Genomic DNA, 57,493 nt, shown 5'->3' with positions numbered 1-57,493 from the left:
GGCAGCTTCCGCAATGGCGTCGGTGAGGCGCGCGAGCGAGTCCATTGCGATCGGCGCGTCGGCGGCGGGCTCTTCCACCACGGGGGCGACGACCGGCTGAGACGCGACCGGCTCCGGCAGCTCGGCGGCGATGGGTGCTGCGGCCTCCGCAGCCATCGGCTCCGGGATGGCCGTGTCCATCTCGGCCTGTGCAATGATCTCGTCGAACTCCGGATCGGGCGCGGCCATCTCCAGCGCGATGGCCTCGAGCACGGCGTCGTCTTCGGCTTGCGCGGCCGCGTCGAGCGCGAATGCGCCTGTGGCTTCCGCGAAGGCGGCGGGCTCGGTGGCCGGCTCCTCGAACGAGACGTCTTTGCGCGCTTCGGTCACGACAGTCTCGGGCGCGGCCTGGTCGGCCGCGATGTCCTGGACCGCGATCTCATGGATCGCGATCTGGCTTTCGACAGCGATCTGGCTTTCGGTCGCGATTTCCGGCGCCGCTGCGGCGTCCAATGCCGGCTCGGCAGCGGCAAACGCTTCGGCAGCACCGGCCGCTTCCATGGCAGCTTCCGGCTCGCCAGCTGCCGCGATGTCCTGCGGCGTCTCCGTAAAAGCCACGGGTGCTTCTGCAGTCGCGGGCGCATCACTGGCCATCGCCGCGGGCGCGGTCTCGACGGGCGCGGCCTCGGCGACGAATGAGGGTGCCTCCTGCACCGGAGCGGGTGCCTGCGGCGTTGTGCCGCCGTCAGTCTGTTCGACCCGGTCCTTCAGCAGATCAAACGCAATCCTGAGCTCGACGCGGGGGTCAATGGTCGTGGCCTGTCCGCAGGCGGCCTCGATCGAGGCGAGCTGCGAATCAATCAGGTCGCAGATTCGCCCGTCGGCGCCGATCTCGCGCCAGCGCCAGGAGATCTCCTTGATGATGCGCACCCCGCGCGGGATAGGCGCAAGGCTCGCCTCGATCGCTCCGGGGTCGAACGCTGCAAGCGCGATCGTCTCGGCTTCGCGGATGGCGCGGCGGATCTCGACCAGCGCTTCGGGCAGGCGATCTTCGACGACGGGTTGTCGCTGCGCCACAAGGGTTTCTTCGATCTTCGCGACTGCGTCGAGCACCATGCGCGTGTCGGCATTGCGGTTGCGCTTGGCGTATTCGCCGAGGAACCAGCGGCCGCGCGCGGTCTCCATGAAGGCTTCGCGGATCGCGTCGTAATCCTGCTCGTTCGGCTCGGCCGCGCGGGCAGACATGGGCGAAAGGGCGAATGCTTCGTTGGCCATGGCGATCTCGTCGCGCAAATCACTGCGCGTTATTGTAACGATCACCACGATATCGACCGAATCGCAATTGGTTTGATGCAGTCCGAATCACAAATCCCCATCGCGGCAGCGAAGAAGCGGCGATTCGCCGTGAACCTGGCCCTGTTCTACTCGGCCTTCTTCGCGGTTCTGGGCACGCATATGCCGTTCTTTCCGGTGTGGCTGAAGGCGATCGGCATCGACGCGGCCTGGATCGGCCTCATCAACGCGCTGCCGGCGATCACGCGCTTCACCACGCTGCCGCAAGTCACGGCCTTTGCCGAAAAGCGACAGGCCATTCGCGGCGGCATCATGGTTTCGGTGCTGGCGACGGCGATCGGATTCTCGGTCCTTGGCCTGCAGCAGCAGCCGCTGGCGCTGTTCCTGATCTACGCGCTGACCTGCATGATGTGGACGCCGACGATGCCGCTGACCGATGCCTATGCGCTGCGCGGCGTCGCCCGTTACGGGCTCGACTATGGACCCTTGCGGCTGTGGGGCTCGGCAGCCTTCGCGGCCGGATCGCTCGCTTGCGGCTATCTCGTCGACAGCATCGCGCCGCGCGACCTGATCTGGGTCATCGTGGGCTGGGCCGTCGTTGCGGTTCTCGCCAGCCTGCTGCTTCGGCCGCTTGACGATCTCGGGCGGAGGGCGCCGGAGAGGCATGCCGGCAAGGTGCTGCTGCGCGATGCCGGCTTCTGGGCCGTGATCGCATCGGCGGCACTGATCCAGAGCAGCCACATCGCGTTCTACACCTTCTCGGCCATCAACTGGCAGCTCCATGGCCTCAGTGGGCTGACCATCGCGACGCTGTGGACGCTGGGCGTGGCGGCGGAGATCGTGGTGTTCGCGCTGTCGCCGCGCTTCTCGCTGCATCCGTCCACGCTGATGGCGATCGGGGGCTTGAGCGCCGTCGTGCGCTGGATCGTCACCGCCAGCGAGCCGCCGCTCGCGCTGCTCGCGATCGCCCAGCTCGGCCACGGCTTCAGCTTCGGCATGACCATCCTCGGCACCATGAATCTGTTGGTGCAGCGTGTGCCCGCGCATCAGATCGCGCGCGGGCAGGGCTATTACGCCGCCTGCAACGGGCTGCTCGGCGCAACAACATCGATCGCGTCAGGCGCGATCTATGCGCGCTACGGTGAGGGCGTGTACTACGTCATGGCGGCGATGGCCGCCGCCGGTGCTGCCCTGATCTGGTCGGCGCGGCATCGGCTCAAGGCTCAGCCCCAGAGCGAGGCGTCGGGCGGATAGACCAGGCTGTCGTCATAGCGCAGGCCGTGATCGCGGTCGCGCGCGAGCAGCAGGGGTCCGTCGAGATCGACGAAGCGCGCCTGCGGCGTCACCAGCATGGCAGGCGCCATCGACAGCGAGGTCGCGACCATGCAGCCAATCATGATCTCGAAGCCGAGCGCCTGCGCGGCATCGGCCATGGCCAGCGCCTCGGTGAGGCCGCCGGTCTTGTCGAGCTTGATGTTCACGGCGTCGTAGCGGTCGCGCAACGAGGCGAGGGAGCTGCGCGTGTGCACGCTCTCGTCGGCGCAGACCGCGAGCGGCCGCTTGATTCTTGCCAGCGCCTCGTCCTTGCCTGATGGCAGCGGCTGTTCCACCAGCGTGACGCCGACGGCGTTGCAGGCGGCGAGGTTGGCTTCCAGGTTGGCCTCGGTCCAGGCCTCGTTGGCATCGACGATCAATTCGGATTCGGGTGCGGCCTTGCGCACCGCGGCGATCCGCTCTGGATCGCCGGCGCCGCCGAGCTTGATCTTGAGCAGCGGCCGGTGCGCCGCCTTGGCGGTCGCCGCCGCCATCGCCTCGGGGGTCCCTAACGAGATCGTGTAGGCTGTGGTGCGCTCGCCCGGCACCGGGCGGTCGAGCAGGTTCCAGGCCCGTTGTCCCGCCGCCTTGGCCTCGAGGTCGATCAGGGCGCAATCCAGGGCGTTGCGGGCCGCACCGGGTGCCATGGCGGCCTGGAGGGCTTGCCGCGTCAGCCCGTCCGCGACGGCCTGCTGCATCGCCTGGATGGCGCCGAGCGTGGCCTCGGGGGTCTCGCCATAGCGGGGATAGGGCACGCACTCGCCGCGGCCGGTCAGGCCGTCCCGGCTGACCTCCGCAACGACCGTCACGGCCTCGGTTTTGGCCCCCCGGCTGATGGTAAAGCTGCCTGCGATCGGGAAGCGCTCGATTCGCGCCGCCAGGGACGCAAATTTCATGGAAGTCATTTTGAACTCTGGCGAAATCTGAACCTGCTAGTTACCTCTAGCAACTAACATTAACCACTTGGGGATACCTTCTCTGGGTAAGGGCGCGTGCGCAACCATCTGATTTTCTCCGCCCCGGCACGGGAGCGGACATTTGAATAGCGATCCGAAGCTGGAACGGATTGCCAAGGGCAACGCGCTGGCACTTTGCGCCACCGGGACCTGGACCGCGAGCTTCGCGCCGGTCCTGGAGCGGATGGTGGCCGACGCCGAAAAGCTCGCCGGCAGCCCCCAAAGCATCTTCATCGACGTCTCCGAGGTCGCCAAGCTCGACACCTTCGGCGCCTGGCTGATCGAGCGGCTGCGCCGCAGCCTGACGAAAGGGCCCGTCGAGGCCCAGATCGCGGGACTGTCCGCCAATTATTCCAGCCTCGTGGACGAGGTGCGGCGGGTCCGGGCGACGGCGGTGGTCGACAGCAGCCCGATCACCATCACCGGCATGCTGGAGCAGATCGGCCGGGCCGTGGCCGGCGTCGGCGGCACGGTTGCGGGCCTCGTCGACATGCTCGGCGCCGTGCTCGCGGCGGGGTTTCGCGTCCTGATCCATCCGCGCTCGTTCCGCCTGACCTCGACCGTGCATCACATGGAGCAGGTCTGCTGGCGGGCGGTGCCGATCATCGTGCTGATCACCTTCCTGATCGGCTGCATCATCGCCCAGCAAGGCATCTTCCATTTCCGCCGCTTCGGCGCCGACATCTTCGTGGTCGACATGCTCGGCGTGCTGGTGCTGCGCGAGATCGGCGTGCTGCTGGTCGCGATCATGGTCGCGGGGCGTTCGGGCAGCGCCTACACCGCCGAGCTCGGCTCGATGAAGATGCGCGAGGAGATCGACGCGCTACGCACCATGGGATTCGATCCGATCGAGGTGCTGGTGCTGCCGCGCATGATGGCCCTCGTGCTGGCGCTGCCGATTCTGGCTTTCCTCGGCGCGATGGCCGCGCTCTATGGCGGCGGGCTCGTGGCCTGGCTCTATGGCGGGGTCGAGCCCGAGGCCTTCCTGCTGCGCTTGCGCGACGCCATCTCGATCGACCATTTCATCGTCGGCATCGTGAAAGCCCCGGTCATGGCCGCCGTGATCGGCATCGTCGCCTGCGTCGAAGGCCTTGCCGTGCAGGGCAGCGCGGAATCGCTGGGCCAGCACACCACGGCCTCCGTGGTGAAAGGCATCTTCTTCGTCATCGTGATGGACGGCGTGTTCGCCATCTTCTTCGCCTCGATCGGGATGTGACGATGGCAGGAGAAGCTCAACGCGAAACCTCAGATCCCATCATCCGCGTCCGCGACATCACCGTGCAGTTCGGCGCGACACGCGTGCTCGACGGCCTCAACCTCGACGTCAAGCGCGGCGAGATCCTGGGCTTTGTCGGCCCTTCCGGCGCGGGCAAGTCGGTGCTGACACGCACCATCATCGGCCTCGTGCCGAAGGTTGCGGGCTCCATCGAGGTGTTCGGCGTCGACCTCGATTCCTCCAACACCTCGCAGCGCCGCAACGTCGAGCGGCGCTGGGGCGTCCTGTTCCAGCAAGGCGCGCTGTTCTCCTCGCTGACGGTGCGGCAGAACATCCAGTTTCCGATGCGCGAATATCTTCGCGTGTCGCAGCGGCTGATGGACGAGATCACCATGGCCAAGCTCACCATGGTCGGGCTCAAGCCGGAGGTCGCCGAACGCTTTCCCTCCGAGCTCTCGGGCGGCATGATCAAGCGCGTCGCACTCGCCCGCGCGCTGTCGCTCGATCCGGATCTCGTGTTCCTGGACGAGCCGACCTCGGGCCTCGATCCGATCGGCGCCGGCGACTTCGACGACCTGGTCAGGACGCTCCAGCGCACTTTGGGGCTGACGGTTTTCATGGTAACCCACGATCTCGACAGCCTTTACACCGCATGTGACCGCATCGCCGTTTTAGGGAACGGTAAGATCATTGCGGCAGGGTCGATCGCCGACATGCAGGCCTCGCAGCATCCCTGGTTGAGGCAGTATTTCCATGGCAAGCGCGCCCGCGCGGTCATGACTTGAGTAGCTGGGATGAGTAGCCGGAGCACCTGATGGAAACGCGGGCGAACTACGTTTTGATCGGATCGTTCACGCTGGCGGTGATCGCGGCGGCGATCGGCTTCGTGCTGTGGTTCCAGTCGCTGCACACCACCAAGCAGCGCAGCCCGCTGCGCGTCGTGTTCGAGGGCCCGGCGGCGGGCCTGCGCAACGGCGGCAGCGTCAACTTCAACGGTATCCGGGTGGGTGAGGTGGTCTCGGTGAAGCTCGACAACCCGCGGCGGGTTGTCGCACTCGCCATGATCGAGAACAACGCCCCGATCCGCAAGGACACCCTGGTCGGCCTCGAATTCCAGGGCCTGACAGGCGTTGCCGCGATCTCGCTCAAGGGCGGCGACGAAGCCGCGGCCCCGCCGCCGCTCGACCAGGACGGCATCCCGACGCTGACCGCCGACCCCAACAAGCTGCAGGACGTCACCGAGGCGATCCGCGGCACGCTGCAGAACATCAACAAGATCGTCGCCGACAATCAGGAATCGGTGAAGAACTCGCTGAAAAATCTGGAGACCTTCACCAGTTCGCTCGCGCGCAATTCCGAGAAGATCGATGGCGTGATGGCCAAGGTCGACGGCGTCGTGCTCAAGGCCGACAATCTCATGCTCGGCCTCAATACGCTCGCCGGCGGCAAAGACGGCGGCGAGCTGTTCCAGGCGGTGAAGTCGATCCGCGAGCTCGCCGACGATTTCGACAAGCGCTCGGGTGCGCTGATGGCCGACGGCCGCCGCACGCTCGGCGACATCAGCCGCGCGGTCAACAATTTCGACCGCAACCCGACCCGCGTGCTGTTCGGCGCCAGCAACAGCAGCGCGCCACCGCCCGCACCGCCGCCGGAGCCGCCGAGGCAGGCACCGGCGCCGAGGCGGTAGGAGGGGCACGTTCGCGCTTCTCTCTCCACGTCATTGCGAGCGTAGCGAAGCAATCCAGTCGGTCTGGATTGCTTCGTCGCTTTGCTCCTCGCAATGATGGAGCTTGTAGAAGCCGCCTTGGTAGCCCGGATGGAGCGCAAGCGTAATCCGGGACTTTTTGCTGAGCTCCCCGCATTGCGCTGCGCTCCATGCGGGCTACGAGCCCCTCTCGAAGTGACGTGCCCAAACAAAAACGGAGGCCGAGAGGCCTCCGTTTTCTCATTCGTTGATGACTTGCCCGTTACCCCAGCCGGCCCGCCGCATGCGCGAGCAGCGTGTAGACCAGCCCCGTCTCCGAGGTCAGGTGGCCGCGCAGCTCCTGCGGGCCGCGGCCGTCACGGGCGACCTCGTCGAGCAGGCGCTCGAACTCGGCGACGTAGCGGTCGACCGTGCCCTTGAAGTTGCGGTCGGCGCGGTACTTGCGGGCGACCTCGTCGAAGGCCTTCTGACCGGCGGGCGTGTAGAGGCGCTTGGTGAAGGCCTTGTTCTCGCCGCGCTGGTAGCGGTCCCACATCTCGGCCGCGAGGTTGCGGTCCATCAGCCGGCCGATGTCGAGCGACAGCGATTCCAGCGGATTGCTGCTGGCCTGCGGGGCCTGCGGCTGCGGCGCGGGGGCGGCGCGGCCACGCGGAGCCTGACCGGTCGGGGCGCCCTGATTGGCGTCCGTGCGGTTGAGCAGGTCCGACAGCCAGCCGTCACGGCCCTGGTCGTTGCTGGACGGCGCGACCGGCGGCGCTTCGGTGCGACGCGAGGGCGCCGGCATGCCGAGGTCCGGCGGCGGCAGCGTGGAAGCGCTGCCGGTGTCGCGCATGCGGGTCTCGGTGCCGCGACCGCCGGCAATGGCCATCACCGGCTCTTCCTGGCGCTGGACGGCGACGGACGCGCGGCCCGCGGTGGTGACGTCGAGGCCGCGGCCGTGCTGGGCGACGATGCGGTTGAGCTCGGCGAGAGCCTCGATCTGGTCGACGATCACCTTGCGCATCTGCGCCGTGCTCTCGGCGGCCTCCTGCGGCATCTCGAGCACGCCGCGGCGCAGCTCGTTGCGGGTGGCTTCGAGCTCGTTGTGCATCTCGAAGGCCATCTGCTTCATGCTGGAGACGAGGTTGGTGAACTTCTCGGTCGACTGCTTGAACATCGCATCCGCCTCGTCCGTGGTCTGGCGGTAGATGTCGTGCATCGCCTCGATGGTCTGGCGGTGCTCCTCCTCGGACGCCACGCGCACCGCCTCGAACTGGCGGGTGATCGCGGCGGAGCCGGCGCCGGCGGTCTCGGCGACGACGCGGGCGATGTCGCGGGCGCGCTCTTCGGCGGCCGCCAAGGATTCGTCGAGCAGGCCGGTGAAGCGCGACAGCCGCTGGTCGAGGTCGGCCGTACGCAGGTCGATCGTGGTGACGAGCGATTCCAGCGCCTGCTTGCGCTCGGCGAGCGAGGCGGTGGTGTTCTTGTTGCTCTGCTCGACGACCTGTGCGGCCTCGACCAGCGCCTTGCCGTGCGCGTCGAACTGGGTCGACAGCTCGCCGAGATCCTGCAGCGCCTTCGTGGTCTTGCTGTTGAAGACGTTGAGCTGGTCTTCCAGGTTCTGCGTCGCGGCGCCGTTGCGGGAGGTGACGTCGTTCATCGCCGAGACGAAGTCGGCGACACGCGTCACCAGCGCCCGCTCGAGCGAGTTGAGGTTGTCGTGCGCACCGGTCAGCACCTCCTGGAGCAGGATGTTGCCTTCGCGCAGCCGTTCGAACAGTGCCACCGTGTCGGTGCGCAGGATCTTGCTGGTCTCCTGCATCTCGGTGACGGCCGCGATCGAGACCTGGCGCGACTGGTCGATCGCGGAGCGCGAGGCCTGCTCGAGGTCCTTGAGCGACTTGCCGACCGCGCTGGTCGCGATCTCGCTCGCCGCGTTGATGGTGCGCGCGACTTCCGAGCCGTTGCCCATCATGGTCTGCGAGAAGGCCTGGCCGCGCGTCTCGATCGACTTCAGCGCGTCCGAGGTGACGCGGTCGATGTCGAGCGTGAGCTGGCTGGTCTTCGAGCCGATCGCGTCGACCAGCGCACCGCGCTTGGCGTCGATCATGTTCGACAGACGGTCGGCCTGCTGCTGCACATAGGTGACGATCTCGTCGGTCTTGCCGGTCATGGCCTGGCCGAAGCTGCTCGAGGCGGCGAGCACCGAGCGCTCGACGTCGGCCGAGCTCGACTTGACCCGCGAGCTCGCCTCGTTGGAGGCGGTGATCAGCGCGTTCTGGGCGTTGAGCGCGCTGGTCTGGATGTCGTTGGTCGCGTTCGCGGTGGCCGTGCTCAGCGTGCGCTCGATCTCGGTCGAGATCGTGCGGATCTGGCTCGCGGCATCCGCCGAGGTCGAGGTCAGCGAGATCTGGGCCTCACGCGCGCTGTTGAGGATGGTCGAGGCGGTGTCGGCGCCGACAGCGGTCAGCGTGCGCTCGATGTCCGTGGTCAGCGACTTGATCTGGCTGGCCGCGTCGGTCGAGGCGGAGATCAGCGAGCCCTGGGCTTCGCGCACGCCGCTGGTGAGCGCCTCGATGGTGGCGCCGCCGGCGGTTGCCAGCGCGCGCTGCATCTCGGCCGCGAGCGAACGGACCTGGCTGGTCTGCTCGGCCGAGACCGTGAGCAGGGTGCTCTGGGCGTCGCGGGCGCTGGTGGTGATCGTCTCGGCGGTCGACTGGCCGACCTGCGAGAGCGAACGATGCACTTCGGCCGCGAGCGACTTGACCTGGCTCGCCGCGTCCGAGGACGCGGTGACCAGCGTGCTCTGGGCTTCGCGGGCGCCGGTCACGATGGTTTCGGCGGTCGAGGTGCCGGCCATCGTGAGCGAGCGCTGGACGTCCGAGGACAGCGCCTTGATCTGGTTGGCGGTCTCGGTCGAGGCCGCGATCAGCGCGCTCTGCGCGTCGCGGGCGCCGGCGGTGATCGATTCCGCCGTGGTCGTGCCGGCCAGCGACAGCGAGCGCTGCACGTCGGCGGTGAGCGTCTTGACGTGGTTGGCCGCGTCCGAGGACGCGGTGACGAGCGTGGTCTGCACCTCGCGGGCGCCGGCCAGGATCGAGGCCGCGGTGGCAGAGCCTGCCGCCGACAGCGTGCGTTCGACGTCGGCCGACAGCGCCTTGATCTGGTTGGAGGCTTCGCCCGACGCCGCGACCAGCGTCGCCTGCGCCTCGCGGGCGCTGCTCAGGATCGAGTTCGCCGAACCGGTGCCGACCGCGGTCAGCGCGCGCTCGACCTCGGCGGAGGTCATCTTGAGCTGGGCGTTGACGTCCGAGGAGACGGTCATCAGCGACTGCTGGGCGGTGCGGGCGCCAGTCTGGATCGTCTCGCTGGTGTTGACGACGAGGTTGGTGAGCGAGCGCTCCGCGTCCTCGACATGCGAGCGGATCGCGGTCGAGATCATCTCGGCGCGGGACATCATGTCCTCGCTGGCCTGGCGGCCGCTGCTTTCGATGCGGCCGGCGACGGCCTCGACGCGCGAGCCGAGCAGGTCCTCGAACTGCGCCACGCGCACGTCGATGTCGCTCGCGACCGAGCCGACCTTGGTCTCGATGGCCTGATGGATCTCCTGGAAGCGCGCCGTGACCGTGTCGGTCAGATGCGTGCTGCGGCCGTCGATGATCTCGGTGACGCCGGTGATGCGGCGGTCGACCGCCTCGATCGCCTGCGCGGTGCCGTCGGTGAGCGTCGAGGTCAGCAGGGTCAGGCGCGTGTCGATCGACTGCACGGCCTGCGAGGCGCCGTTGGTGACGGCCGTGGTCAGGTAGGTGAGGCGGGAGTCGATGGACTCGAGCGCCTGCGTCGCATTGCCCGTCAGCGTCGTCGTGAGGTGGGTCAGGCGGGTATCGATCGACTGGATGGTCTGCGAGGCGCCATCGGTCAGCGAGCTCGTCAGGTGGTTGAGGCGCGCGTCGATGGTCTCGATGGCCTGCGAGGCGCCGCCGGTGAGCGACGTCGTCAGGTGGGTGAGGCGGGAGTCGATCGACTGGATCGCCTGCGCGGCGCCGTCGGTCAGCGACGTCGCCAGCGTGTTGATGCGCCCGTCGATGGTGTCGGTCATGGACTTCGCGCGGCTGTCGAACGACTGTTCGAGCGCGGCGACGCGGCCGACGAGCTGCTCGTCGAAGGTCTTGATGTGACCGCCGATCGTGCCGTCGAGGCTGGCGATCTTGCCGTTCAGCGAGGCGTCGAGATTGCTGACGCGTTCGCCGACCGTGGTCTCGAACTGCAGCAGGCGCTGGTCGAGCACGGCCGTGATCTCGCCGCCGTTGGCGGTGAAGCGGGTGTCGAAATTGTCGACATAGGTCTTCAGCGATTCATGGATTTCCTGCGTGCGCTGGCCCATGCGCTCGACGATCTCGCCGCCGAAGGTCTTCACGGTGCGGTCGAACTCGGAGATGTGGCGCGTGATCAGGGCGCCCAGCGTGCCGGAGTCGCGGGCGAACTTCTCGACCAGCTCGGTGCCCTGGTTCCTGACCAGCTCGTCGAACGCGCTCATCTGCAGCGACAGCGAGTCGTGCGCGGTCTCGGTCTGGCTCACGACCTTGGCGACGAGGGTGTTGACGGTGGCGTCGAGCGCCTCGCTCGCCTTGTCGCCGCTCGTCATGATCTGGCCGGCGAGGCGGTTGCCGGCGTCGTCGATCTTGGCCGAGATGTCGTTGGAGCGCAGCTCGAGCTCGAGCAGCAGCGAGTCCGAGGAGTTCTTCAGGCTGTCGTGCACCTGCTCGGTGCGCTCGGAGATGCCGTCGACGATCGCGGCGGAGCGCTGCTCGAACTCGCCGGTGATGCGGTCGATGCGTTCGTTCAGCATCTCGTGGACGCGGTCGGCGAGGTCGACGAACTCGTCGTGGACGTGGCCGGTCTTGAAGTTGAGGCTGGTGGTCAGCCGCTCGCTGGCGTCGAGCACGGCGCGCGTGGTCTCGTTGCTGGCCTCCTCGAGGCGGTCGAGCAGGTCGCCGCCGCGCTCGCCGAGCGCCAGGATCATGTTGTCGCCGGCATTGCTCAGGGCGCTGGTGATGTGGGCGCCGCGCTCTTCGAGAGCACCGGTGATGGACTTGGCGACCTCGTCGACGCGCGAGGCGATCGCGTCGGAGATCAGCGCGATGTCGTGGCGCAGATCGATCTGCACGCCGGAGATGGCGCTGCGGACCTGCTCGGCCTGGCCGACCAGATTGTCGCGCTGATGGGCGATGTCCTGGAGCAGGGCGCGGATACGCACCTCGTTGTCGGAATAGGCGCGTTCGAGTGCGGCGACCTCGTTGGCGACCAGCGTCTCCAGCTCGCCGGCACGCGCGATCGCGCGCTCGATCCCGTCGCCCATCGCCGCGACCTCGCGGCGGATGGCCTGGCCGACGGTGACCATGGAATCGGAAGCCGAGCCCTCGGGCTCGGAGAAGCGGATTGCGACCTGCGCCATCGCCTGGGCGACCGAGCTCATCTGCTGGCCGCGCCAGACCAAACTCGCCAGGAAGTAGAACAGCATGATGGGCGCGAAGAACATGGTGACGAGGCCGGCGATGGCCAGCACGCCGCCGCTCTGGCCCATGGCGGCCTGGATCGAGGGCAGGAAGCCGATCGTCAGTGCGGCGCAGGCCGCGAGCCAGATCACGGTGAAGATCGTCGCGCCGGTGTAGATGCTGCGGGCAGGGCGACCCGTCTGCAACGCCTGGAGCAACTGGCCGATGGTCTCGCGGTCGTCGTTGGCGGCGCGGCGCGAAGCGCGCGGCTCCTCGACCGGGTCGAACACGTTTGCACGTTCATTGGCGGCAGGACGCGGCTCGAAGCTCGGCTCGTCGAAGATCGGGGGCGGCGGCGCCACCGAAGGCGCGGTCTCGTTGCGCATGGCGGCGTTGCGGCTGGTGTCGGCAGCCGTGTCGCTGATGTTCAGGGCTTCCTGGATCGCAGAAAGCGCAACTTCTGTCGGGTCTTTGACCTTTTTCGGAGTGTTCGCCATGTTCAGTCCGAGCCCTCGTTACTTGTACGCGTCCCCCCGCGAGCCCTGCGCGCTGCGCAAGCCCACAGACCGGATCATGCCGCTTACGCGGATCTCCTGGCCGTCCCCACCCGGACGGCTTGTCCGCCAATTTCTGCAACATCCTATTGGCAGAGCGATGCGAATGAAATGCCCGCGATTAAGACATTCTTAATCATCGTTAACAGGATCGCGGCGTAACGCCTTAGCATTAAATGTAATTCTCCACCGGACTCGCCCGATTGCGGCAACTTTTCGTCAATAAACCGGCAGAACTGCGTTCAAGAAGCCAAACATTTCGTTAACCATTTCCATGCTTGGCTGGGCTGAATTCGCCGCCGGACCGGCGGAACCGTCGCGCGATGCCGGGGCCTGCGCCATGATGCCTGAACTGCAACGGATGGACTGGATGCCCTCGCCCCCGCTTGCACCCATCGACAGCCCGCTCGACCTCGACCACCTCTCCCGGATGACGCTTGGCGACGCGGATCTGGAACAGGAAGTGCTGGCCATGTTCGCCGAGCAGGCGGTCCGCCTGATGGCGGCGATGGCGGCCCTGCCGGCCGAGGCCGGCGCACTGGCCCACAAGCTCAAGGGCTCGGCCCGCGGGGTCGGCGCCTTTGCGGTGGCAGATGCCGCGGCAAGCCTCGAGACTGCGATCCTGACCGGCCATAACCAGCGCCACGCCCTCGCCGCGCTGAAGGAGGCGGTCACCGAGGCCCGCGCCGCCATCGAGGCGATCCTGAAGCCTTGAGGCCAAGCGGCCGAGCCGGATTCTAGTCTCTTGTTTTGACGCATTTTCTTGCCGCAAAGCGGGATTCACTTCGCAGCAAAACCCTATGGCGCCGGGCTGATCGACCCGTTATAGGACAGCCCGGACCCTCCTTCATTCCCAGCACCGCGGCAGCACGAGCACACATGGCCAAGATTCACTTTGTCGACCACAAGGGCGAAACCCGTACGGTGGAAATCGAGAACGGCGCAACCGTGATGGAAGCCGCGATCCGCAACAGCATTCCCGGCGTCGAGGCCGAATGCGGCGGCGCCTGCGCCTGCGCGACCTGCCATGTCTATGTCGACGAAGCCTGGCGCGAGAAGGTCGGCAGCCCGACGCCGATGGAAGAGGACATGCTCGATTTCGGCTTCGACGTGCGCCCCAATTCGCGCCTGTCCTGCCAGATCAAGGTCTCCGACGAGCTCGACGGTCTCGTCGTGACGACGCCGGAACGTCAGGCCTGATCCTTCAAGCCCGCGCCTTCCCAAAATTTAAGATGCACTCGGCGGCGCGACCTCGATGCCGCGCTTGTGCCAGGGTCTGAATTTCTCGATCACCTCCGCAGTCAGCGGGGCCGGCCGGCGCGTCGCCTCGTCCAGCAGGACGCCGACCGAAATCGCCGAGGCGATGCATTTCCCCTCCGAGAACACGACCTGCTCGAAGGTCACGGACGTTCGTCCCAGCTTCACCACACCGAGGCCGAGCTCGATCGTGTTCGGCCAGTGCAGTTCGGCGCGGAAATGCATGTCGAGCCGCACCATGATCCAGGCGAGGCCCGGCGGGGTCAAGCCGTACTGGGGAAGCTTCATCAGCGTGACGCGGCCGGTCTCGAAATAGGTGGCGTAGACCGCGTTGTTGACGTGCTGGTTGGGGTCGAGATCGCCAAAGCGGACATTGTCGCTGAGGCGGAAGGGGAAGTCCTCCAGACGCGGCGTCGTGTCGAGGCGGCTTGGTGCGTTCACCGATTGATCTCCGTCATATCCATCCCCGTTACAACCCAGTTATCCTGACCCGGCAAGTGGGCGCGGCTGCGGGGGGCTCCTGCTTTTATGCCTTCCCTGATTCATCCCCGTTGGCTAGACAGGCAGGGTCACCTCTGCCCGCCGGGCGCCGTCCAACCGATAACGATCGATAAAGAGACGACATGAGCGACGTGATCAAAACCGATGTGCTGATTATTGGCGCCGGCCCCTGCGGTCTGTTCGCCGCCTTCGAGCTTGGCCTTCTCGACATGAAGACGCATTTCGTCGACATCCTCGACAAGGTCGGCGGCCAGTGCGCCGAGCTCTATCCGGAAAAGCCGATCTACGACATTCCCGGCATTCCCCAGGTTTCGGGGCAGGGCCTCACCGACGCGCTGATGGAGCAGATCAAGCCGTTCCATCCGACCTTCCATCTCGGCGAGATGGTCGAGACCGTGGAGAAGATCGGCGATCCCGCATTTCGCTGCACCACGGACGCGGGCAAGGTGTTCGAATGCAAGGTGCTGGTGATCGCAGCCGGCGGCGGCTCCTTCCAGCCCAAGCGTCCGCCGGTGCCGGGCATCGAGGCCTATGAGGGTACGTCGGTGCATTACGCCGTGCGCAAGATGGAGACGTTCCGCGACAAGAACGTGCTGATCGTCGGCGGCGGCGATTCCGCGCTCGACTGGACGCTCAATCTGCATCCGATCGCGAAGCGCATCACGCTATTGCACCGGCGCGACGAGTTTCGCGCCGCGCCCCACAGCGTCGAGCAGATGCGCGCGCTGGTTGCCGGCGGCAAGATGGATCTGCGGCTCGGCCAGGTCACGGCGTTGTCCGGCGCCGAGGGCAAGCTCTCCGGTGCGACCGTCAAGGGCAACGACAACAGCATCACCGAGATTGCCTGCGACACCATGCTGCCGTTCTTCGGGCTGACCATGAAGCTCGGTCCCGTCGCGAACTGGGGCATTGCGCTGGAGAACAATCTGGTGCCGGTCGAGACGAGTGCATTCGAGACCAATGTTCCCGGCATCTTCGCGATCGGCGACATCAACACCTATCCCGGCAAGATCAAGCTGATCCTGTGCGGCTTCCACGAGGGCGCGCTGATGTCGCAAAAAGCACATCGCTACGTCTATCCGGAGAAGCGGCTCGTGTTCCAGTACACGACCTCGTCCTCCAGCCTGCAAAAGAAGCTGGGTGTCAACTGACGGCAGCGGCGCAGGCGGGGATGCCCCATGTTTCTGGTGCTGGAACCGTTCGCGAAATCGCCGTAGTCTGCGGCCATTCCGGTCGTGGAATTACAAGGTGATCTAATGCGGATTTCTTCCAGCTTTCGGCTGCTCCCCTTCCTTGCGCTTGCATTGTCGCTCGCGACGGTGACGCCGTCTGCGGCGCAGACCACCGAGCCCACGGCGGCGGGCCTGTGGCAGAAGGTCGAAGACGGCAAGACGGTCGGATGGTTTCTCTTCATAGACCATAACGGCATCTTCGAAGGCGTGATCGCCAAGACCTTCCCGCGGCCCGGCGACGATCCGAACGAGATCTGCAGCAAGTGCACCGACGATCGCAAGAACGCGCCGGTGCTCGGCATTTCCTTCGTCCGCAACATGAAGCGCGAAGGATTGAAGTATGAAGGCGGCAACGTGCTCAATCCCCGCGACGGCCAGATCTGGAAGGCCAACATGAAGGTCAGCCCCGACGGACAGACCCTGACCCTGCGCGGCTATCTCGGCATTTCGCTGCTTGGCAAGGACGAGACCTGGATGCGCCTGCCCGACGCCAACATCGCCCAGGTCGATCCCGCCATCGTCGCGAAATATCTGCCCGCGCCGGCTGCGGCCACCAAGCCGCCGGCGCCCGCGACGAAGAAGGGCGGCGGCATGATGATGGCTCCGGCGCCCAAGCAGTAACCTCGTGTCCCATTTCTGAGAGTCGTCCCGTCGGCGTCGGATTTTGATCCTACGCCGCATTCGTCGAAAGGCGCATGCCGTTGCGCCGTGCGACAGTAGTTCCCCGGAATGCGCGCTGGCAGCGGATTTGCATAGCTATCGCCAGGGTGCTGGAGGAACGAGTCGCCGGCGCCGTGCCTTGAGCCAAGGCACGGACAACGGACGACATTGTCTGTCTCCCGCACGAATGATTCTGATCGCGGGACGACGAGATGAAATCTTCAAGATTATGCGCGGCGACGCTGCTGGGCGCGACGGCGCTCCTGGCCATCCCGGCACAGGCGCGCGACGACGGACGCTACGCCAACTCGCCGCTAAAACCCTGGTTCGAGAGCCTGCACAGCGAATTCGGTCAATGCTGCACCGACGCCGACGGCTATGTCATTGCCGACGTCGATTGGGAGTCCGATCACGGCCGCTTCCGCGTCCGCATCGACGACGAATGGGTGGTGGTGCCCGACGGCGCCGTGATCACCGTGCCGAACAAGATCGGTCGCACCATGGTGTGGAAGCACTACATCGACGGTCATCCGCGCGTGCGCTGTTTCATGCCCGGCAGCATGACCTGAAAACGCTGACGGCGCCCGCTTCGGATGCAGGCGCCGCAAGCGATGTGAAAGGCTCAGCGCGCCTCGCTTCCCGAACCCGCGCTGGCAAGCCGTTTTACGCGCGGGGACAACACTGAAACCTGCGCGGGCGAGGCGGGCATGCCGGCGACGGTCATCGCGGGCGCGGCCGACTGCTCCTCGACGCCGGCGCTGCCGAGCACCTGCACCTGCATCGCCGAGATCGGCAACGACTTCACTTCGTAAGAGGGAAGCTCACCCGCGAAGGCGCCGGTGGAGCTTGCAATCAAGGCGCCGGCGACGGCAATCATTGTGAGACCACGCATTGGAAAATCTCCGTTGAAGATGTCAATCGGAGGTTTGGTCGTGGCGATGCACAAGGAGGTTCGCTCGTGTGCGAACATTCGTGTGTCCGTGGGCGAACCTATTGGTTGCGTGATGCGACAGGACGAAACGATGACGAAGTTTTTCGCGTCAATGTTTCAGGACGGTTTCGCGGCATCGATCGACGCAGCTCGCAGCTAGCTTGTCTGCAACGCCAGCTGCGCAGGTCCGGTCGGCGCGACGGTCGCCGGAAAGCGCAGGCTCATGGTCGTGCCACGGCCGGGTGCGGACGAGATGATCAACTCGCCGCTGTGGGCCGCCATGATCTCGCGGACGATCGACAGGCCGAGCCCGGCACCGTCGCCGGCGGTATTGCCGGTCTGAAACGGCTCGAGCAATTTGTGTTCGGCGCCATCGGGCAGGCCTGCGCCGTCGTCGTCGATCGAGACGCCGTCGCGGCCCAGCGTGGCGACGATGCGGCGCGCGCCGCGGGCATGGATCAGCGCGTTGCCGACGAGATTGGCCAGCGCGCTGCGGATTGCGGCGTCGACGCCCAGCACCAGGACCGGACCTTTCTCGGCCTGGTCGAGCGCGAGCTCGATGCCGGCGTCCAGCGCCGAGGGACCGAAATCGGCAAGCACCTCGATCGTGATTTGGGCGAGATCGATCGGCCGCTTCTCGACCGCGTGATTCTGCAGCCGGGCGAGGTCGAGCATGGCGGACACCAGCGACGTCAGGCGCCTGACGTCGCGCACCAACTCGGCCCTCAGGGCGGGCTCGGGCACGTCCTCGATCTTCGCGCGCAGAAGCGTGAGCGGCGTGCGCAGTTGATGGGCGGCGTTGCCGAGAAAGCGGCGCTGCATCCTGATATAGGCATCGATCTCGCCGAAGGCGCGGTTCAGCGCCTCGACCAGGGGCTTTAGCTCGCGGGGGACCTCCGACAAGGATATCAAGCCTTGCGGCGCCGACGGATCGATCGCGAGCGCGCGAAGCGCGACCCGCTCGATGCTACGTGAGACGAAACGCGCAGCAAGCGCCGAGCCGACGGCAACGGTCGCTGCAAAGGCCAGCGCCACGAGCATGATCGAAAAGACCCTGCGGAGGAGAAACGTCCGTGCAATCCGGCCAAAGCGGACCTGAGGCTCGCCGACCATCATCCCGAGCCGCAACGAGCCCCGCTGTACGGCGGAGAGACAGAAAGTGCTGTTCTGGTCGAGCGTGCTGAAGACGGAGGAGCCGACGGGCCCGCGGTAGGGAAACACGAAGGGGAGGGCGGGCCGATGTTCGCTGCCGTACTCGCTGAGCAGCTCGCCCGCGGACATGACGTACCAGAGGTTCGGGCTGTCCGCCTTCAATTCCTCGAGGGCAGGAGTCGGACGTACCGTCAGTTTTTGCCCTTCTATGACCGTCGCGCGATCGAGAATGGCAGCCACGACCTGACAGGACCTAAACTCGTGTTCCTCGGTCGGATATCGCCAGATGAAGACGCCGAGCATGGTCAGGAAGATCGTCGTCGCGGCGATGCCGAGCGAGATCGCGAACGTCCGGGCAATCGACGTCATCGCGGTGTCGCCAGCCGCAGGATGTAGCCGATGCCCCGCATGCTGCGGATCTCGACGTCGCCGCCGAACGCGGCCAGCTTCTTCCGCAGGCGCGAGACCTGCGCTTCCAGCGTGTTGGATTCGATCTCGTCGTCGAAACCGTAGATTTCCTCGATCAGGGCGGCGCGGGTGATGACGCGGTCGCGCCGCATCAGCAGTGCGCCGAGGATCAGCGCCTCGCGCCGCCGCAGCAGGATCTTCCTGCCGGCGACCACGACCTCGTTGCTGCCGAGATGCAGCTCGACATTGCCGAGCGACAGCACGGAAGGCGCGAGCAACCGGGGCCGCCGCAGCACTGCACGCACCCGTGCGATCAGCTCCTGCGGCTCGAACGGCTTGCCGAGATAATCGTCGGCGCCGCCGTTGAGGCCGTCGACGACGTCCTCCTTGGTGTCCTTGGACGTCAGCATGATGATGGCGGGACGCTCCGGCGACTGACTTAGCGCCGCGACCACCTCGAGCGCATCGCCGTCGGGCAGCATCCGGTCGACGATTGCGAGATCGTATTTGAAATTCTCCAGCGCCTGGCGGGCATCGGCGATCGAGCCGACGACGTCCACGACTCCGTGCAATTGCCCGAGCAGGCGGCTGACATAGGCGCCGATCTGCGGTTCGTCTTCGATCACGAGGGAACGCACGCGGGTCGTCCTTGACTCTGCTGGGTGACAAGACCCCGAGCGTAACGCTCCCTGGCCGACGTCTGGGTGCTTCGGCTCGTGCGCAGAGTTCCCATTAAGGCAGCGAGCTGGGCGAATAAAAGGCAGGGATCGGCGTCTTGCCTGGTGCCGGCGGCCGAAGTTTTGGCGCGCGCACGGCCTCCTGCAATGTTCGGGCAATGTTGACCTGCCGGCACGCAGCCAGTGCGCGCAATGTCGCAGACGCGGTTGCCCGCTGCAATCTTGGGGCAATTTAGCCGGATCATATGCTGGGGCTCCAGCCACACGTATCAGACCAGGCCAGCATGGCCGGTCCGGGGCCCTGTAAATGAAGCATCTTGACGAAGCCGCTCTCGACCATGCGGGGAGCGCGCGGCAGATATCGCTGACCGCTTTTCTCGCCGTACTCGGCGCGGTCATCGCGATCCCTCAATCCGCCCGCGCGCAGACGGCGTTCACGCTGCCGGCTCCGCCGTTCGACCTGCCGCTGCTGCCTTCGCCCTCCGGCAACTGGACCGTCATGGTCGGCATCGGCGGAGAGTACACGCCCGATTTCGTCGGGGCGAAGAACGGGAAGTTCGTCCCGATCCCGATCTTCACCATCCGCCGCGCCGGATCGATCGACCAGTTTCGCGGGCCGCGCGACAGCGCCAGCATCGCGCTGCTCGACGTCGGCAATTTCCGCGCCGGGCCCGCGTTCAAATACGTCGCCTCGCGCAAGGCCGACAAATATGCCGAGCTGACCGGCCTCGGCGACGTCAAGGCAGCGTACGAGCTCGGCGGCTTCGTCGAATATTATCCGGTCGACTGGCTGCGCCTGCGCAGCGAATTGCGCCAGGGCATGGGCGGCCATACCGGGACGGTGGCCGATGTCTCCGCCGACGTCATCGTGCCGCTGATCCAGAGGCTCACGATCTCGGCCGGCCCGCGCTTCACCTGGAAGAGCACCAAGGCGACCGCTCCCTATTTCGGCGTCGACGCGGCGCAGGCGCTGGCGTCGGGGTTGCCGACATACGATGCCAAGGGCGGCGCGCATTCGGTCGGCTTCGGCAGCCAGGTCTCCTATCGCATCAATCCGCAGTGGGAGGTCCACGCCTATGTCGAATACGAGAAGCTGCTCGGCGATGCCGCGGACAGCCCGCTGGTGAAGCTGCGGGGGTCGTCGAACCAGACCACCGTTGGCATCGGTGGGTCCTATTCGTTCGACTTCAGGATTCGATAGGCGATGCGCAGCAGAATTATCCTGGCTCTCGCCTGTGCGATCGCGTCCGCCGTCCTCGGTGCTGCCGCGGCGTTCGAGACGCGCGCGACGAAACTCCAGGCGATCAAGACCCTCGGCATCGTCTCGGCCATCGGCGAGGAGATGAGCCTGACGCAAGCCGGCCTGACCGGGCTCGGCAACACCGCGCAAAGCCTCTCGATCAGCGCCTGGGGACTGGACGAGCTGATCGTCCAGCAGGCGACGAAGCTCTTGAGCGGACGCTTTCGCGTGCAACCGGTGAGCTACAGGCGCGCCGCGTTCGCCGCCGTCAGGGATTCGGCGGTTGCGCCCGTCAATCTACTGCGCAGCGATCCGTTCAAGGAGCTGGTTCGCAGCGATGTAACGCCCCAGGGGCTCGATGCCTACGTCGTCATCACCCGGGCAAGATCGAAGCTCGGCAACGGCCGCAACGTCGAGGGCGTCGGGCTCGCCGAATACCGGACGCTGCTGGCGGATTACGGCCTGATTCATGCGCTGTACGAAGTCCGGATCATCGACGGCAAGGCGTTAGACGTGATCGAGAAGCGTGCGGCCGCGCCGCTCGACAACACCGGTACCGTGCGGATTGCCGGCCCGAGCGGCCCGGTCGACGAGACGCTTGGGGGGGCAGCGTCGAGCGAGCGGCTGCGCGCCGCGGTCGTGGACCTCATCACGCGCAGCCTTCCTGTCACGCTGGGCGACATGCACCTGATCGACAGCCAGTGAGGTTCCATCTTGACGCGTTTTCTTCAAGCGAACCGGTATCCACTTCGCTCGAAAACGCTTCAGGTCACCGGCGCCGGATTGAACAGCGTGAGATCGTTGTGGATGCCCCAGCGGTCCGACCACGGCTTGGTGCGGCCGGAGGCGACATCGAGGATCAGGCGGAACAGGTCCCAGCCGCATTCCTCGATGGTCTTCTCGCCGGTGGCGATGCTGCCCGAATCGAAGTCGATCAGGTCCTTCCAGCGCCGCGCCAGCTCGCTGCGGGTCGCGACCTTGATCACGGGCGCGGCCGCGAGGCCGTAAGGCGTGCCGCGGCCGGTGGTGAACACCTGCAGCGTCATGCCGGAGGCGAGCTGCAGCGTGCCGCAGATGAAATCGCTCGCGGGCGTTGCCGCGAACAGCATGCCCTTTTGCGTCGCCTTCTCGCCCGGCGAGAGCACGCCGGTGATCGCGGTGGAGCCGGACTTGACGATCGAGCCGAGCGACTTCTCGACGATGTTGGCAAGGCCGCCCTTCTTGTTGCCGGGTGTGGTGTTGGCACTGCGGTCGGCGCCGCCGCGGGCCAGATATGAATCGTACCAGGCCATCTCGCGCACCAGCGCGCGGCCGACCTCCTCGTTGATGGCGCGCCGGGTGAGCAGCTGGATGGCGTCGCGCACCTCCGTCACTTCGGAGAACATCACGGTGGCGCCGGCGCGCACCAGGAGGTCTGCGGCAAAGCCGACGGCGGGATTGGCGGTGACGCCGGAGAAGGCGTCGCTGCCGCCGCATTGCAGGCCGATGACGAGATCGGCGGCCGGACAGGTCTCGCGCTTGCGCTTGTCGAGGATTTTCAGGCGGGCTTCCGCCTGCGTCATGATCGCATCGACGATCGCACCGAAGCCGTCGAAGGCCTCGTCCTGCATGCGCACGATGGCATCGCTGACGCCTTCCGGCACCAGGCGTTCGGGGGCAAGCTTCTCGCAGCCGAGGCTGATGACCAAAATCTCGCCGCCGAAATTCGGGTTCAGCGCGATGTTCTGCAGCGTGCGGATCGGAACGACGGCATCGGGAGCATTGATCGCGACGCCGCAGCCGTAAGCATGCGTCAGCGGCACCACGTCGTCGACGTTGGGATACTTCGGCAGCAGCTCGGCGCGGATGCGCTTGACCGCATATTCCATCGTGCCCTTGACGCATTGCACGGAGGAGGAGATGCCCAGAATGTTTTTCGTGCCGACCGAGCCGTCCGGATTGCGATAACCTTCGAAGGTGAAGCCTTCGAGCGGCGGCAGCGGCGCGGGTACGGCGGTGGAGATTTCGAGCTTGTCGAGGTCGGGGGCCTCCGGCATGCGGATGCGGGCCTCGTCGACCCATTCGCCGGCCAGGATCGGCGACAGTGCGTAGCCGATGATCTCGCCATAGCGGATGATCGGTGCGCCTTCCGCGATATCGACCAGCGCCGTCTTGTGCCCCTGCGGCACGAAGGCGCGCAGCGTCAGGCCGCTGGCAAAGCGGGAGCCGGCGGGAAGCCCGAAATCATTGACCACGATCGCGACATTGTCGCGCTCGTTGAGCTTGATGTAGCGGGGCTGTTCTTTTGCTGCGACGTCCTGGTCCATGTACACTTGCCTCCGCAGCCGTAGGATGGGCAAAGGCGCAATGCGCCGTGCCCACCATGCTTCACATCGAACGTAAGCGGTGGGCACGCTTCGCTTTGCCCACCCTACGAGATCTTCCCCGTGGTCAGCCCGGGAACGTGTAAGCCGTCTTCACCGTCGTATAGAACTCGCGCGCGTAGGAGCCCTGCTCGCGGGCGCCGTAGCTCGAGCCCTTCCGGCCGCCGAACGGCACGTGATAGTCGACGCCGGCGGTCGGCAGATTGACCATCACCATGCCGGACTCGCTGTTGCGCTTGTAGTGCGAGGCGTATTTCAGGCTGGTGGTGCAGATGCCGGAGGCCAGGCCAAACTCGGTGTCGTTGGAGATCGCGAGCGCCTCTTCGTAGTTCTTGGCGCGGATGACGGCGGCGACCGGGCCAAAGATCTCCTCACGCGCGATGCGCATGTTGTTGTTGGCTTCGGTGAACAGCGCCGGCTGGAGGTAATGGCCGGGGTTCTCGCGCTTGAGCAGCTCGCCGCCGAAGGCGAGCTTGGCGCCTTCGTCCTGGCCGATCTTGATGTAGCGCAGATCCTGGTCGAGCTGGCTCTGGTCGACCACGGGGCCGATATGCACGCCGGCCTTGAGTGCGTCGTCCACCGACAGGCTGTTCAGCCGCTCGGCCACCGCCGCGACGAAGCGGTCGTGGATGCCTTCGGTCACGATCAGGCGCGAGGAGGCGGTGCAGCGCTGGCCCGTCGAGAAATAGGCGCCGTTGACGGCAACCTCGACGGCGGTCTTGAGATCGGCGTCGTCGAGCACGACCAGCGGATTCTTGCCGCCCATCTCGAGCTGGAATTTCTTCATCGGGTTCGACAGCACGCAGGCCTGCGCGATCTTGCGCCCCGTCTGCACCGAGCCGGTGAAGGAGATCGCGGCGACATCCGGGTGATCGAGCAGGGTCTGGCCGACGACGGAGCCGGAGCCGACCACGAGGTTGAACACGCCGGCGGGAATGCCGGAGCGGGTGATGATCTCGGCCAGCGCGTGACCCGAGCCCGGCACCAGCTCAGCCGGCTTGAACACCACGGTGTTGCCGTAGCAGAGCGCCGGGGCGATCTTCCACGCGGGAATCGCGATCGGGAAATTCCAGGGCGTGATCATGCCGACGACGCCGACCGGCTCGCGGGTGAGCTCGACGTCGAGGCCTGGACGCACCGAGGCGCCCTTCTCGCCGATCAGGCGCAGCGCTTCACCGGCGAAGAACGCAAAGATCTGGCCGGCGCGGGCGACCTCGCCGATGCCTTCCGGCAGCGTCTTGCCTTCCTCGCGCGCGAGCAGGCGGCCGAGCTCTTCCTTGCGGGCGAGGATTTCGAGCGAAATCTTGTTCAGCGCGTCGAATCGCGCCTGCGGCGTCGACTGCGACCAGGCGGGGAAGGCGGCCTTGGCGGCGGCGATGGCCTTCTCGGTCTGCGCCTTGTCGGCCTTGGCGTATTCACCGACGACGTCGTTGGTGTTGGAGGGGTTGATGTTCCTGGTGACGCCGGAGCCGTCGACCCACTCGCCGCCGATGAAGTTCTTCAGGATCGCAGTCATCGTTTCCTCCAAGTCATTTAAGGGGCAGGATCCTTATCAGGATCACGCCTAACGCACGAGGCAGGGACGCTTGTCGTCGAAGGTCCAGCCTGGGATCAGGTCCTGCATGGCAATAGCGTCATCACGGGCGCCAAGTCCATGCTGCTTGTAGAGGTCATGCGCCGCATCGATGGCGGCTCTGTCGATTTCGATACCCAGGCCCGGCCTATCAGGGACGGCTATCTTGCCGCCCTTGATCTGGAGCGGCTCCCTGGTCAGGGCCTGGCCGTCCTGCCAGATCCAGTGGGTGTCGATCGCCGTGACCTTGCCGGGGGCGGCTGCGCCGACATGGGTGAACATGGCAAGAGATATGTCGAAATGGTTGTTGGAGTGCGAGCCCCAGGTCAGGCCGTTGTCGCGGCAGGTCTGGGCGACCCGCACCGAGCCCTGCATGGTCCAAAAATGGGGATCGGCCAGCGGAATGTCCACAGCCCCCAGGCGTAGCGCATGGGAGAGCTGCCGCCAGTCGGTCGCGATCATGTTGGTTGCCGTGGGCAGCCCCGTGGCACGGCGGAACTCGGCCATGATCTCGCGGCCGGAGAAGCTGCCTTCCGCGCCGCAGGGGTCCTCGGCATAGGCGAGGATGCCGTGCATGTCCTTGCAGAGGCCGATCGCCTCGTCCAGCGACCAGGCGCCGTTGGGGTCGAGCGTCACGCGCGCGTTCGGAAAACGCCTGGCGATGGCGGTGACGGCCTCGATCTCCTGCTCGCCGCGCAGCACGCCGCCCTTCAGCTTGAAATCGGCGAAGCCGTAATGGTCGTGGGTGGCTTCCGCGAGCCGCACCACGGTGTCCGGCGTCATCGCCTCCTGATGGCGGAGGTTGAACCACTCAGACTTGCCAGTTTCGCCCGTGACGTAGTCGAGCTTGCTCTTGCGCCGGTCGCCGACGAAGAAGAGATAGCCGAGCGTCTCGACGCTGTTGCGCTGCTGGCCTTCGCCGAGCAGGGCCGCGACCGGCAGGCCGAGATGCTGACCCAGCAGATCGAGCAGCGCGGATTCGACCGCGGTGACCGCGTGGATCATCACGCGCAGGTCGAACGTCTGCTTGCCGCGGCCGCCGGCGTCACGGTCGGCGAAGGCGGTCCTGATATCGGCGAGGATGTTGTTCATCGCGCCGACGGTCTTGCCGATCACGAGGTCGCGGGCGTCCTGGAGCGTCTGCCAGATCTTCTGCCCGCCCGGCACCTCGCCGACGCCGGTGTGGCCGGCATTGTCGGTGAGGATGACGATGTTGCGGGTGAAGAACGGCGCGTGCGCGCCGCTGAGGTTGAGGAGCATGCTGTCGCGGCCCGCGACCGGGATCACCTGCATCGCCGTCACGACCGGTGCGCCAGCGACTTGCGCGCCGGAAATCTCGGTCAGGGCCATCCTACGCTCCTCACTGTTGTTATCAGTTATTCTGCCGCCTGTTGTGTCGATCGGATGGCGGGCAGATTCTTCACCAGCGCGGCCAACTCTGCAATCTCCTGCTCGGTGAGATCGGTCAGCGGCGGACGGACCGGGCCGGAGTCGCGGCCGATCACCTTCATGCCGGCCTTGATGATCGAGACCGCATAGCCCTTCTTGCGGTTGCGGATCGCGATCAGCGGCAGGATGAAGTCCTTCAGCCCGGCATGGATCGTCGCATGGTCGCGCTTGCGCACGGCGGCGTAGAAATTGGTGGCGAATTCCGGAACGAAGTTGAACACGGCGGAGGAATAGGTCGTCACGCCCATGTCGAGATAGGGCAACGCAAAGGTCTCCGCGGTCGGCAGGCCGCCGACATAGGTGAGGCGGTCGCCGAGCTTGGTGTAGACGCGGGTCATCAGCTCAATGTCGCCGATGCCGTCCTTGTAGCCGACGAGGTTCGGGCAGCGCTCCGCAAGGCGCGCCAGCGTGTCGGGCTGCAGGATCGCGTTGTCGCGGTTGTAGACGATGACGCCGATCTTCACGGCGGCGCAGACCGCCTCGACATGGGCGGCAAGGCCGTCCTGCTCGGCATGGGTGAGATAGGGCGGCAGCAGCAAGAGGCCGTCGGCGCCGGCCTTTTCCGCACCGATCGCGATCTCGCGGGCGATCGCGGTGCCGTAGCCGGTGCCGGCGAGCACGGGCACGCGGCCCTTGGTCTCGTCGACGGCGACCTTGACGACTTCAGGAACCTCGGTCGGGGTCAGCGAGAAGAACTCGCCGGTGCCGCCGGCGGCGAACAGGCCGGCAACATCATAGCCGCACAGCCAGTCCATGTTGGCGCGGTAGGTCGCCTCGTCGAAGGAGTAGTCAGCCTTGAAGGGCGTGACGGGAAAGGACAGGAGGCCGGATCCGATCTTCTGGGCTATTTCCTGCGGGGTCATCTTGCTCACGGGCGCTGCTCCCTTGATTAGCGTGTTGTGGAGGACGCGGGCCTTAAGGGCCGGCGCGTCCATGCGCCGTGGTTTAAGAGACCGTTCGATGCGGGTCCAAGCCAAAGCCTATATCGACCGATGCGGATTGAGCATCAATCCTCCACCACCTCCGCGGACGACAATTCACCGGCGATCTTGACCAGCGCCGAGAGCAGCGGATTCTCGTCGTCGCGGCGCCAGACCATGAACAGCTCGACCGGCACGCGGCCCCGCAGCTTCAGCGGCCGCAGCCGGACGTCGGAGATCTTCAGGCCCGCGGCCGCAGCCGGCACGATGGCAAGGCCGAGACCGGCGCGCACCATGGCTAGGATCGAGTGGATCTGGCTGAGGTGCTGGACATAGCGCGGCAGCACGTCGGCGCGGGTGAATTGCGCCACCAGGAGATCGTGGAAGTAGCGGCTCTCATACGGCGAATACATCACGAAGGGCTGGTCGTCGAAATCCTTGATGGTGATGCTCTCGGCGTTCGCCAGCGGATGCTTCTTCGGGATGGCGGCGAGCAGCGGCTCGGCGACGACGCGGCGGCTGGCGACTTCGGGACGCGCGATCGGCGGCCTGAGCAGGCCGGCGTCGATCTGGCCTGACGTGAGCGCCTCGAACTGGTCGCCCGACACCATCTCCTTTAGCGAGAAGTCGACTTCGGGCAGCTTGGCGCGGCACGCCGCGACGAGCTCGGGTAGGAAACCGTAGGCGGCGGCGGCGGTGAAGCCGATCTTCAGCGAGCCGGTCTTGCCGAGCGCGATGCGGCGGGCGACTTGCGAAGCGCTTTCCGCAAGCTTGAGGATGCGCCGCGCCTCGGGGAGGAAGCTGCGCCCCGCCGGCGTCAGGCGTACCGACCGGCTGGTGCGTTCCAGCAGCGGCGCGTCGATGATGTGCTCGAGCACCTGGATCTGCCGGGACAACGGCGGCTGGGTCATGTTCAGCCGCAGAGCGGCGCGGCCGAAATGCAATTCCTCCGCCACCGTGACGAAACAGCGGAGCTGGTTGAGGTCGAACATCGATACATGCCTTAGATGAATAAGGCGTTTCCCCGGGACTTCTAGCATCGATCACCCCCAAAACAAAGACGGCGGCTTTTTGGGCCGCCGTTGAGTTGCCTGGTCAAGCTCCCATGGGAGCCCTCAGGAGGAACGTTTGAGCGTCACCCGCTCGATCTTGCCGACGATGACGAGATAGGCGAACGCCGCCGCCAGCGCGTTGAGGCCGACGAACACCAGCGCGCCGTTGAACGAGCCGGTCGCGGCCAGGATGTAGCCGATCACGATCGGGGTGGTGATCGAGGAGAGGTTGCCGAAAGTGTTGAACAGGCCGCCGGAGACGCCGCCGGCTTCCTTCGGCGAGGTGTCGGAGACGACCGCCCAGCCGAGCGCGCCGATGCCCTTGCCGAAGAAGGCGAGCGCCATGAAGCCGACCACCAGCGCCTGTCCGTCGACATAGTTGCAGGCGATGATCGACATCGACAGCAGCATGCCGCCGACGATCGGAATCTTGCGCGCCATGGTCAGCGAGCCGGTCCGGCGCAGGATCGCATCCGAGATGACGCCGCCGAGCACGCCGCCGATGAATCCGCAGAGCGCGGGCAGCGTCGCCACGAAGCCGGCCTGCAGGATCGACAGGCCGCGCTCCTTGACGAGGTAGACCGGAAACCAGGTCAGGAAGAAATAGGTCAGCGTGTTGATGCAGTACTGGCCGAGATAGACGCCGAGCATCATGCGGTTGGAGAGCAGCTGGCGGATGTGGTCCCATCCGGAGCCGGCCTCGGGCGCACGCACGCGCGGCAGATCGTCCTTGGGCGCGTCGAGATCGACCAGCGCGCCACCGTCCTTGATGTAGTCGAACTCGGCCTCGTTGATCGAAGGATGCTCCTTCGGGCCGTAGATGGTCTTGAGCCAGACGAAGCCCATGACGATGCCGAGCGCGCCCATCACGAAGAACACGAAGCGCCAGCCGTAGGAATGCGCGATCCAGCCCATCAGCGGGGCGAAGATCACGGTGGCGAAATACTGCCCCGAATTGAAGAAGGCCGACGCGGTGCCGCGCTCGTTGCCCGGAAACCACGCCGCGACGATGCGGGCGTTCGCTGGGAAGGATGGTGCTTCCGCAACGCCGACGAGCAGGCGAAGTGCGAACAGCACGACGACGGCCGTGCCGGCGCTGAGGAAGCCGACCCAGCCCTGCATCAGCGTGAACAGCGACCAGATGATGATGCTGAAGGCATAGACGAGGCGCGAGCCGTAACGGTCGAGCAGCCAGCCGCCGGGTACCTGCGCCGCGACATAGGACCAGCCGAACGCCGAGAATATCCAGCCCATGGCGACGGGATCGAGATGCAGCTCCTTGGAGAGCGCGGGGCCGGCGATCGACAGCGTGGCGCGGTCGGCATAATTCACTGTGGTGACCAGGAACAACATGGTCACGATGAACAGCCTGACGCGAGACCTCCTCGCGTCCGCTGCGGACACCACTGCGCTCATCGGCGCCTCCTTGAACTCGAAACGTTTCCCTCGGTGCGACTCCTAGAGGCGCGCGCGGCGAAGTGTCCAAGTTCAAGGGAGTATCGATCAATGCCGTTTTTGGATTGATGGAACGGCAGGGGAGGGGAACGATCGCGGCGATGGCGAATGCGGGAGTGCAGCCAATAGTCGCGCCGCGCTGCACCACACACTCCGCTGGATTCCCCGCGAAGGCGGGGAATCCAGTACGCCGCGGCGCCTCGATTCATCACGACCGTCACGGCGTACTGGGTCGCACGATCAAGTCGGGCGATGACGCTGATTGTGTGGAGGCAGCGTGAACTACTGCTGCGCGCTCGGCAACAGTTGCGGCAAAAACCCGCGCGTCACGCCCGGCGGCGCGGCATCGAGACCGAGCACCGCGCTCGCGGCCGGCAGGGCCGCATCCGCCATCGCCGCATGCCCCTCCGCGCTCGGATGCACCGCGCCGCCATAGACGGCGGAGAGCACGCCCCAGGTCGCGTCGTGGATGTCGGTCGGCTGGCTCGCCGCCGGCAACCCTTGCGGATAGGTCATCGCGGCGAAATAGCTGTCATTGGCATCGCGGATCCAGCGCGCGCGGGGCAAATAGGCTCGGTATTCCGAGGCGCCGCGGCCGCACAGCATCGGCTGGCTCGCCGCGCTCACGATGTCAGGGTTGAAGCTCTGGCCGTTCTCGGCAAAGCAGGCGCGATCGAATTCGGGGTCGTTGCCGGAATGCGCGCAGAAGCCGTGATCGCCGAACGCGGCCTGATGCGCATCGACGAAGGTCATGCGGTCGGCCTCGGGATCGCGGCACAGCGCGCCGCGCGTGCAGGTGGCGAGGCCCTTCAGCTGCGGCAGGAATTCAGTGTCGACGAAGGTCGAGACGCGGGCAAGGCGCTGCGGATCGGCGTTGAAGGCCGGATGGATGTCGAAGCCGGCGCGGCCGCCGCGGCAGGGAACGCCGCCGTCGGCGAGCGCAGGGTTGGCGTAGGAGGTATAGACCACGTGCGACAGGTCGCCGCCGACCAGGGGCTTGAGAGCCTCGCGCAGCTTGACAAAATTCTGCGGCAGCTCGCGCGCCAGCGCGTCGCGGGAATCGTCGACGCTCGCCATCACGCCGGAGCGGCGGAACAGCGCGCGTTCGGTCGCGGTCTCGACGATGACGTCGGCGACGAGGCCCGAGAAATAGACGTCGTTGGCGCCGACCGACAGCAGCACGAGATCGAGCGTGCGGTCGGGCTGGCGCTTCTTCGCCGCGGTGAGCGCCTCGCGCAGCTCGGCGACCTGCGCGTTCACGCTGGTGTTGCAGACGCCGGTCTTGCCGGGCGGACATTCGCGGGCGCGTTGCGAGCCGAGCAGGCCGTCGCCGATGCTTGCGCCGGTGCAGGCGAGCGGCAGATAGGTCACCGCGATGTGGGTGTAGCGCACCGCGAGCGCGAGCGCGGTGCGCGTCTGGTAGCTGTAGAGCGAGCGGTGGCAGGGCGAGTTGAACCAGAGCGCGCTGTAGCGTTGCCAGTTGGCGAGCGTGTCAGGTGCCTCGCAGGCGCGGCCGCCCTTGAAGCCGTGCCGGCTCGGCCGATAGTACTGCGCGCCCGCGGTGCCCAGATATGAGCGGAAGCAAAAGCCTTCGTCCGACAGCGCCAGTGGCCGGTCCGGATTGCCTTCGCCGGAGGCGATGCTGTCCCCGAGGCCGGCGACGAAGATGTCGCGGACCTGGATCTCGGTCTGGACGCGCTGGCTCGGATCGGAGCCGGAGGAGACGTCGACGGTCGCGACCGTCTGCTTGCCGTAGCGGACGCGCAGATTGATCGGCTCGGCGCAGTCGAAGGTCGATTGTTGCGGCCCATCGCCGTCGTCGAACGACCAGGCGCAGGTGGCGCCGACCGGCACGGCGCCCGTGAGGCGCACGGTGACGGGATGGTCGATCGGGGTGAGGTAGTTTTCCTTGGTGTTGTCGCGGGTGCAGGGCTGGTTGACGCGGCCCTGAAGGTCGATGCAGAGCCGGTTGACCATGTTGCGGGCCCAGCCGCGGCCCTCGCTCTGGAGCTCCAGCGACTGTTCGGCGGCGAGGATGCTGCGGTTGCGCGCGTTCTCGACATGGAGCAGGAAGTCGCGCTCCTCGCGGAACAGCCGGAAGCGGTTACGCACCTCCCAACTGATCTGCAGGGGGCCGGCATCCTGAGCGGCGGCATGCTCGGCCGGCAAGACGGTCAAAAGCCCGGCCAGCAGCAGGGCGCCGGCGGAAAGGTTACGAAGCAATACAGGGATCATGGCCCGCGTCTTCAACGGCAAAGTTGAGGCGGAAATAAGAGAGGATTGCGCGCCCGTCCGCAACCTTCGTCTCGGCGCCCGCCCTTACCGCTTGTTGGCCTGCCGCAGCGCCCGCTCGCGCTCCATGGCTGCCACCTGCTTGGGCAGATTGGCCTGCGCGCAGGCTTCCGCCAGCCGCCGCCGCTCCTGCCAGGGCTCGACCACGTTCATCCAGAGCTCGCGCGTGCCCATGATGGAGATGGCGAGGCCGAACGGGATCACGAAATAGAGGATGCGGAACACCAGCAGCGTCGCCAGAAGCTGCTCGCGGCCGAATTCCGGCAGCGCCAGCAGCATGGCGGCATCGAACACGCCGATCGAGCCGGGCGCGTGGCTGGCGAAGCCGAGCAGCGTCGCCAGGATGAACACCACCGCGAGCGACAGGAAGTCGATCGGCGGATTGGCCGGCATCAGGAGGTACATCGCCGTGGCGCAGAAGCCGAGATCGACCACGCCGATCAGGATCTGGACCAGCGTCAGCGGCGCCGAGGGCAGGACCACCTTCCAGCCCTTCTGGCCGAGCTCGCGCCGCTTCTCGCCCATGACGAGCCAGACGAGATAGGCCCCGATCGAGGCGAGCCCGCCGAGCGCGATCAGCCGGTTGAGCGACGACGGCAGCTGATCCATCGAGGATGCCGCATCCGGGTGGATCGCCATGCCGATCGAGAGCACGAAGATGTTACCGAGCCAGAAGGTCAGGCCCGACAGGAAGCAAATCTTGGCGACGTCGATCGCGTTCAGCCCGTAGTCCGAATAGATCCGGAAACGGATCGCCCCGCCGGTGAAGACGGTGGCGCCGATATTGTGGCCGATCGAATAGGACGTGAAGCTGGAAAGCGCCGCGATGCGATAAGGCACGTGCTTCTTGCCGATCGTTCGCAATGCAAAAAAGTCGTAAAAGGTCAGCGTGCAGAACGCGAAAAACACGCACACCGCCGCCAGCCCGATGCTGCCGCGGGGAATCTCGGTCAACGCCGTCAGGATGACCCCGGTATCGATGCCCTTGAGGGTCCGCACCAGCGAGGTGATCGCGAAGGCGATGATGAAGATGCTCGCGGCAACTCCAAGCCGTCGCCAGCCGATCCATCTCTTGAAGCCGCGTTGCAGCGCGGGCAGCAGTCCGTGCATTCATCCTCCCGGCGGGGGGCAAAGACCGACCGGGCCAGGCATTGGCCAGTCGGGTGCGATCACGGCCAAAGGCAGGCATCGATCGCTAGGCATGATCCAGCTCATTTAATGCAAAAACAGCGGCTTGTGCAGCCCTTGACAACAATAGGTTCTGCGCTGGACCGGCGCTTTTGTCATATGCGGTTCACATCGAAGGCGCGTTAAGCATATGAGTCGAGATACCGGGCTCGGATCGCGTGTCCGTACGGCCAGCACCATCTCAGATTCTGGCGCCGCCGGCATTGTTCCAGCGCAAGCGACACCGGCATTTTTGGAACGCCGGTCCCGCGCGCTCGTTAGCCTCCATCAGCAATCGAACATGGCAGGAATAACCGGCTTTTCATGCACGCCGGCGCCTCCGTGTTCCCGAAACCATAGAGGATCGGAACGATGGGACTGTTCACTAAAGACATCAAAACCATGAACGACCTGTTCGTGCATCAGCTCCAGGACATCTATTACGCCGAGCTGCAGTTGACCAAGGCGCTGCCGAAGATGGCCAGCAAGGCCACCGATCCGCAACTCAAGCAGGGCTTTTTGACGCATCTCGAGGAAACCAAGCAGCACGTCACGCGGCTCGAGGAGGTCTTCAAGATGCACGGCGTCGCTGCGAAGGCGGTCGACTGCCCGGCGATCGACGGCATCATCGAGGAAGCCGACGAGACCGCAAGCGAGGTCGCCGACAAGGCGGTGCTCGACGCCGCGCTGATCAACGCGGCGCAGGCCGCCGAACATTACGAGATCGTGCGCTACGGCAGCCTGATCGCCTGGGCCAAGCAGCTCGGCCGCAACGACTGCGCCAGCGTGCTCGCCAAGACGCTCGAGGAGGAAAAGGCGACCGACAAGAAACTGACGACGCTTGCCGAAAGCAAGGTGAACCTGCGCGCGGCCAGTTGACGAAGGTCTGGTGATGGAAGCGCCGCGCGGTCGTCATCTGCGCGGCGCGCCCCTTACCACCGTTCATCATGATGGGTCTCGGTGTTCCCGCGAGGGATGAACAATCCGAGTGATTGAACACATCTTCCGTTCACCATTGCCGCAACAGTCGCGTAGCCGGTTACCACCTGTCCACATTGATCGGGTCAAGTGCGGGTCTCATCAGAGGCCCGCAATGCATCAAGTTCTCTACTGTCTCACCGAAGAGCACGATTTACGGCTCGTCGCGCTTGGCGGCGCGGTCTGTCTGCTCGCCAGCGCGGCGGCGATCAGCCTGTTCCACCGGGCGCGCGCGACGCGCGGCCTCGGGCGTCTGGTCTGGCTCGGTCTCGACGCTGCCGTCAGCGGATGTGGCATCTGGGCGACGCATTTCATCGCGATGCTCGCCTACGGACCGGGAGGCGCGGGCGCCTACAACATCCCGGTGACCATCCTGTCGCTGATCTTTGCGATCTCCGTCACGTTCGTGGGGCTGAGCATTGCCGTCTCGTCTTCGCGCGCGGTGTGGATCGTCGTTGGCGGTGCCATCGTCGGCAGCGGTGTCGCGGCGATGCATTACACCGGCATGGCGGCGCTGGAGATACCGGCGCGGGTGGGCTGGAACGGAAGCACGGTCGCCGTCTCGGTGCTGTCAGGAATTCTCTTCGCTGCGCTCGCACTGTTCGTGGCCGCGCGACGCGACGACCTCCCTCATGCCCTGACGGCGACGGCCCTGCTGACGATCGCCATCGTCGCGCATCATTTCACCGCCATGGGCGCGGTGCACCTGACGCCGGATCCGACGCGTGCGATCAGCGGCCTGTCGATCGCGCCGGCCTCGCTGTCCTTCCTCACCGCCAGCGCTGCGGTCGCGATCATTGCGATCGCGCTCGTGGCCGCGCTGCTCGACCGCCGCGCCAGGAGCGAGTTGGGCGCCCAGCAAATGGTGCTGGACTCGGCGCTCGAGAACATGTCGCAGGGGCTTTGCATGTTCGACGCGGACGGCAAGGTCATCCTGTTCAACGAGCGCTACGCGGCAATGCTTCGCCGCACCGACGTCGCGCTGACCGGCCGTCTGTTGATCGACGTGCTGAGGGACGAGCAGGCCAGGGGCCAGTGGCAGGGCGACGCGGACGAGTTCTTCGCCCGCCTCGTCGCCGACGCGCGCGAGGGCCGCACCACGACCGACGTCGTCAGCCGGTTCGGCCGCTCGATCCGGGTGGTCAATCAGCCGATGCAGGGCGGCGGCTGGGTCGCCACCTTCGAGGACATCACCGAATGGCTGGAGGCGCAGGCCAAGATCTCGCACATGGCGCGCCATGACGCGCTGACCGGTCTGCCGAACCGCGTGCTGTTCCACGAGCAGCTCGAGCACGGGCTGCGACGGGCCGGCTCGGGCGATCAGCTCGCGGTGCTCTGTCTCGATCTCGATCATTTCAAGGACATCAACGACTCGCTCGGCCATCCCATCGGCGACGCCTTGTTGAAGGAGGTCGGCCGCAGGCTCATGGAGACGGTCGGCGACAGCGACACCGTGGCCCGGCTTGGCGGCGACGAGTTTGCCGTGGTCCAGATCGGCCGGTCCGAGGAGACCGCTGCGCGATCCCTTGCCGGCCGTCTGGTCGAGGTCACCTCGGCGCCTTACGAGATCGACGGTCATCAGATCCTGATCGGCGTCTCGATCGGCATCTCGCTGTCGCCGCAGGACGGCAGCAATCCGGACGAACTCCTGAAGAACGCCGACCTCGCGCTCTACCGCGCCAAGGCGGACGGCCGCGGCACCTATCGCTTCTTCGAAACCGGCATGGATGCCCGCGCGCAGGCGCGGCGCCTCCTGGAAATGGATCTGCGGACGGCGCTGCAACGGAGCGAGTTCGAGGCCTATTACCAGCCGATCCGCGACGTCGTCAGCGGTCGCGTCGTTGCCTTCGAGGCGCTGCTGCGCTGGAATCATCCGCAGCGCGGCCTGATCTCCCCGATCGACTTCATTCCGCTCGCCGAGGAGACCGGACTGATCGTCCAGCTCGGCGAATTCGTGCTGCGCGCAGCCTGTACCGACGCGGCCAGCTGGCCAGACGACGTCGACCTCGCCGTCAATCTGTCGCCGGTCCAGTTCAAGAATCCGAACCTGATCGCATCGGTGACCGAGGCGCTGGCCGCCTCGGGACTCGATGCGCGGCGCCTCGAGCTCGAGATCACCGAATCGGTACTGCTGCAGAACAGCGAGGCGACGTTGGCAACCCTGCACGAGCTGCGCGGCATGGGACTACGGATCTCGCTCGACGATTTCGGCACCGGCTATTCCTCGCTGAGCTATCTGCGCAGCTTCCCGTTCGACAAGATCAAGATCGACCGCAGCTTCGTGTCGGAGCTGGCGACGCGCGAGGATTCCATGGCGATCATCCGTGCCGTGACGGGCCTTGGCCGCAGCCTCGGGATCGTCACCACGGCGGAAGGCGTCGAGAACGACGCCCAGCTCGAGCTGCTCCGGCGCGAGGGCTGCGACCAAGCCCAGGGCTATCTGTTCAGCAAGCCGCGTCCGGCCTCCGACGTGTCGATCATGCTGGGCCGCCCGCGACTGCTGGCGTCGGCGTGAGGCGACTATTGTTGAGCATGATCTGTCCGGAAAACCGCTTCACGCTTTTCCGGATCATGCTCTAGCCGCGGCGCAGCGCGAAATGGGCGCCGCAGAAAGCCATGACGGCGCCGAGGCACAGCGCGGCGAGGCCGGCCAGCACGCCCGAGACGGTCGGGATCGGGCTCGGCGCGGAGGCCGCCTGGCCTGCGCCTGCGAGCAGCAGCACGCCGACCGCGATGAGGAACTGGCGCATCCGCTGCGGAATCTGGCCGTCGGCGGCGCTCTGCATCAACGTCGCGGTGAAATAGCCGCCGGAGAATCCGACCGTGGCGATCAGCCACCAGGCGATCGCAGCGCCGGCGGGGATGAACTCGTGCGTGTCGGAGCGCCAGAGCCCGCCGAGGTCGAGCCCGTAGCGCGCGCCCAGCATGTGCACCGCAAGTGCCAGCAGCACGCCGGAGATCATGGCGGCGCCGAGAATCAGGCGGCGCGGAAAAAAGGTCGTCTCAACCATGCCTCGCTTGTAGGATGGGCGAGGGCGATCGCGCAAGCGGATCGCCGAGGGGATGGCGCGGACGGGATAGATTGTCGCGATGCAGGTTTCGGATGCCGAGCCGGCCACGAGCTACGCCTACAAGGCGTCGCTGATCGGCTCGGCGCATCGCTTCGAGCTGACCGAGCAGGGGCTGTCCTGGCACATCGGCGGCCGATCTGGCCTGTGGCCTTATGACGAGATCGGCGCTGTCAGGCTGTCGTTCCGCCCGGTCTCGATGCAGCAGCACCGCTTTCGCGCCGATGTCACTCACAGCAGCGGCCGCCGCATCGCGATCCTGTCGACGAGCTGGCAGACCGCGGCGCTGATGGCGCCGCAGGACAATGGCTTTCGCGCCTTCATCGTCGAACTGCATGCGCGGATGGCCAAGGCCGGCAGCCGCGCGGTGCTGACCGCAGGCCTCGGCCGCAGCACATATGCGGCGGTGCTGGCATTCCTCGCGGTGCTGACCGTGGCGATGGCGGGCCTGTTGATCCGCGCCCTGGTGATCGGCGAGTTCGCCGGCGCGCTGTTCATCCTCGGCTTTGCCGCGCTGTTCGCCTGGCAGGTCGGCGGCTTCGTGCGGCGCAACCAGCCGCAGAGCTATCGCTTCGATCAGGTGCCGCGCGCCCTGCTGCCCTAGGTGCAATCGGTCGCAATCAAACGTGACTTCGCGCAACTGCGCCGATGCCGCATCGTGCCGCCATGTCAGTCATGGACCGCAGTACACGTCTGCCGACGGCAGATGAGATCGATGGAATCAACCGCGCTCATCTGGTCGATACGCCGCTCCGGCCGGCCGACTTGCTGTTCATGTTCGGCACCCGCGAGGACGTCGGTTTGCGCGCCGACACCGCCGCTCGGCTGTGGCGCGAGGGCTATTTCCGCTGGTCGATTGTGAGCGGCGGCGTGACGCCTGGCTCGGAGCAATCCGAGTGCACGATCATCAAGGCGGCGATGATTGCGGCGGGAGTTCCGGCGGAACTTGTCATCGAAGAGCATCGCGCCATGAACACCGGCGAGAACGTGATTTTCTCGCTGCCGATCCTTGATGCTGCGCTAGGGCTTTCAAACATCCGCAGCGTGATCTGCCTCGGCAATACCTGGACCGCGCGGCGCTACCCGATGACGCTGCACCGGCACTGGCCGGAGGTCGAGAAGATGCTGCTCACCGTCGACAGCTTCGCAACGCCTCGCTCACTGTGGCATACCGACGCCGAATTTCGCCGGCGCGTGCTGCACGAATGGGACAAGATCGAGCCATACAAGGCGAATGGCTTCATCGCCGAATGGCCGGCGTAACCGGCACAAGGGCGCGCTCGCGAGCTACTCGGTGGAGTCGAAATCCTCTTCCTTGGTGCCGAGCAGCGACACGAGCGTGCGCAGGCCGGAATCGAGTTGCTCGAAGGTGGGCGGGGCGATCGCGAGGCGCACCGCGTTCGGGGCATGGCCGTGGGCGATCGCGAAGGTGGAGGACGGCGTCAGCGCGATGCCGCGCCGGGCCGCCGCGGCGACGAAGGTCTGCGAGCGCCAATGCGGCGGCAGCGTCAACCACAGATGATAGGCGCGGGTGTCGGCGGCGATCTCGTAGTCCGCGAGCAGCCGTGCCGCGGTCTGCTGGCGGCGCGCGGCGTCGATGCGCTTGAGCCGCGTCAGTTCGGCGACGGTGCCGTCGGCCATCAGCCGTTGTCCGGAGGCAAGGGCGTGGCCGGAGGCGATCCAGCCGCCGGTGCGGACCGCGCTCATCACGCTTTCGCGCAAACGCGGCGGCGCGACCATGATGCCGAGCGCAAGGCCGGGCGCGACCTTCTTGGACAGGCTGTCGATCACGATGCAGCGGTCCGGCCCGAGGGCTGCCAGCGGCGTGTCGTCGGCGAGGAAGCCATAGACGGCATCCTCGATGATGGTGAGATCGAGCTTCTCGGCAACGCGCATGATGTCGGCGCGTCGCGTCGCGTTCATGGTGACGCCGAGCGGGTTCTGGATGATCGGCTGCAGATACAGCGCCGACAGATGCGCCTCGCGATGCGCCTTCTGGATCGCATCGGGACGGGCGCCGAATTCGTCCATCGGAATCGGGACCAGCGTGATGCCGAGCCGCGCGGCGATGCTCTTGACGTAGGGATAGGTCAGCGCCTCGACGCCGCAGCGGCCGCCGGTGGGGACGAGCGCTGCGAGCGCGGCCGCGAGCGATTGCTTGCCGTTGGCGGTGAACACGATCTGCTCGGCCTGCGGCGCGAAGTCCTTGCGGGCGAGATAGGCGGCGGCGGCATTGCGCGCGCTCTTGGTGCCGGTGCTGGTCGAGACGCGCAGCGCGGATTCCAGCGCGTCGACGCGCTCGAGCCCCGCAAGGCTCTTGGCGATCATCGCCCATTGCTGCGGCAATAACGGATAATTGACCTCGAAGTCGATGCGCGCATCGCGCGGCTCGCTCAAGGCTTCGACCTCGCGCCTGATGGCGCCGGAGATGAAGGTGCCGCGTCCGACTTCGCCGACGACGAGGCCGCGACGAAGCAATTCCGTATAAACACGGCTCGCAGTCGAGACCGCGATGCCACGGTCATAGGCAAAATTGCGCTGCGGCGGTAGCCGGTCGCCGGGCCTTAACGTGCCGTTAGAGATATCCGAGGCAATGGCATCGGCAAGCTTCACGTACTCGAACTTGGACATTATTGCACCGAGAGCAATGTTTTACTTGCTCCGAGAAGTGTACTGGAGCATTTAAGTTCCATCAAGGTCCATGATTGAGCCGAGGAGAGCGAGAGCAATCCGACGGCAAATGAGGTGCAGACGCTGACAAGCGTCCGCGCCAACGGCAATTGCTTCGCCGTGTGGACCGACAGGCCGGAGAAGAAACATGACCACCATCTCGCAAACTGCCGGGCGGAGCTTACGCCCATCCTCCTCGAGCGGATTTCTTGCAACGCTCGTCACCGCCGCCTATGCGCTGTTCGATCGCCTGGAGCGCCGTACCGCCGTCAAGACGCTGAACGAGCTCGACGACCGCGCCCTGCGCGACATCGGGATCACGCGCAGCCAGATCGAGGACGCGGTGTACGGCCAGTTCAAGACCGAGCTGACGCGGTACCTCTAAGCTTGGGTTGAGCGGGCGTCGCTGCTCGCTCTCGTGTCCCGGACGCGGTGCGGCACGTAGTGACGCTCCGCAGAGCCGGGACCCAGCAGGCCACGGCATTCGCTGCAACGTGGGCCCCGGCTCTGCAGCGCACCGCTGAAGTAGCGCTGCGCTGCGTCCGGGGCACGAGCGCATCGTTTGAAGACGCGCTGTCTCAACATCGTCATTGCGAGCGCAGCGAAGCAATCCAGAATCCCTCCGCGGAAAGACTCTGGATTGCTTCGTCGCAAGAGCTCCTCGCAATGACGTGGTGATGGCGTCGATCCTTCAACTCGCATCTCACTCTGCAGACGGTTCGTAGGATGGGTAGAGCACTTGCGAAACCCATCATGCTTTCCCTGCGGACGAAAGGTGATGGGTTTCGCTTCGCTCTACCCATCCTACGGCTTCCAGACATGCCTTCGCATCCTCGCGGCGCATTTCGCCCGAGCTTTGCTTCGATGCCTCACCCTCTCATGAAAGAGGGCGCAGGGAAGACCGGGAGCCGGTTGGCTCCCATGGACCGCCATGCCAAGGGCAGACTGCGTGCGCTTCGTGCATAGCGGAGAACAGGGCAACCGGAGCATCCCGGCCTTCCCTGCGCAGTGGCTTTACGGCTTATGTCGTGCTCTCCCCGGGGAGCGTTGCACTATTGCCCCCGTCGCCTCGCGGATGACTGATGCGTGCGTCCGGTTGGACGACACGCATCACCACAAGACTTGGCGCACAGACCCCGGGCGCCAGGACCACACGATTTTGCCGTACGCCGATCACACCGGTCGTGTGCGCCAGGTGTTTCGCTCACGGTTGCCCGCCCTGCGGAATCCTTGGCGCTGATGTGACCCACGTCCACCGCCACCCGGCCCGCGTTCGTGACGATCGCGATACGCCCCTCTTCGTTGGGCCGGGATGCGGCAACACATACGCGATATCCGAATTTCGGTAAAGTGGAATATTTTTGGTGATGAGGGTTGCCCCACCGCTCGCGTGTTTTGCCCGTCAGGCAACGCAAGGGCTTGTAGCCGCCGATGGATCAGGCGAATGCGACCTGGCCCCACGCTCCGCCGCGGGCTCGCTCGTCTTCCGAGAGGCCGGGCTTGCGGTGAGGCCGTGTCGCGGCGCCGCGTTGACGCCGATGCCGGGCATCCAGGCGTCCCAACTGCGCGGCGATATTGCCCACGAGCGCGGCGACGCGCACCGCCGCTTGTTTGACGACGAACAGGAGCGTCGTGACGCGGCTGAGCACGCCGAGCAGGATCACCACCGAGAAGACGTCGATATAGGCGAGAAAATCGCCGATCAGCATGAGTTCCGGCGGAATCGGGATCCGGTGGTAGTAGGCGAGAACGATGATCGCGACGGGGATGAAGGCGATGACCTTGCGCAGCGTCAGCCGATCCAGCAGGGCGGCCAGCTGGACCACCAGCACGTCCCATAGCGCATCACCGATCGCGAGCGGGATCTCGTAGCTCCATCTCCGCCACCATTGCTTCACGACATTGCTCCGAGCTCGGTGCCTGGCCGCTGGCGTTGTAGCCCGGATGGAGCGCAGCGCAATCCGGGTGCTCGCCCAAACGCACAAGGGTCCCGGATTGCGCTGCGCTCCATCCGGGCTACAATTTCCGAGCCTCAGTGCCTCACCACCAGCACCGAGCATTTTGCGTAGCGCACGACGTGGCCGGCGTTGGAGCCGAGGAAATAGGTGCGCATCGCCGGCCGGTGCGAGGTCATCACGATCAGGTCGGCTTTCATGTGCGCGGCCTCCTCCAGGATCTCGTGATAGATGCCGCCCTGGCGCACCACGCTGGAGATGCGGCTTTGCTCGATGCCGGACTCGCGCGCGACGATGGCGAGCGCCTCTTCCGAGGTCTGGCGCTGCTGCTCGTCGAAATCGGCCGGCACGTATTCGGCCAGCATCACCGGCGTCATCGGCAGCACGTTGAGCAGCCGCACCACGCCGTTCCAGGTCTGCGACAGCGTGGCCGCGGTCGCGATCGCCGGCTTGGCGAGATCGGTGTCGGCGAGGTCGATGGGCACGAGGATGGACTTGAACATCTGCGCCTCCAAATCTTTCGGTCAGCAGGACTTGCCGGCCCGTCGCGCGATCATCCCGATCGAAGCAGCTTGGGGCTGACGAACAGCACCAGCTTGCCGCGGCGGTAGGCCACGTCCCCCCAATCCTCGACGTCAAAGTCGAAGATCGCAAGCCCCGAGGTGGGAAGATTATGGGCGAGCGCCCTGGCGCCATCAGGATCGCCGCCGCCCATCAGCATGAGCGCGGCCTCGTGCATGCCGGGATTATGGGCGACCAGCAGCAGCAGCTTCGGGTCGGCCGGGGCGGTTGCCGTGCGAATGGAATCCAGGATCTGTGCGGGATCGGCGCCATAGAGTTCCGGCAGGATCTCGACCTGCGGCGCCGGGACGCGGTCCTTCATCGCCTGCCAGGCGATGTCCCAGGTCTGCCTGGCACGGACGGCGTGCGACACCAGCACGGTATCGGGGAAAGGCGGATGGCTGGCGATCCAGTCGCCGATCTCGGCAGCATCCCTGTGGCCGCGGTCGTCGAGCCGGCGGTCCTGGTCACGGCCGCTCGGAGCGTCAGTCTCGGTCTTGGCGTGACGCAGCAGCATCAAACGGCGCATGGCATTCTCGAATCGTTCTTCGTCCAGAATAATCTACAGGCGCCGGTCGAGGACAAGGTGACCGGGGCCCAATGGGTCCATTTAAGTTGTCGTTTCGAGCATGGTCTCCGCACAAATGCATTTTGCGTTCGTCACGAGGAAAAACCGCTGCACACCGTTCCGGATCATGCTCTAAGAAAACGACATGAGCGAGACTTTCACAAGCGTGTCCCAGGAAGAAGCCGGCTTTCGCGACCGCACGCGGCTGTCGTTCGACCTCGACGCCGACATCTGCGTCGTCGGCGCGGGGCTGGCCGGGCTCACCATCGCGCTGGAGGCGGCCCGGCTCGGGGCCAGCGTCGCGGTGCTCGAGGGCCGCCACATCGGCTGGAACGCGTCCGGCAACCAGCTCGGCACGGTGATGCCGGGCTTCGCGCTGCCGCTCGCCGACCTGATCGAGCGCATCGGCTTCGAGGACGCGCGTGAATTGTGGACGCTGTCGAAGGAGGGCGCCGAGTTCGTCCGGGCCAACGCCACGGAAGAGAACATGCCGGGGATCGCCAGAAGCGACGGCGTGCTGGAGGTCTCCAACGTCGATGCCGGCGACCGGCTGATCAGCCGGCTGCAGATGCTGAACGAGGATTTCGACACCGAGGTCGAGGGCTGGCAGGTCGATCGCGTCCGCGAGGTGCTCAAGACCGATCACTACTTCCACGGCGTGTATTATCCCAAAGCGTTCCAGGTCGACGGCCGCAAATACGTGCACGGCCTCGCGGCGCTGGCGCGGCGGGCAGGCGCCCGCATCTTCGAGGACACGCCGGTCGTCAGCATCGATCATTCCGGTATCCGCAAGCGCATCGTCACGCCCTCGGCGCGGCTGCGCGCGACGCATATTGTCCTTGCGGGAAATATCCATCTCGGCGCGCCGCTGCGCCGCCTGTCGGAAACGCTGCTCCCGGTCTGGCGCTATGCCGGCATCACCGCGCCGCTCGGCGAGCGTGTGCACGAGATCATCGCCTTCAAGGGATCGGTGATGGATTCCGACGGTGTCGATCATTTCCGCATCGTCGACGGCGACCGGCTGATGTGGGAAAGCCCGGAGACCACCTGGGCGGCGCGGCCGCAGCGCTTTGCGGGCGCCGTCAGGCGGCGGATCCGCACGATCTTTCCCGCGCTCGGCAAGGTCGAGGTCACCGACATGTTCGGCGGCGCCACCGGCCAGACCGTGCATGGTATGCCGCAGATCGGCCAGTTGCGCAAAGGCCTGTGGGTGGCGAGCGGGTTCGGCCGCCAGGGCATGAACACCTCCGCGATGGCCGGGCAGATGATCGCGCGCAGCATCCTGTGGGGCGACGAGCGCTGGAAGCTGTTCTCGCCGTTCGAGCTGGTCTGGGCCGGCGGCGCCACCGGACGGGTCGCAGGCCAGCTGGTCGGGATCTGGGGCAGGGCGAGTTCCGCCGCCGCAGGCTCGCTCGCCCGCTACCGCGAGCGGGCCCGGATCAAGGATCGCCAGCGCGAAGCCCGCCTCGCCGAGGCCAACCGCGCCGCCGGCACCGGCCCGCGTCGCCCGCCGCCCGGCGTCAGGCCGCGGCCGGCCCCGCCGCCCAGACCCGCGGCCGAGGGGGAAGAACGAACCACGGAACCGGCCTCGCACGAGGCCGATTTGTCGCGTTAGACTGAAGAAAAATTCCGCCTGGACGTGTAACGTCGGCCGTTAGAGCCCGTATCTCAGGGCGTGGAGCTCCCGCACGGAGAATGAGATGTTTGACCGCCGCATCCTGTTGACGACCGCCGCCGGCCTGTTCGGCCTCGGGGCCCTTCGCTGGCTGAGGGGAACACCTGCCGAGGCCGGTGAGAAAGCCGCGGAAAAGTTCGAGATCACGAAGACGGAGGCTGAATGGCGCGCCCAGCTCACGCCGCAGCAATATGAGATCCTGCGCAACCACGGCACCGAGCGGCCAGGCTCCAGCCCGTTGCTGAAGGAGCATCGCAAGGGCATCTTCGCCTGCGCCGGCTGCGACCTGCCGCTGTTTGCCTCCGACACCAAGTTCGAGAGCGGCACCGGCTGGCCGAGCTTCTACCAGCCGATCGAGGGCAATGTCGGCAAGACCGAGGACCGCACCTACGGCATGCTTCGCACCGAGGTGCATTGCCGGCGCTGCGGCGGCCATCTCGGCCACGTCTTCGACGACGGCCCGAAGCCGACCGGCCTGCGCTACTGCATCGACGGTTTCGGGCTGGTGTTTCACCCGGCGGCAGCGTCGGCGACGTAGGTTTTACCCCTCGTCATTCCGGGGCGCCCGAAGGGCGAGCCCGGAATCTCGAGGTTCCGGATTCGAGGCTTCGCATCGCCCCGGAACGACGATGTGTCCCGGCAATTGTTGCCGGTCCCGGCAATTGTGCCCCGGTCACCCGACCGGGGCATTTTCGTTAAGTGATTGATTTCCTGAAGATGCCCGCATTGGCATAGCCCTTGCGACAGTCTCACCCGACTGCGGCCATGGTCGACCGGCCGCCGAGATCGGATCTGGAGACAAAGTTATGGGTATCTTCGATGCAATGAACACCTCGGTGGGTGGCCTGCAGGCGCAGTCCTACGCGCTGCAGAACATTTCCGGCAACATCGCGAACTCATCCACCACCGGTTACAAGGGCATCGGCACCAGCTTCGTCGATCTCATTCCCGACTCCTCGGTTCCGAGCAAGCAGGTCGCCGGCGGCGTGACGGCCAATGCCAAGGCCACCATCACCACGCAGGGCACGATCTCGGGCTCCACCGTCGCCACCAACATGGCGATCACCGGCGACGGCTTCTTCTCGATCCAGAAGGCGACCGGCGTCGTCGACAACGTCCCGGTGTTCAGCGGCGTCACCTATTACACGAGGCGCGGCGACTTCCAGCTCAATGCCAACGGCAATCTGGTCAACGGCGCCGGCTATTATCTGATGGGCGTCACGGTCGACCCCAAGACCGGCAACCCGACCGGTAACGTTGCGAACGTCCTGAAATTCCAGAACAACTTCATCCCCGCGCAAGCCACCACCTCGATCCAGTATGCGGCCAACCTGCCGACCCAGCCGAACACTGCAGCAAGCTCGACCGCTTCGCCCGGAACGCTGCTCGCGGCCGGCGGCCTCAACCCGTCCGACTTCGCTGCCAACCCGCTTCCGGTCGGCACGCCGCCGGCGCCCTACACCAACAACACCGCTTCGGGCGCCGCGGCCACGGGCAACGTCCGCTCGCCCTATTCGTCGACGACGAACACCGGATCGGTCGCTCTCCAGAACAACTCGTCGGCCGTCGCATCGACGACGACATCGCTGGATGCCGCCGTCGGCACGCATCTCGCATCGAGCATTCTCACCGCGCTGAGCGGCCAGACGCTGACCATCAACGGCAACACGATCACCTTCAACGCGGGCAACACCGTCACGCTCGGCACCAACTCGACCATCGGCCTGGGCGCCGGCACGCCTGCGACGGTCCAGGACATTCTGACCGCAATTCAGAACGCAGGCGGCGCTGGCGTGACTGCGTCCCTCAACACGAGCGGCAATATCGTGATTTCGAGCGGCACCACCACGGACGTGGCGGTGAACAGCGGCACCGCGGCCACGGCGCTCGGGATCACCAGCGTGACGCGCGGCGGCAACGTGCTGTCGTCGCCCGCGATCTCGGGATCGACTGTGTTGAGCGGCAGCGCTACGGCAGGCGGCGCCCAGGTTCTCTCCTCGGGTTTCTCGGCGGGCCCGCCCGCCGACACGATTACCGTCAACGGCCAGACGCTGACATTCGTGGCTTCCGGCGCGAGCGGTCCGAACCAGATCAACATCACCGACAACATCACGACCCTGCTCAGCAAGATCGACGCGCTCTCCGGCGCCACCGGCTCGTCCGTCAGCACCAGCGGTGTGATCACGTTGAACACGGGCACCGTGTCCAACCTCTCGGTGTCGAGTTCCAACAGCGCCGCCTTCGCCGCGCTCGGCTTTACTTCCACCATCACCAAGAACCGTAACGGCGGCGGCACCGCGGGCACCGGCGGCGTGATCGGCAACGACATCGCGACCTTCACCAAGGAGTCGATCAGCGGCGGCGCGGTGACCGCCTACAACGCTGCCGGCACGCCCGTGAACCTGCAATTGCGCTGGGCCAAGACTGACAGCGCCTCGCTGGGCGCAGGTCACTCCGACAGCTGGAATTTGTTCTACCAGACTGATCCGAACGCGACCGGCACCACGGTCGGCTGGGTCAATACGGGCCAGGCCTTCACCTTCGCTTCCGACGGATCGCTGACCACGCCGGCCGGCTCCGGCATCACCATCAACAATGTCAGCGTCAGCGGCCAGTCGCTCGGCTCCGTCGCCTTCAACATCTCGAGCGGCGGCCTGACGCAATATGCCAGCACGTCGGGCGCCGTGACCATCAACACCATCACGCAGAACGGCTACGCCGCAGGCCAGTTACGGTCGGTCGCGGTCAACAACAGCGGCCTCGTGGTCGGCACCTTCTCGAACGGCCAGAACCTCAACCTCGCCCAAGTCTCGCTGTCGCACTTCAACGGCACCAACTATTTGAAGGCGATGGATGGTGGTGCGTATGCAGCGACCGAACAGTCAGGCGCCGCGATCGACGGCGCATCGGGAAGCATCAGCGGTTCTTCGCTGGAAGGCTCGAACACCGACATCGCCGACGAATTCACCAAGCTGATCGTGACCCAGCAGGCCTACTCGGCCAACACCAAGGTGATCACGACCGCGAATTCGATGGTGCAGGACCTCTTGAACGTGTTGCGCTGATCGGCGCGTGACGTAACCAAAGGCGGCAAGTAACATGGGTTTGAGTTCAGCCCTCGCCAGTGCGATGAGCGGTCTGCGTGCCAACCAGGCCGCGCTCTCGATCGTCTCCTCGAACGTCGCGAATGCGCAGACGCCGGGTTACACCGTCCAGACCCCGAACCAGATCGAGGTCACCACCGGCGATTTCGGCTCGACGGCGATGACGACCGGCGTCAGCCGGGAGCTCGACGCCTTCGTGCAGAACCAGCTGCGCACCGAGACCGGCGGCAGCGGTTACGCCGACCAGATGGCCAACATCCTGAAGCAGCTTCAGAATGTCTATGGCACGCCCGGCAACAGCGGCACGCTCGAAGACGCGCTGAACAAATTCACCACGTCACTGCAGGCGCTGTCGACCAGCTCCGGCGCGTCCTCGGCGCAAACCGTTGCCCTCGGTGCGGCGCAGGCGCTGGCCACGCAGCTCAACGTCACCACCAAGGGCATCCAGTCGCTGCGCTCCAATGTTGAGCAGGATCTCGGCACCTCGGCGCAGGCCGCGAACGCTGCCATGCAGCAAATTGCCAACATCAACACCAAGCTCCAGGGCCTGTCGGCCAACGACCCCTCGGCTGCGACGCTGATGGACCAGCGCGACCAGGCCATCAACACGCTGTCGAAATATGTCGACGTCCGCGTCACCACCGACGGTTCGAACCAGGCCAACCTCTACACCACGACCGGCATCCAGCTCGTCGGCGCCGGGCTCGCCTCGCAATTTACTTTTGCTTCCGCCGGGGCGATGTCTGCGACCTCGCTCTACAACATCGATCCGGCCAAGTCGGGCGTCGGCGCGCTCAACATCGTGCTGCCGAACGGCTCGAAGGTCGATGTCGTCGCCAACAACGTGGTCTCATCGGGCCAGATCGCGGCTGATCTGAAGCTGCGCGACCAGACGCTGGTGCAGGCGCAGGATCAGATCGACCAGCTCGCCGCGACGATGTCGAGCGCGTTGTCCGACAAGGCCACGGCCGGTAGCACGGTGTCGGGTCCGCCCGCCGGATTCGACATCGATCTTGCAGGTGCGCTGCCGGGCAACACCGCGACCGTCACCTACACGGACACGGCCACCAACACCCAGCGCCAGATCAAGCTCGTCAACGTGACCGATCCGGCGGCGTTGCCGCTGCAGAATGCGACTGGCGCCAACCCGATGCAGATCGGCGTGAACTTCTCCGGCGGCATGAGCGCGATCGCCGCGGCGCTTAATACCGCGCTTTCGACCTCGCATCTCAGCTTCTCCGCGGCGCCGGCGCCTGCGAGCGCCACGACGCTGCGGGTCACCGACGACAATTCCGGCCTCGCCAAGGTCAGTTCGGCCACGACGAGCAAGACGATGTCGTCGCTGACCTCGGGCAATCCGCAACTGGCGGTGTTCACCGACGGCGGGCAGGCGCTCTACACCGGTGCGATCACATCGTCGGGCTCGCAGCTGACCGGCTTTGCCGGACGCATCAAGGTGAACACCCAGCTGGCCGCCGACCCGACCAGGATGTCGGTGTACAACACCTCGCCGGTGACGCCCGCCGGCGACACCACGCGTTCGGACTATCTCTATTCGCAGCTCACCTCGGCGGTGTTCTCCTATTCGCCGACGAGCGGCCTCGGCTCGGCCAACCAGCCTTTCTCCGGCAGCGTCTCGAACTACCTGCAGCAGTTCCTGAGCGTGCAGGCCAACGCCTCGACCCAGGCCACCCAGCTCCAGCAGGGCCAGAGCGTCGTGGTCTCGACGTTGCAGGCCAAGTTCGACTCGACCGCCAAGGTCAACCTGGACTCGGAGATGTCGAACCTGATCCAGCTGCAGAATGCCTATGCCGCCAACGCCCACGTCATGTCGGTGGTGCAGAGCATGATGAACACGTTGATCCAGGCTCAAGTGTAAACAGTATAGGGCGCTGAAACATGTCGATCAGCAGTATCAATTACGCTTCATCGGTTCTCGGCTCGCAGATCCGCAACATCAATCAGCAGCTCACCGATCTGTCGACGCAGCTTTCGACCGGCAAGCTGTCGCAAAGCTATTCCGGGATGGGCACCAACGAGGGCTTTGCGATCGCCGGACGCGCGCAGCTCTCCAACATCGCGGGCTATACCGACACCATTACCAACGTCAATGTCAGCATCAACCTCGCCAACACCGCGCTGCAGTCGCTGACCAAGATCCGCAGCACGGTGCAGACGGGCTCCGCCAACACCGCGCAGGATCTCAACGTCAACGGCCAGACCATCGCGCAGAACACCGCGGCGGCCCAGTTCGGCTCCATGGTCGGCGTGCTCAACACGCAGACCGGCAACCGCTATCTGTTCTCCGGAACCGCGGTCAACACGCAGTCGGTCGCGGATGCCGGCGACATCATCAACGGCACCACGACGCAGGCGGGGTTCAAGACCGTGATGGCGGAGCGCCAGGCCGCCGATCTCGGCGCCAACGGCATGGGCCGGCTGGTGCAGACGCACGCGACGCCGAGCACGGTGGTGCAGGTGTCGGAAGACGTCCCGGGCTCGCCGTTCGGGCTCAAGCTCAAGGCGGCGTCCTCGACGCTGACGGGCGCGACCTTGACCGGACCCAGCGGCTCGCCGGTGTCGTTCTCGATCGATCTCAACGGCAACAATCCCAGCAATGGCGACAAGCTCAGCGTTCAGTTCACGCTGCCGGACGGCACGACCGAGCAGATCGACCTGACCGCATCCACGGCGACGCCGACGCCGCTCGGCAGCTTCGCGATCGATCCCGGTCAGCCCAACGCCGTTCCGCCTGTTGCGCCCGACCCGAACATCACGGCCTCGAATCTCAACACGGCGCTCAACACTGCGATCAAGAAGCTCGCGGGCACCTCGCTGGTGGCGGCATCGGCCGTGACCGCCGGCGACAATTTCTTCAATACCGCAAGCTCCGCGATCGGCGCTCCCAAGACCAGCCAGGCCGGCCCGACCGTGCCGATCAGCGGTGCGACGGCGCTGTCCGGGACGAGCCCCACGGACTCGATCGCGCCGGGCTTCGCCGCCGGCGACACGCTCACCGTCAACGGCACCACGCTGACCTTCGTGACCACCGGCGCGACCGGCAACGAGCTCAACGTCGGCGACAGCATCCAGACCCTGCTGAGCAAGATCGACGGCATCACGGGCACGTCGAAGCCGTCGACGGTCCATGGCGGCTCGATCACGATCAACACGGACGACGCAGCCAGCCTGAACATCACGAGCTCGAACACGGGCGCGCTGGGCTCGCTCGGTTTCGCCACCACGCCGGTGACCGCGACGCAGCCGCCTCTTCGCGTCGGGTCTTCTCCGGCAAGCTCGGCGACGACGCTGGTCAACGGCTCGGCCACCACGGTGAAATGGTACCTGGGCAATGACGGGCCCGGCTCGGCGCGCTCGACCGCGATGGCGCGGGTCGACGATTCCGTCACGGTGCAGTACGGCGCCCAGGCCAACGAGGACGCGATCCGCCGGCAATTGCAGGCGATCGCGGTGTTCGGGACCTTCTCGACCTCGCCGACCGGGCAGTATTCGGGCGGGCAGGTCGCAGCGCTGAGCCTGCGGGTGACGCAGGCGCTGACCCAGCAGCCCGGCCAGCAGCGCATCGAGGACATCCAGACCGACATCGCGATGGCCCAGAACACGATGAAGGACGCCTCCACGCGCCAGACCCAGGCCAAGGCGCAGCTCCAGACCATCATCGACCAGGCGGAATCGGCCTCGCCCGACCAGGTCGCGAGCGAGATCCTGTCGCTCCAGAACGCGCTCCAGGCGTCCTATCAGGTGACCTCGAACCTGGCGCAGCTCTCGCTCGTCAAGTTCCTGTAAGGCCGCGTTAAGACGCCGTTAACCATGCCTCTTTACCTCTTGGTGAGGATTGGAGCGGGGCGGAGCTGCCGATGTCGGACAAGATGCAATTGGTGGTGGCAACGCCGTGCTTCGGCGGGCAGGTGTCGAGCATCTATGCCAGCTCGATCTTCGCGCTGCAGCGCGCCGTGCACGGCATGTCCAATCTCGAGCTCAAGGTGCTGCTGCGGGACGGCGATGCGCTGATCACCCGCGCGCGGGCCAATCTGGTCGCGATGTTCCTGGACGACCCCAATGCGACGCATTTCCTGTTCATCGACGCCGACATCGGCTTCAAGCCGGAGCAGGTGTTCCGGCTGATCGAATGCGGCGCGGACGTCGTCGCCGGCTGCTATCCGATCAAGCGGGTCAACTGGGACAAGGCCGCGCGGGCGATCCAGTCGGGCCGCACCGATGTGCCGGCCGCCTCGCTCGACTACGTGCTCGAGATCGAGGACCCCGACCGCATCGTCGTCGTCAACGGCTTCACCCGCGTGCGCTATGCCGGCACCGGCTTCCTGATGATCCGCCGCCACGTGCTGGAGGCGATGTGCCGCCATCCGGACTATGCATCCCTGCAATTCTTCCGCGAGCATTCGCACGACACGCTTGCGGCGAGCCAGAACCGGTTCGCGCTGTTCGAGTGCATGATCGATCCTGCGACCGGCACCTATCTGTCCGAGGACTTCGCCTTCTGCAAGCGCTGGACCGACATCGGCGGCGAGATCTGGGCCGACATCCAGAGCTCGCTCGATCACGTCGGCCCGTCGGTCTTCCACGGCGACATTGCCTCGCAATTTGCGCCGGCGCCCACAGGGGCGGCGGCCGATGCGGCGTAAGCCTTCCGGGATGAGCGCCGGCGCATCCCGTCTGTCAGGGCTGGAGCGCGCCATCGACGGCGGCTCGCGTTATCGCCTGCGCGATCTCTTCACACCACTGGACACGCTGCTCGTGTCCGGCGGAGATCCGCGGTTGGCGCTCGATCCGAGCGACCGCCTCAATGGCTATGGCTGCGCGGCCTCGCCGGAGCCGGAGATCTGGAATTTCGCCTCCTCGACGGCATCGACGATCTCGCAAGCCGCCTATGACCGTGCCGCGCTGGCGCGCGAGGAGCTGATGCACAAATGCCTGTTCGACGAGGTCGAGGTCGCCTTCGACGCGCGCTGCGAGGACATGCGGCACGAGCTGCGCGGCCATCTCCAGCTGGCGCCGCGCGTCGACATCGTGTTCTCGCCCTCCGGCACGGACTCCCAGCTCCACGCTCTGTTCCTGGCGCGCGCGGTGCTCGGCGCGCCGCCGGTGACGATCGTGGTCGGCGCCGACCAGACCGGAAGCGGCACGGTCCACACCGCCCGTGGACACCATTTCAGCTCCATGACGGCGGGCGGCCTTGCGGTTCGCAAGGATGGCGCGGTCGCGGGGCTCGCCGGCGCCAGCCTCGCATTGCCGCTGCTCGAGACGGGGCCGGGGATTGCGATGCGGGCGGACGCCGATGCGGCGGTGCTGCATGCGGTCGAGGCCACGATCGCGCGAGGCGCGCCCGTGCTGCTCCAGATCATGGATGCCTCGAAGCTCGGCTGGCGCGCGCCGAGTGCGGACTGTCTCGATGAGATCGCGCGGCGCTGGCCGCGCAAGGTCCAGATCGTCGTCGATGCCTGTCAGGCCCGGCTCGGCCGTCGCCGGCTGCGCTCCTATCTCGACCGCGGCTACATGGTGCTGATGACAGGCTCGAAATTCTTCGGCGGGCCTGCCTTCAGCGGTGCGCTGCTGGTGCCGAAGGGCTTGTCGCGATCGCTCGACCGGATCGAGGGGATCGCGCCGGGTGTCTTCGACTATGCCGGCCGTTGCGATTGGCCGATGGCCTGGCCGGCACTGCGTTCGCGCTTCGACCGCCGGCCGAACTTTGGCCAATGGCTGCGCTGGGAGGCGGCGCTCGCCGAGATCGGCAGCTACTACGCCGTGCCCGGTGCTTTCCGCGCCGGGGTGCTCGCCGAGCTCGCCGCCGGCATCGACAGCATGATCGCGTTGTCGCCGTCGCTCCGCGCCGTCGCAGCCGCGACCCGGACGACCCAAATCGATGACGAGGAATTGGCACAAACCACGATCTTTCCGTTCACGCTGCTGCGCGGCGGCAAGCCGGTCTCGACCGCCGAGACCAGCGCCATTCACCGGGCGATGGCGCGTGACATGAACGAGGCGATCAGCGGCAGCGCGGCGGACCGGCAGGTGGCCGCGCAACGCTTCCTGATCGGCCAGCCGGTCCGTCTGGAGCGGCAGGACGGGGCACCGCAGGCCGTGCTGCGCCTTTGCGTCGGCGCCCGGCTCGTGACCGAGGCCTGGTCGCCGGATGCGGCGGAGGCGCGGCGCAACGTGCAACAAATTCTCGATCGCATCGCCGACGTCCTGGTAAAGATCGAACTGCTGCTCGACCGTGGCGCGGTTGCGGCCGTGCCTGTAAACTCCGCGTTCGAGGTGTGAGATGCAGCAACCGGCTTCCGCCCCGCTTCGCATGACCGCGGCAGACTGCGCCGATCGCATCGGCTTTGCGCAACTGACGCGCCAGGCCTTCGAAGGTGTCGACCTGCATCCATTGCGCGACCAGCTGCTGGCGCGGATCGCGGCGGGGACGGCGCTCGCGGGCGAAGGGCTGGACCTGTCGTTGATCACCCAGCTTCTCGGCGACAAGGATCAGGGGCTCGCGATCCAGTCGGAGGTGCTCACCTTCCATCAATTGTTTCGCACGCCGAGCACAGCTCCCAAGCCGGGCTTGCGCCTGCTCGCGCTTGCAGCCGACATCGACATGGGCGGCAACACGCCGATCGATTTTCTGCTCGAAGGCTCCGACGTCGAGCTGTTGACGCTCTACGTGGTCAAGGGTGTCGGTCTGCCGGAGAATTTGCCCGAGCACGACGTTGCCATCGTGGTCGCCTCCGATTCCGAGGAATGCCGCGAGGCACTGGCCTTGATCGAGAGGGCCGCGCCGCACTGGCCGCGGCCGCTGCTCAATCGTCCCGACCGTATCGGCAATCTCGATCGCGACAAGCTGCACCGGCTGCTCGCGGGCGTGCCGGGGCTCGACATTCCCGCGACCATCCACGCGACGCGCGCGCAATTGTCCGATCTCTCCAAAGGACAGGTCGCCTGCAAGGACATCGCGGATGAACTGCGCTTTCCGATGATCGCGCGGCCGCGCGGCTCGCATGCCGGCGTCGGGCTCGCCAAGCTCGACGATGAGGTGGCGCTCGCGGCCTATCTCGCGGAGCGTGGCGAACAGGATTTCTTCGTCGCGCGCTTCGTCGACTATGTGAATCCCGACGGACTCTACCGCAAATACCGTCTGGCGATGGTCGACGGCAAACCTTACGCCTGCCACATGGCGATCGCCGATCGTTGGGATATCTGGTATCTCAACGCCTACATGGCGTTCAGCGAGGAGAAGCGGGCCGAGGAAGCCGCCTTCATGCTCGACTTCGATCGCGCTTTTGCAGAGCGCCACAGAAGCGCGCTCGAGGAGATGAGCAGGCGCGTCGGCCTCGATTATTTCATCGTCGACTGCGCCGAGAACCAGGACGGTGAGCTCCTGGTCTTCGAGGCCGACAACACCGCCGTCGTGCACAACATGGATTCGCCGGTCGTGTTTCCCTACAAGCCGCCGCAGATGCGCAAGATCTTCGCGGCCTTCGCGGCGATGCTGTCGCGGCATGCAGGAGCGGGCGAGGGGAGTGCAGCATGAACGAGATCATTCGCAACGCGCACGCCTCCGTCGCGCACACCTCGCTCGATCCGCAGGATTGGGGCGCATTCCGCGCGCTCGCCCATCGCATGCTGGACGAGGCGATCGACGGCATCGCCGATGTTCGGGCACGCCCGGTCTGGCAGCCGATTCCCGATGACGTCCGTGCGGTATTCAGGACCGACGTTCCGCGCGAGGCGAGCGACCTCGCCGAGGTCTATCGCGAATTCGCCGAGCACGTTGCGCCGTATGCGACCGGCAACGTCCATCCCGGTTTCATGGGCTGGGTACATGGCGGCGGCACTGCGGTCGGCATGCTCGCCGAAATGCTCGCGGCCGGCCTCAACGCCAATCTCGGCGGAAGAGATCACATGCCGATCGAGGTCGAGCGCCAGATCGTCGACTGGATGCGGCGTCTGTTCGCATTTCCGGACAGCGCGAGCGGCATCTTCGTCACGGGCACCTCGATGGCCAATCTGATGGCGGTGCTGGTGGCGCGCACGGCTGCGCTCGGCACACTGGCGCGGCAGCACGGCATCGGCAACGACGGCGCGCTGCTCACGGCCTATACCTCACAGGCCGCGCATGGCTGCGTCTCCAGGGCGATGGACATTGCCGGGCTCGGCACCGATGCGCTGCGCAAGATCGGCGTCGACGCCGACCATCGCATCGACGTCGCCGCGCTGCGCGCGCAGATCGCCGTCGATCGCGAGGTCGGCTTCAAGCCGTTCCTCGTCGTCGCCTCTGCCGGCACGGTCGACATCGGTGCGATCGACGACCTCAAGGCCATCGCGGAGCTGTGCCGCGAGGAAGGCATCTGGTTTCACGTCGACGGTGCCTTCGGTGCGCTCGCGATTCTGTCGCCTGAGCTCGCGCCGCTGCTCGGCGGCATCGAGCTCGCCGATTCCATCGCGCTCGATTTTCACAAATGGGGGCAGGTGCCCTATGATGCCGGCTTCCTGCTGGTGCGCGACGGCGAGCAGCACCGGCAGGCCTTCGCGCAGCCAGCGGCCTATCTCAGCCGCGAGGCGAGGGGGCTTGCGGCGGGAGCGATCTGGCCCTGCGATCTCGGCCCCGATCTGTCGCGCGGTTTCCGCGCGCTGAAGACGTGGTTCACGCTGAAGACGTTCGGCACCGACCGGCTGGGGGCGACGATCGCGCGAAGCTGTGCGCTGGCGAAATATCTGGAGGCGCGCGTGCTGGCCGAGCCGCGGCTGGAATTGCTGGCGCCGGTCAACCTCAACATCGTCTGCTTCCGCTACCGGGCCGATGATGCGGTCAACCGCGAGATCGTCGCCGACATCCAGGAGTCCGGAATAGCGGCGCCGTCGAGCACGACGCTGAGCGGCAAGTTCGCGATCCGTGCTGCGATCGTCAACCACCGCACCGAGGAGGCGGACATCGATGCGCTGGTCGCGGCGGTGCTGGACTTTGGCGGACGGCGCTGCGGCGCCGGCGTGATCGAGGTCGAGGCGCCGCCGCTCGCGGCGCAATAGCACTGCTTCATGGTTGAAACGACGACGGCCCCGGAGATGATCCGGGGCCGTCGTCGTTTGCGGGATGGCGTGGTTCGCGCAGCCGTTGCCGCGCGAATACGCGCGGTCAGGCGGCGGAGCTCACGTCGTCCTTGTCCGCTTCCACCTTGGGATGGGTGGCCTCGAACTGGCTCCGCAGCTTCTCTTCATAGGCAATCAGCTTGCGGGCGTCCTTGAGCGCCCGGTACAGGTCGCCGTTCAGGATGTTGTTGTTGATGGCCTCGATGATCGGCCAGGCGCTCGGCACCGCCGTGACGATGTCGCGCACCAGGTTGAAATAGGTGCCGTGCTGGGTCTGCGGGTCCGGCGAGATGTACATGAGCTGGACCGCCAGGTAGACGAGCTTGGCGGGCGTATCGGCGGTCTCCGGCGTGAGGATGTCCCGCTCGCGCAGGATCGGTACGTTGTCGCCGTCGATCAGGAGGCGGGCGCGCTGGTCCGTGTTGGTAATCACGCAGTTTCCGACGATGATGCGTTCGTGCGGTCTGAGCTCGACCTTGAGGGCCATTGCCTGTTCTCCATCAACGCTTTCGTAACCGAGCGTTCGTTGCGGCCTATCAGGACGTGATTCTCGCTCGTAACTAGTTAACGAGCTGTAAATTCACGCCCCTTGCGCTGAAAAGCCCAATCATTTCAAGGGTCCGTTTGTGTGGCGGCGCAGCGATACGCGCCGCTTCCCGGACCGAATCACGCGTGACGCGGCAAAAGCCCGGGTTTCATTTCATGTTTCGTTAGAGGTCTCGGCGCCACGGTCCGCCGGTCGCTGGGTCGATCTCGATCCAAGCAGACGTGTAACAGTAGCGTCGTTTACCAGAAAGGTAACAGAGTTATGTCAGGCATCGTCCTCTCCTCCTCGGTTCGTCAGAACCTGCTCTCCCTCCAGTCCACCGCCGATCTTCTCGCCACCACGCAGAACCGTCTGTCGACCGGCAAGAGCGTCAACTCGGCCCTGGACAATCCCACCAACTTCTTCACCGCACAGTCGCTCGACAACCGCGCCA

General features: G+C 66.0%; 47 protein-coding genes (1 of these 47 cut by a window edge). 26 read left to right on the top strand and 21 right to left on the bottom strand.

Annotated elements, in window-relative coordinates; genetic code table 11:
• Window positions 1-1,254 carry the 5' portion of a hypothetical protein gene (locus tag UNPF46_RS22460; RefSeq protein ID WP_181770055.1) on the bottom strand. The gene continues 222 nt to the left of window position 1, outside the view, so 1,254 of the gene's 1,476 nt are visible here — the first part of the coding sequence; the start codon lies at window positions 1,252-1,254; its stop codon lies off the left edge, out of view.
• 75 nt (window positions 1,255-1,329) lie between these two features.
• Between UNPF46_RS22460 and UNPF46_RS22455 the strand changes: the two genes are divergently transcribed.
• Window positions 1,330-2,526, top strand: a complete 1,197-nt coding sequence (locus tag UNPF46_RS22455) for an MFS transporter (RefSeq protein ID WP_142251462.1) — start codon at window positions 1,330-1,332, stop codon at window positions 2,524-2,526.
• On the opposite strand, the gene dgcA is transcribed toward UNPF46_RS22455, so the two are convergent.
• Window positions 2,496-3,491: an N-acetyl-D-Glu racemase DgcA gene (dgcA, locus tag UNPF46_RS22450; RefSeq protein ID WP_142251461.1), complete on the bottom strand. Its 996-nt coding sequence runs from the start codon at window positions 3,489-3,491 to the stop codon at window positions 2,496-2,498. The genes UNPF46_RS22455 and dgcA overlap by 31 nt on opposite strands.
• 133 nt (window positions 3,492-3,624) lie before the next feature.
• On the opposite strand from dgcA, the gene UNPF46_RS22445 reads away from it, so the two are divergent.
• From UNPF46_RS22445 to UNPF46_RS22435, 3 genes are read left to right on the top strand one after another with little or no spacing between them, the layout of a single operon-like run.
• Window positions 3,625-4,758: an MlaE family ABC transporter permease gene (locus UNPF46_RS22445; RefSeq protein ID WP_142251460.1), complete on the top strand. Its 1,134-nt coding sequence runs from the start codon at window positions 3,625-3,627 to the stop codon at window positions 4,756-4,758.
• 2 nt (window positions 4,759-4,760) lie between these two features.
• Entirely contained in the window at window positions 4,761-5,543 is a 783-nt protein-coding gene (locus tag UNPF46_RS22440; RefSeq protein WP_174719071.1) for an ABC transporter ATP-binding protein, read from the top strand.
• A 29-nt stretch (window positions 5,544-5,572) separates the two neighbouring features.
• Window positions 5,573-6,445 (top strand): MlaD family protein, encoded by an 873-nt coding sequence (locus tag UNPF46_RS22435; protein WP_100178775.1) that lies wholly within the window; start codon window positions 5,573-5,575, stop codon window positions 6,443-6,445.
• 280 nt (window positions 6,446-6,725) lie between these two features.
• Here UNPF46_RS22435 and UNPF46_RS22430 read toward each other — a convergent pair whose 3' ends face one another.
• Window positions 6,726-12,434, bottom strand: a complete 5,709-nt coding sequence (locus tag UNPF46_RS22430) for an apolipoprotein A-IV repeat region-like domain-containing protein (protein WP_100178776.1) — start codon at window positions 12,432-12,434, stop codon at window positions 6,726-6,728.
• 397 nt (window positions 12,435-12,831) lie between these two features.
• Between UNPF46_RS22430 and UNPF46_RS22425 the strand changes: the two genes are divergently transcribed.
• Window positions 12,832-13,206 (top strand): Hpt domain-containing protein, encoded by a 375-nt coding sequence (locus UNPF46_RS22425; protein WP_100181343.1) that lies wholly within the window; start codon window positions 12,832-12,834, stop codon window positions 13,204-13,206.
• A 164-nt stretch (window positions 13,207-13,370) separates the two neighbouring features.
• Complete coding sequence (locus tag UNPF46_RS22420; protein ID WP_063203190.1) at window positions 13,371-13,691, top strand: 2Fe-2S iron-sulfur cluster-binding protein; 321 nt, start codon at window positions 13,371-13,373, stop codon at window positions 13,689-13,691.
• Window positions 13,692-13,718: 27 nt separating this feature from the next.
• On the opposite strand, the gene UNPF46_RS22415 is transcribed toward UNPF46_RS22420, so the two are convergent.
• Window positions 13,719-14,189 (bottom strand): acyl-CoA thioesterase, encoded by a 471-nt coding sequence (locus tag UNPF46_RS22415; RefSeq protein ID WP_095425598.1) that lies wholly within the window; start codon window positions 14,187-14,189, stop codon window positions 13,719-13,721.
• Between the two features lie 182 nt (window positions 14,190-14,371).
• On the opposite strand from UNPF46_RS22415, the gene UNPF46_RS22410 reads away from it, so the two are divergent.
• From UNPF46_RS22410 to UNPF46_RS22400, 3 genes are all read left to right on the top strand, one after another.
• Entirely contained in the window at window positions 14,372-15,400 is a 1,029-nt protein-coding gene (locus UNPF46_RS22410; protein WP_142251459.1) for an NAD(P)/FAD-dependent oxidoreductase, read from the top strand.
• Between the two features lie 105 nt (window positions 15,401-15,505).
• Complete coding sequence (locus UNPF46_RS22405) at window positions 15,506-16,102, top strand: DUF2147 domain-containing protein (RefSeq protein WP_142251458.1); 597 nt, start codon at window positions 15,506-15,508, stop codon at window positions 16,100-16,102.
• Window positions 16,103-16,353: 251 nt separating this feature from the next.
• Window positions 16,354-16,710, top strand: coding sequence for a hypothetical protein (locus tag UNPF46_RS22400; protein ID WP_100178781.1), 357 nt, complete (start codon window positions 16,354-16,356; stop codon window positions 16,708-16,710).
• A gap of 53 nt (window positions 16,711-16,763) precedes the next feature.
• Here UNPF46_RS22400 and UNPF46_RS22395 read toward each other — a convergent pair whose 3' ends face one another.
• The 3 genes from UNPF46_RS22395 to UNPF46_RS22385 all read right to left on the bottom strand — a co-directional run bounded on the left by UNPF46_RS22395 (window position 16,764) and on the right by UNPF46_RS22385 (window position 19,270).
• The gene (locus tag UNPF46_RS22395) at window positions 16,764-17,033 is read right to left on the bottom strand and encodes a hypothetical protein (protein WP_174719072.1); all 270 of its coding nucleotides are present in this window, start codon (window positions 17,031-17,033) and stop codon (window positions 16,764-16,766) included.
• Between the two features lie 195 nt (window positions 17,034-17,228).
• Window positions 17,229-18,593 (bottom strand): sensor histidine kinase, encoded by a 1,365-nt coding sequence (locus tag UNPF46_RS22390; protein WP_142251457.1) that lies wholly within the window; start codon window positions 18,591-18,593, stop codon window positions 17,229-17,231.
• Entirely contained in the window at window positions 18,590-19,270 is a 681-nt protein-coding gene (locus UNPF46_RS22385) for a response regulator transcription factor (protein WP_100178784.1), read from the bottom strand. The genes UNPF46_RS22390 and UNPF46_RS22385 overlap by 4 nt, the downstream gene beginning before the upstream one ends.
• Window positions 19,271-19,616: 346 nt before the next feature.
• Here UNPF46_RS22385 and UNPF46_RS22380 point away from each other — a divergent pair, with 346 nt between their 5' ends.
• Window positions 19,617-20,510 carry a MipA/OmpV family protein gene (locus tag UNPF46_RS22380; protein ID WP_181770054.1) on the top strand — a complete coding sequence of 298 codons (894 nt, stop codon included), beginning with the start codon at window positions 19,617-19,619 and terminating at the stop codon, window positions 20,508-20,510.
• Between the two features lie 3 nt (window positions 20,511-20,513).
• Window positions 20,514-21,254 (top strand): hypothetical protein, encoded by a 741-nt coding sequence (locus UNPF46_RS22375; protein ID WP_100178785.1) that lies wholly within the window; start codon window positions 20,514-20,516, stop codon window positions 21,252-21,254.
• A 59-nt stretch (window positions 21,255-21,313) separates the two neighbouring features.
• On the opposite strand, the gene garD is transcribed toward UNPF46_RS22375, so the two are convergent.
• The 8 genes from garD to UNPF46_RS22335 form a co-directional block, all read right to left on the bottom strand.
• Window positions 21,314-22,855 carry a galactarate dehydratase gene (garD, locus tag UNPF46_RS22370; protein ID WP_100181344.1) on the bottom strand — a complete coding sequence of 514 codons (1,542 nt, stop codon included), beginning with the start codon at window positions 22,853-22,855 and terminating at the stop codon, window positions 21,314-21,316.
• 124 nt (window positions 22,856-22,979) lie between these two features.
• Complete coding sequence (locus UNPF46_RS22365; protein ID WP_100178786.1) at window positions 22,980-24,428, bottom strand: aldehyde dehydrogenase family protein; 1,449 nt, start codon at window positions 24,426-24,428, stop codon at window positions 22,980-22,982.
• Between the two features lie 48 nt (window positions 24,429-24,476).
• Window positions 24,477-25,835: a glucarate dehydratase gene (gene gudD, locus UNPF46_RS22360; protein ID WP_142251456.1), complete on the bottom strand. Its 1,359-nt coding sequence runs from the start codon at window positions 25,833-25,835 to the stop codon at window positions 24,477-24,479.
• Window positions 25,836-25,861: 26 nt separating this feature from the next.
• On the bottom strand, window positions 25,862-26,806 hold the full coding sequence (gene kdgD, locus UNPF46_RS22355; RefSeq protein ID WP_142251455.1) for a 5-dehydro-4-deoxyglucarate dehydratase: 945 nt from the start codon (window positions 26,804-26,806) through the stop codon (window positions 25,862-25,864).
• Window positions 26,807-26,940: 134 nt separating this feature from the next.
• Window positions 26,941-27,846 carry a LysR family transcriptional regulator gene (locus UNPF46_RS22350; protein WP_100178788.1) on the bottom strand — a complete coding sequence of 302 codons (906 nt, stop codon included), beginning with the start codon at window positions 27,844-27,846 and terminating at the stop codon, window positions 26,941-26,943.
• 123 nt (window positions 27,847-27,969) lie between these two features.
• Window positions 27,970-29,322, bottom strand: coding sequence for an MFS transporter (locus UNPF46_RS22345; RefSeq protein ID WP_142251454.1), 1,353 nt, complete (start codon window positions 29,320-29,322; stop codon window positions 27,970-27,972).
• A gap of 321 nt (window positions 29,323-29,643) precedes the next feature.
• Window positions 29,644-31,596 (bottom strand): SGNH/GDSL hydrolase family protein, encoded by a 1,953-nt coding sequence (locus UNPF46_RS22340; protein ID WP_142251453.1) that lies wholly within the window; start codon window positions 31,594-31,596, stop codon window positions 29,644-29,646.
• 84 nt (window positions 31,597-31,680) lie between these two features.
• Window positions 31,681-32,763, bottom strand: a complete 1,083-nt coding sequence (locus UNPF46_RS22335; protein WP_100178790.1) for a lysylphosphatidylglycerol synthase transmembrane domain-containing protein — start codon at window positions 32,761-32,763, stop codon at window positions 31,681-31,683.
• 429 nt (window positions 32,764-33,192) lie between these two features.
• Here UNPF46_RS22335 and UNPF46_RS22330 point away from each other — a divergent pair, with 429 nt between their 5' ends.
• Both UNPF46_RS22330 and UNPF46_RS22325 read left to right on the top strand, forming a co-directional pair.
• On the top strand, window positions 33,193-33,699 hold the full coding sequence (locus UNPF46_RS22330) for a YciE/YciF ferroxidase family protein (protein WP_142251452.1): 507 nt from the start codon (window positions 33,193-33,195) through the stop codon (window positions 33,697-33,699).
• A 214-nt stretch (window positions 33,700-33,913) separates the two neighbouring features.
• On the top strand, window positions 33,914-36,313 hold the full coding sequence (locus UNPF46_RS22325; protein WP_142251451.1) for a bifunctional diguanylate cyclase/phosphodiesterase: 2,400 nt from the start codon (window positions 33,914-33,916) through the stop codon (window positions 36,311-36,313).
• A gap of 61 nt (window positions 36,314-36,374) precedes the next feature.
• On the opposite strand, the gene UNPF46_RS22320 is transcribed toward UNPF46_RS22325, so the two are convergent.
• Window positions 36,375-36,809 carry a hypothetical protein gene (locus UNPF46_RS22320; RefSeq protein WP_100178793.1) on the bottom strand — a complete coding sequence of 145 codons (435 nt, stop codon included), beginning with the start codon at window positions 36,807-36,809 and terminating at the stop codon, window positions 36,375-36,377.
• 79 nt (window positions 36,810-36,888) lie between these two features.
• Between UNPF46_RS22320 and UNPF46_RS22315 the strand changes: the two genes are divergently transcribed.
• Both UNPF46_RS22315 and UNPF46_RS22310 read left to right on the top strand, forming a co-directional pair.
• Window positions 36,889-37,470, top strand: coding sequence for a hypothetical protein (locus UNPF46_RS22315; RefSeq protein WP_142251450.1), 582 nt, complete (start codon window positions 36,889-36,891; stop codon window positions 37,468-37,470).
• Between the two features lie 44 nt (window positions 37,471-37,514).
• The gene (locus UNPF46_RS22310; RefSeq protein ID WP_142251449.1) at window positions 37,515-38,129 is read left to right on the top strand and encodes a YdcF family protein; all 615 of its coding nucleotides are present in this window, start codon (window positions 37,515-37,517) and stop codon (window positions 38,127-38,129) included.
• 24 nt (window positions 38,130-38,153) lie between these two features.
• On the opposite strand, the gene UNPF46_RS22305 is transcribed toward UNPF46_RS22310, so the two are convergent.
• Complete coding sequence (locus UNPF46_RS22305) at window positions 38,154-39,497, bottom strand: aminotransferase-like domain-containing protein (RefSeq protein WP_142251448.1); 1,344 nt, start codon at window positions 39,495-39,497, stop codon at window positions 38,154-38,156.
• Between the two features lie 187 nt (window positions 39,498-39,684).
• Here UNPF46_RS22305 and UNPF46_RS22300 point away from each other — a divergent pair, with 187 nt between their 5' ends.
• Window positions 39,685-39,921: a DUF1127 domain-containing protein gene (locus UNPF46_RS22300; RefSeq protein ID WP_100178797.1), complete on the top strand. Its 237-nt coding sequence runs from the start codon at window positions 39,685-39,687 to the stop codon at window positions 39,919-39,921.
• A gap of 1,051 nt (window positions 39,922-40,972) precedes the next feature.
• Here UNPF46_RS22300 and UNPF46_RS22285 read toward each other — a convergent pair.
• The 3 genes from UNPF46_RS22285 to UNPF46_RS22275 all read right to left on the bottom strand — a co-directional run bounded on the left by UNPF46_RS22285 (window position 40,973) and on the right by UNPF46_RS22275 (window position 42,581).
• Window positions 40,973-41,434 (bottom strand): hypothetical protein, encoded by a 462-nt coding sequence (locus UNPF46_RS22285; RefSeq protein ID WP_142251447.1) that lies wholly within the window; start codon window positions 41,432-41,434, stop codon window positions 40,973-40,975.
• 134 nt (window positions 41,435-41,568) lie between these two features.
• Window positions 41,569-41,994, bottom strand: a complete 426-nt coding sequence (locus UNPF46_RS22280) for a universal stress protein (RefSeq protein WP_100176904.1) — start codon at window positions 41,992-41,994, stop codon at window positions 41,569-41,571.
• A 50-nt stretch (window positions 41,995-42,044) separates the two neighbouring features.
• Window positions 42,045-42,581, bottom strand: coding sequence for a SixA phosphatase family protein (locus tag UNPF46_RS22275; protein ID WP_142251446.1), 537 nt, complete (start codon window positions 42,579-42,581; stop codon window positions 42,045-42,047).
• A gap of 184 nt (window positions 42,582-42,765) precedes the next feature.
• Here UNPF46_RS22275 and UNPF46_RS22270 point away from each other — a divergent pair, with 184 nt between their 5' ends.
• The 9 genes from UNPF46_RS22270 (at window position 42,766) to UNPF46_RS22230 (ending at window position 56,453) form a co-directional block, all read left to right on the top strand.
• On the top strand, window positions 42,766-44,235 hold the full coding sequence (locus UNPF46_RS22270; protein WP_142251445.1) for an NAD(P)/FAD-dependent oxidoreductase: 1,470 nt from the start codon (window positions 42,766-42,768) through the stop codon (window positions 44,233-44,235).
• Window positions 44,236-44,320: 85 nt separating this feature from the next.
• Window positions 44,321-44,833 (top strand): peptide-methionine (R)-S-oxide reductase MsrB, encoded by a 513-nt coding sequence (gene msrB / locus UNPF46_RS22265; RefSeq protein ID WP_142251444.1) that lies wholly within the window; start codon window positions 44,321-44,323, stop codon window positions 44,831-44,833.
• Between the two features lie 268 nt (window positions 44,834-45,101).
• A complete protein-coding gene (locus tag UNPF46_RS22260) occupies window positions 45,102-47,360 on the top strand; it encodes a flagellar hook-basal body complex protein (RefSeq protein WP_142251443.1) in 2,259 nt (752 codons plus the stop codon).
• 34 nt (window positions 47,361-47,394) lie between these two features.
• Window positions 47,395-49,278: a flagellar hook-associated protein FlgK gene (gene flgK, locus UNPF46_RS22255; RefSeq protein ID WP_142251442.1), complete on the top strand. Its 1,884-nt coding sequence runs from the start codon at window positions 47,395-47,397 to the stop codon at window positions 49,276-49,278.
• Window positions 49,279-49,298: 20 nt separating this feature from the next.
• A complete protein-coding gene (locus tag UNPF46_RS22250; protein ID WP_142251441.1) occupies window positions 49,299-51,206 on the top strand; it encodes a flagellar protein in 1,908 nt (635 codons plus the stop codon).
• A 71-nt stretch (window positions 51,207-51,277) separates the two neighbouring features.
• Window positions 51,278-52,063 carry a methylenetetrahydrofolate reductase gene (locus UNPF46_RS22245; protein WP_100176911.1) on the top strand — a complete coding sequence of 262 codons (786 nt, stop codon included), beginning with the start codon at window positions 51,278-51,280 and terminating at the stop codon, window positions 52,061-52,063.
• A complete protein-coding gene (locus tag UNPF46_RS22240) occupies window positions 52,053-53,702 on the top strand; it encodes a hypothetical protein (RefSeq protein WP_181770053.1) in 1,650 nt (549 codons plus the stop codon). The genes UNPF46_RS22245 and UNPF46_RS22240 overlap by 11 nt, the downstream gene beginning before the upstream one ends.
• Before the next feature lies 1 nt (window position 53,703).
• Window positions 53,704-54,957 carry an ATP-grasp domain-containing protein gene (locus UNPF46_RS22235; RefSeq protein WP_142251439.1) on the top strand — a complete coding sequence of 418 codons (1,254 nt, stop codon included), beginning with the start codon at window positions 53,704-53,706 and terminating at the stop codon, window positions 54,955-54,957.
• Window positions 54,954-56,453, top strand: coding sequence for a pyridoxal phosphate-dependent decarboxylase family protein (locus UNPF46_RS22230; RefSeq protein WP_142251438.1), 1,500 nt, complete (start codon window positions 54,954-54,956; stop codon window positions 56,451-56,453). Before UNPF46_RS22235 ends, UNPF46_RS22230 begins: the two co-directional genes overlap by 4 nt.
• Window positions 56,454-56,559: 106 nt before the next feature.
• Here UNPF46_RS22230 and flbT read toward each other — a convergent pair whose 3' ends face one another.
• Window positions 56,560-57,000, bottom strand: a complete 441-nt coding sequence (gene flbT / locus UNPF46_RS22225) for a flagellar biosynthesis repressor FlbT (RefSeq protein ID WP_142251437.1) — start codon at window positions 56,998-57,000, stop codon at window positions 56,560-56,562.
• A gap of 321 nt (window positions 57,001-57,321) precedes the next feature.
• Here flbT and UNPF46_RS38335 point away from each other — a divergent pair.
• Window positions 57,322-57,493 (top strand): flagellin N-terminal helical domain-containing protein (locus UNPF46_RS38335; protein WP_502705498.1); only part of this gene is annotated, 172 nt, incomplete at its 3' end.

Origin of the sequence: Bradyrhizobium sp. UNPF46, assembly GCF_006658625.1 — a bacterium.
In the GTDB taxonomy this organism is placed as follows: domain Bacteria; phylum Pseudomonadota; class Alphaproteobacteria; order Rhizobiales; family Xanthobacteraceae; genus Bradyrhizobium; species Bradyrhizobium nitroreducens.
The sequence above is the reverse complement of the archived record's forward strand: the minus strand, read 5'-3'. Positions and strand labels throughout refer to the sequence as shown.

What these genes read in the sequence shown, in the direction of transcription:
- garD (WP_100181344.1), bottom strand. Translation starts at nt 22,855, where the DNA reads ATGGACCAGGACGTCGCAGCAAAAGAACAGCCCCGCTACATCAAGCTC.
- UNPF46_RS22330 (WP_142251452.1), top strand. Translation starts at nt 33,193, where the DNA reads ATGGGACTGTTCACTAAAGACATCAAAACCATGAACGACCTGTTCGTG.
- UNPF46_RS22275 (WP_142251446.1), bottom strand. Translation starts at nt 42,581, where the DNA reads ATGCGCCGTTTGATGCTGCTGCGTCACGCCAAGACCGAGACTGACGCT.
- UNPF46_RS22315 (WP_142251450.1), top strand. Translation starts at nt 36,889, where the DNA reads ATGCAGGTTTCGGATGCCGAGCCGGCCACGAGCTACGCCTACAAGGCG.
- msrB (WP_142251444.1), top strand. Translation starts at nt 44,321, where the DNA reads ATGTTTGACCGCCGCATCCTGTTGACGACCGCCGCCGGCCTGTTCGGC.
- UNPF46_RS22440 (WP_174719071.1), top strand. Translation starts at nt 4,761, where the DNA reads ATGGCAGGAGAAGCTCAACGCGAAACCTCAGATCCCATCATCCGCGTC.
- UNPF46_RS22280 (WP_100176904.1), bottom strand. Translation starts at nt 41,994, where the DNA reads ATGTTCAAGTCCATCCTCGTGCCCATCGACCTCGCCGACACCGATCTC.
- UNPF46_RS22380 (WP_181770054.1), top strand. Translation starts at nt 19,617, where the DNA reads ATGAAGCATCTTGACGAAGCCGCTCTCGACCATGCGGGGAGCGCGCGG.
- dgcA (WP_142251461.1), bottom strand. Translation starts at nt 3,491, where the DNA reads ATGACTTCCATGAAATTTGCGTCCCTGGCGGCGCGAATCGAGCGCTTC.
- UNPF46_RS22230 (WP_142251438.1), top strand. Translation starts at nt 54,954, where the DNA reads ATGAACGAGATCATTCGCAACGCGCACGCCTCCGTCGCGCACACCTCG.
- UNPF46_RS22320 (WP_100178793.1), bottom strand. Translation starts at nt 36,809, where the DNA reads ATGGTTGAGACGACCTTTTTTCCGCGCCGCCTGATTCTCGGCGCCGCC.
- UNPF46_RS22350 (WP_100178788.1), bottom strand. Translation starts at nt 27,846, where the DNA reads ATGTTCGACCTCAACCAGCTCCGCTGTTTCGTCACGGTGGCGGAGGAA.
- UNPF46_RS22250 (WP_142251441.1), top strand. Translation starts at nt 49,299, where the DNA reads ATGTCGATCAGCAGTATCAATTACGCTTCATCGGTTCTCGGCTCGCAG.
- UNPF46_RS22240 (WP_181770053.1), top strand. Translation starts at nt 52,053, where the DNA reads ATGCGGCGTAAGCCTTCCGGGATGAGCGCCGGCGCATCCCGTCTGTCA.
- UNPF46_RS22390 (WP_142251457.1), bottom strand. Translation starts at nt 18,593, where the DNA reads ATGACGTCGATTGCCCGGACGTTCGCGATCTCGCTCGGCATCGCCGCG.
- flbT (WP_142251437.1), bottom strand. Translation starts at nt 57,000, where the DNA reads ATGGCCCTCAAGGTCGAGCTCAGACCGCACGAACGCATCATCGTCGGA.
- UNPF46_RS22375 (WP_100178785.1), top strand. Translation starts at nt 20,514, where the DNA reads ATGCGCAGCAGAATTATCCTGGCTCTCGCCTGTGCGATCGCGTCCGCC.
- UNPF46_RS22270 (WP_142251445.1), top strand. Translation starts at nt 42,766, where the DNA reads ATGAGCGAGACTTTCACAAGCGTGTCCCAGGAAGAAGCCGGCTTTCGC.
- gudD (WP_142251456.1), bottom strand. Translation starts at nt 25,835, where the DNA reads ATGGCCCTGACCGAGATTTCCGGCGCGCAAGTCGCTGGCGCACCGGTC.
- UNPF46_RS22235 (WP_142251439.1), top strand. Translation starts at nt 53,704, where the DNA reads ATGCAGCAACCGGCTTCCGCCCCGCTTCGCATGACCGCGGCAGACTGC.
- UNPF46_RS22425 (WP_100181343.1), top strand. Translation starts at nt 12,832, where the DNA reads ATGATGCCTGAACTGCAACGGATGGACTGGATGCCCTCGCCCCCGCTT.
- UNPF46_RS22435 (WP_100178775.1), top strand. Translation starts at nt 5,573, where the DNA reads ATGGAAACGCGGGCGAACTACGTTTTGATCGGATCGTTCACGCTGGCG.
- UNPF46_RS22405 (WP_142251458.1), top strand. Translation starts at nt 15,506, where the DNA reads ATGCGGATTTCTTCCAGCTTTCGGCTGCTCCCCTTCCTTGCGCTTGCA.
- UNPF46_RS22300 (WP_100178797.1), top strand. Translation starts at nt 39,685, where the DNA reads ATGACCACCATCTCGCAAACTGCCGGGCGGAGCTTACGCCCATCCTCC.
- UNPF46_RS22345 (WP_142251454.1), bottom strand. Translation starts at nt 29,322, where the DNA reads ATGAGCGCAGTGGTGTCCGCAGCGGACGCGAGGAGGTCTCGCGTCAGG.
- UNPF46_RS22310 (WP_142251449.1), top strand. Translation starts at nt 37,515, where the DNA reads ATGCCGCATCGTGCCGCCATGTCAGTCATGGACCGCAGTACACGTCTG.
- UNPF46_RS22430 (WP_100178776.1), bottom strand. Translation starts at nt 12,434, where the DNA reads ATGGCGAACACTCCGAAAAAGGTCAAAGACCCGACAGAAGTTGCGCTT.
- UNPF46_RS22325 (WP_142251451.1), top strand. Translation starts at nt 33,914, where the DNA reads ATGCATCAAGTTCTCTACTGTCTCACCGAAGAGCACGATTTACGGCTC.
- UNPF46_RS22455 (WP_142251462.1), top strand. Translation starts at nt 1,330, where the DNA reads ATGCAGTCCGAATCACAAATCCCCATCGCGGCAGCGAAGAAGCGGCGA.
- UNPF46_RS22420 (WP_063203190.1), top strand. Translation starts at nt 13,371, where the DNA reads ATGGCCAAGATTCACTTTGTCGACCACAAGGGCGAAACCCGTACGGTG.
- UNPF46_RS22365 (WP_100178786.1), bottom strand. Translation starts at nt 24,428, where the DNA reads ATGACTGCGATCCTGAAGAACTTCATCGGCGGCGAGTGGGTCGACGGC.
- UNPF46_RS22260 (WP_142251443.1), top strand. Translation starts at nt 45,102, where the DNA reads ATGGGTATCTTCGATGCAATGAACACCTCGGTGGGTGGCCTGCAGGCG.
- UNPF46_RS22395 (WP_174719072.1), bottom strand. Translation starts at nt 17,033, where the DNA reads ATGCGTGGTCTCACAATGATTGCCGTCGCCGGCGCCTTGATTGCAAGC.
- UNPF46_RS22335 (WP_100178790.1), bottom strand. Translation starts at nt 32,763, where the DNA reads ATGCACGGACTGCTGCCCGCGCTGCAACGCGGCTTCAAGAGATGGATC.
- UNPF46_RS22340 (WP_142251453.1), bottom strand. Translation starts at nt 31,596, where the DNA reads ATGATCCCTGTATTGCTTCGTAACCTTTCCGCCGGCGCCCTGCTGCTG.
- UNPF46_RS22305 (WP_142251448.1), bottom strand. Translation starts at nt 39,497, where the DNA reads ATGTCCAAGTTCGAGTACGTGAAGCTTGCCGATGCCATTGCCTCGGAT.
- UNPF46_RS22400 (WP_100178781.1), top strand. Translation starts at nt 16,354, where the DNA reads ATGAAATCTTCAAGATTATGCGCGGCGACGCTGCTGGGCGCGACGGCG.
- UNPF46_RS22245 (WP_100176911.1), top strand. Translation starts at nt 51,278, where the DNA reads ATGTCGGACAAGATGCAATTGGTGGTGGCAACGCCGTGCTTCGGCGGG.
- UNPF46_RS22410 (WP_142251459.1), top strand. Translation starts at nt 14,372, where the DNA reads ATGAGCGACGTGATCAAAACCGATGTGCTGATTATTGGCGCCGGCCCC.
- flgK (WP_142251442.1), top strand. Translation starts at nt 47,395, where the DNA reads ATGGGTTTGAGTTCAGCCCTCGCCAGTGCGATGAGCGGTCTGCGTGCC.